50 protein-coding genes and 1 pseudogene (2 of these 51 cut by a window edge) are annotated in these 56742 nt (G+C 72.2%); 32 read left to right on the top strand and 19 right to left on the bottom strand.

The genetic code is table 11. From position 1 onward, the window contains the following. A protein-coding gene (locus ACGFH8_RS23550) for an isocitrate lyase/phosphoenolpyruvate mutase family protein (RefSeq protein WP_393370600.1) crosses the window boundary here: on the top strand, nucleotides 1-11 show its 3' portion. Its footprint begins 868 nt before the window's first position; 11 of the gene's 879 nt are visible here — the last part of the coding sequence; its start codon lies beyond the left edge, outside the window; the stop codon is at nucleotides 9-11. Here the strand turns inward: ACGFH8_RS23550 and ACGFH8_RS23545 are convergent. Beyond that, nucleotides 1-597: the 5' portion of a PIG-L deacetylase family protein gene (locus ACGFH8_RS23545; RefSeq protein WP_393370598.1), read on the bottom strand. It extends 81 nt beyond the left edge of the window; only the first 597 of its 678 coding nucleotides appear in the window; its start codon is at nucleotides 595-597; the stop codon falls past the left edge of the window. The two genes, ACGFH8_RS23550 and ACGFH8_RS23545, sit on opposite strands and share 92 nt — an antisense overlap. A gap of 199 nt (nucleotides 598-796) precedes the next feature. On the opposite strand from ACGFH8_RS23545, the gene ACGFH8_RS23540 reads away from it, so the two are divergent. From ACGFH8_RS23540 to ACGFH8_RS23515, 6 genes are all read left to right on the top strand, one after another. Then, nucleotides 797-1765: a DUF5715 family protein gene (locus ACGFH8_RS23540; protein ID WP_393370596.1), complete on the top strand. Its 969-nt coding sequence runs from the start codon at nucleotides 797-799 to the stop codon at nucleotides 1763-1765. Nucleotides 1766-1769: 4 nt separating this feature from the next. Next, nucleotides 1770-3371 (top strand): asparagine synthetase B family protein, encoded by a 1602-nt coding sequence (locus tag ACGFH8_RS23535; protein ID WP_393370593.1) that lies wholly within the window; start codon nucleotides 1770-1772, stop codon nucleotides 3369-3371. 47 nt (nucleotides 3372-3418) lie between these two features. Then, nucleotides 3419-4249 (top strand): MerR family transcriptional regulator, encoded by an 831-nt coding sequence (locus ACGFH8_RS23530; protein ID WP_393370590.1) that lies wholly within the window; start codon nucleotides 3419-3421, stop codon nucleotides 4247-4249. Nucleotides 4250-4552: 303 nt separating this feature from the next. After that, complete coding sequence (locus ACGFH8_RS23525; RefSeq protein ID WP_393370588.1) at nucleotides 4553-7246, top strand: fibronectin type III domain-containing protein; 2694 nt, start codon at nucleotides 4553-4555, stop codon at nucleotides 7244-7246. 65 nt (nucleotides 7247-7311) lie between these two features. After that, a complete protein-coding gene (locus ACGFH8_RS23520; RefSeq protein ID WP_393370585.1) occupies nucleotides 7312-8190 on the top strand; it encodes a hypothetical protein in 879 nt (292 codons plus the stop codon). Continuing rightward, nucleotides 8187-9113, top strand: a complete 927-nt coding sequence (locus ACGFH8_RS23515) for a nucleotidyltransferase family protein (protein ID WP_393370583.1) — start codon at nucleotides 8187-8189, stop codon at nucleotides 9111-9113. Before ACGFH8_RS23520 ends, ACGFH8_RS23515 begins: the two co-directional genes overlap by 4 nt. 130 nt (nucleotides 9114-9243) lie before the next feature. Here ACGFH8_RS23515 and ACGFH8_RS23510 read toward each other — a convergent pair whose 3' ends face one another. From ACGFH8_RS23510 to ACGFH8_RS23480, 7 genes are all read right to left on the bottom strand, one after another. Beyond that, nucleotides 9244-9525 (bottom strand): PqqD family protein, encoded by a 282-nt coding sequence (locus ACGFH8_RS23510; RefSeq protein WP_393370581.1) that lies wholly within the window; start codon nucleotides 9523-9525, stop codon nucleotides 9244-9246. Beyond that, nucleotides 9522-10667 carry an asparagine synthase-related protein gene (locus ACGFH8_RS23505; protein ID WP_393370578.1) on the bottom strand — a complete coding sequence of 382 codons (1146 nt, stop codon included), beginning with the start codon at nucleotides 10665-10667 and terminating at the stop codon, nucleotides 9522-9524. The genes ACGFH8_RS23510 and ACGFH8_RS23505 overlap by 4 nt, the downstream gene beginning before the upstream one ends. Before the next feature lie 8 nt (nucleotides 10668-10675). After that, nucleotides 10676-11536 (bottom strand): ABC transporter permease, encoded by an 861-nt coding sequence (locus ACGFH8_RS23500; protein WP_393370576.1) that lies wholly within the window; start codon nucleotides 11534-11536, stop codon nucleotides 10676-10678. After that, nucleotides 11533-12147 carry an ATP-binding cassette domain-containing protein gene (locus ACGFH8_RS23495; protein WP_393370573.1) on the bottom strand — a complete coding sequence of 205 codons (615 nt, stop codon included), beginning with the start codon at nucleotides 12145-12147 and terminating at the stop codon, nucleotides 11533-11535. Before ACGFH8_RS23495 ends, ACGFH8_RS23500 begins: the two co-directional genes overlap by 4 nt. A 34-nt stretch (nucleotides 12148-12181) precedes the next feature. Beyond that, nucleotides 12182-12337: a lasso RiPP family leader peptide-containing protein gene (locus ACGFH8_RS23490; protein WP_393370570.1), complete on the bottom strand. Its 156-nt coding sequence runs from the start codon at nucleotides 12335-12337 to the stop codon at nucleotides 12182-12184. Nucleotides 12338-12455: 118 nt separating this feature from the next. Then, a complete protein-coding gene (locus ACGFH8_RS23485; protein ID WP_393370567.1) occupies nucleotides 12456-13667 on the bottom strand; it encodes an SLC13 family permease in 1212 nt (403 codons plus the stop codon). Nucleotides 13668-13789: 122 nt separating this feature from the next. Beyond that, nucleotides 13790-15226 carry an LVIVD repeat-containing protein gene (locus ACGFH8_RS23480; RefSeq protein WP_393370564.1) on the bottom strand — a complete coding sequence of 479 codons (1437 nt, stop codon included), beginning with the start codon at nucleotides 15224-15226 and terminating at the stop codon, nucleotides 13790-13792. A gap of 138 nt (nucleotides 15227-15364) precedes the next feature. Here ACGFH8_RS23480 and ACGFH8_RS23475 point away from each other — a divergent pair, with 138 nt between their 5' ends. The 4 genes from ACGFH8_RS23475 (at nucleotide 15365) to ACGFH8_RS23460 (ending at nucleotide 20599) form a co-directional block, all read left to right on the top strand. Continuing rightward, entirely contained in the window at nucleotides 15365-16069 is a 705-nt protein-coding gene (locus ACGFH8_RS23475; protein ID WP_393370562.1) for a DUF305 domain-containing protein, read from the top strand. Nucleotides 16070-16103: 34 nt separating this feature from the next. Then, nucleotides 16104-17315 carry a sensor histidine kinase gene (locus tag ACGFH8_RS23470; protein WP_393370559.1) on the top strand — a complete coding sequence of 404 codons (1212 nt, stop codon included), beginning with the start codon at nucleotides 16104-16106 and terminating at the stop codon, nucleotides 17313-17315. Continuing rightward, nucleotides 17312-17977, top strand: a complete 666-nt coding sequence (locus tag ACGFH8_RS23465; protein WP_393370557.1) for a response regulator — start codon at nucleotides 17312-17314, stop codon at nucleotides 17975-17977. The genes ACGFH8_RS23470 and ACGFH8_RS23465 overlap by 4 nt, the downstream gene beginning before the upstream one ends. A gap of 147 nt (nucleotides 17978-18124) precedes the next feature. After that, entirely contained in the window at nucleotides 18125-20599 is a 2475-nt protein-coding gene (locus ACGFH8_RS23460) for an ABC transporter permease (protein ID WP_393370555.1), read from the top strand. Between the two features lie 104 nt (nucleotides 20600-20703). Here the strand turns inward: ACGFH8_RS23460 and ACGFH8_RS23455 are convergent, their stop codons facing one another. Further along, complete coding sequence (locus ACGFH8_RS23455) at nucleotides 20704-21966, bottom strand: nucleotide sugar dehydrogenase (RefSeq protein WP_393370552.1); 1263 nt, start codon at nucleotides 21964-21966, stop codon at nucleotides 20704-20706. A gap of 126 nt (nucleotides 21967-22092) precedes the next feature. Beyond that, nucleotides 22093-23466 (bottom strand): serine/threonine-protein kinase, encoded by a 1374-nt coding sequence (locus tag ACGFH8_RS23450; protein ID WP_393370551.1) that lies wholly within the window; start codon nucleotides 23464-23466, stop codon nucleotides 22093-22095. A 539-nt stretch (nucleotides 23467-24005) separates the two neighbouring features. On the opposite strand from ACGFH8_RS23450, the gene ACGFH8_RS23445 reads away from it, so the two are divergent. From ACGFH8_RS23445 to ACGFH8_RS23400, 10 genes are all read left to right on the top strand, one after another. Beyond that, nucleotides 24006-24638, top strand: a complete 633-nt coding sequence (locus tag ACGFH8_RS23445; RefSeq protein WP_393370549.1) for an RNA polymerase sigma factor — start codon at nucleotides 24006-24008, stop codon at nucleotides 24636-24638. Nucleotides 24639-24654: 16 nt separating this feature from the next. Next, entirely contained in the window at nucleotides 24655-25485 is an 831-nt protein-coding gene (locus tag ACGFH8_RS23440) for a hypothetical protein (RefSeq protein ID WP_393370546.1), read from the top strand. A 181-nt stretch (nucleotides 25486-25666) separates the two neighbouring features. Next, nucleotides 25667-26905: an ergothioneine biosynthesis glutamate--cysteine ligase EgtA gene (gene egtA, locus ACGFH8_RS23435; RefSeq protein WP_393370543.1), complete on the top strand. Its 1239-nt coding sequence runs from the start codon at nucleotides 25667-25669 to the stop codon at nucleotides 26903-26905. Then, a complete protein-coding gene (egtB, locus tag ACGFH8_RS23430) occupies nucleotides 26902-28236 on the top strand; it encodes an ergothioneine biosynthesis protein EgtB (protein WP_393370540.1) in 1335 nt (444 codons plus the stop codon). Before egtA ends, egtB begins: the two co-directional genes overlap by 4 nt. 40 nt (nucleotides 28237-28276) lie before the next feature. Then, entirely contained in the window at nucleotides 28277-29023 is a 747-nt protein-coding gene (egtC, locus tag ACGFH8_RS23425) for an ergothioneine biosynthesis protein EgtC (protein ID WP_393370537.1), read from the top strand. A gap of 49 nt (nucleotides 29024-29072) precedes the next feature. Next, nucleotides 29073-30038: an L-histidine N(alpha)-methyltransferase gene (gene egtD / locus ACGFH8_RS23420; protein WP_393370534.1), complete on the top strand. Its 966-nt coding sequence runs from the start codon at nucleotides 29073-29075 to the stop codon at nucleotides 30036-30038. A 218-nt stretch (nucleotides 30039-30256) separates the two neighbouring features. Beyond that, nucleotides 30257-30844: a TMEM165/GDT1 family protein gene (locus tag ACGFH8_RS23415; RefSeq protein WP_272611408.1), complete on the top strand. Its 588-nt coding sequence runs from the start codon at nucleotides 30257-30259 to the stop codon at nucleotides 30842-30844. Nucleotides 30845-30883: 39 nt separating this feature from the next. Then, entirely contained in the window at nucleotides 30884-31246 is a 363-nt protein-coding gene (locus ACGFH8_RS23410; RefSeq protein WP_393370531.1) for a DUF1622 domain-containing protein, read from the top strand. Then, the gene (locus ACGFH8_RS23405; protein ID WP_393370528.1) at nucleotides 31243-31575 is read left to right on the top strand and encodes a hypothetical protein; all 333 of its coding nucleotides are present in this window, start codon (nucleotides 31243-31245) and stop codon (nucleotides 31573-31575) included. Before ACGFH8_RS23410 ends, ACGFH8_RS23405 begins: the two co-directional genes overlap by 4 nt. After that, complete coding sequence (locus ACGFH8_RS23400) at nucleotides 31572-31769, top strand: hypothetical protein (protein ID WP_393370526.1); 198 nt, start codon at nucleotides 31572-31574, stop codon at nucleotides 31767-31769. The genes ACGFH8_RS23405 and ACGFH8_RS23400 overlap by 4 nt, the downstream gene beginning before the upstream one ends. 28 nt (nucleotides 31770-31797) lie before the next feature. On the opposite strand, the pseudogene ACGFH8_RS23395 reads toward ACGFH8_RS23400, so the two are convergent. Then, nucleotides 31798-32554 (bottom strand): annotated as a pseudogene (locus ACGFH8_RS23395) (Na+/H+ antiporter NhaA). Nucleotides 32555-32891: 337 nt separating this feature from the next. On the opposite strand from ACGFH8_RS23395, the gene ACGFH8_RS23390 reads away from it, so the two are divergent. Further along, on the top strand, nucleotides 32892-34355 hold the full coding sequence (locus ACGFH8_RS23390) for a polysaccharide biosynthesis tyrosine autokinase (RefSeq protein WP_393370523.1): 1464 nt from the start codon (nucleotides 32892-32894) through the stop codon (nucleotides 34353-34355). Here ACGFH8_RS23390 and ACGFH8_RS23385 read toward each other — a convergent pair. Further along, nucleotides 34336-34890 carry a low molecular weight phosphatase family protein gene (locus ACGFH8_RS23385; protein WP_393370521.1) on the bottom strand — a complete coding sequence of 185 codons (555 nt, stop codon included), beginning with the start codon at nucleotides 34888-34890 and terminating at the stop codon, nucleotides 34336-34338. The genes ACGFH8_RS23390 and ACGFH8_RS23385 overlap by 20 nt on opposite strands. A 168-nt stretch (nucleotides 34891-35058) precedes the next feature. Here ACGFH8_RS23385 and ACGFH8_RS23380 point away from each other — a divergent pair, with 168 nt between their 5' ends. The 4 genes from ACGFH8_RS23380 to ACGFH8_RS23365 all read left to right on the top strand — a co-directional run bounded on the left by ACGFH8_RS23380 (nucleotide 35059) and on the right by ACGFH8_RS23365 (nucleotide 40363). After that, entirely contained in the window at nucleotides 35059-36306 is a 1248-nt protein-coding gene (locus ACGFH8_RS23380) for a glycosyltransferase family 4 protein (protein ID WP_393370519.1), read from the top strand. 97 nt (nucleotides 36307-36403) lie between these two features. Beyond that, nucleotides 36404-38188 carry a DUF4012 domain-containing protein gene (locus ACGFH8_RS23375; RefSeq protein ID WP_393370516.1) on the top strand — a complete coding sequence of 595 codons (1785 nt, stop codon included), beginning with the start codon at nucleotides 36404-36406 and terminating at the stop codon, nucleotides 38186-38188. 13 nt (nucleotides 38189-38201) lie between these two features. After that, on the top strand, nucleotides 38202-38831 hold the full coding sequence (locus ACGFH8_RS23370; protein ID WP_393370513.1) for a hypothetical protein: 630 nt from the start codon (nucleotides 38202-38204) through the stop codon (nucleotides 38829-38831). 968 nt (nucleotides 38832-39799) lie between these two features. Next, on the top strand, nucleotides 39800-40363 hold the full coding sequence (locus tag ACGFH8_RS23365) for a hypothetical protein (RefSeq protein WP_393370511.1): 564 nt from the start codon (nucleotides 39800-39802) through the stop codon (nucleotides 40361-40363). Nucleotides 40364-40857: 494 nt separating this feature from the next. Here ACGFH8_RS23365 and ACGFH8_RS23360 read toward each other — a convergent pair whose 3' ends face one another. From ACGFH8_RS23360 to ACGFH8_RS23345, 4 genes are all read right to left on the bottom strand, one after another. After that, nucleotides 40858-42297, bottom strand: coding sequence for an MFS transporter (locus ACGFH8_RS23360; RefSeq protein ID WP_393370508.1), 1440 nt, complete (start codon nucleotides 42295-42297; stop codon nucleotides 40858-40860). An 85-nt stretch (nucleotides 42298-42382) separates the two neighbouring features. Next, on the bottom strand, nucleotides 42383-42619 hold the full coding sequence (locus ACGFH8_RS23355; RefSeq protein ID WP_393370505.1) for a hypothetical protein: 237 nt from the start codon (nucleotides 42617-42619) through the stop codon (nucleotides 42383-42385). Nucleotides 42620-42828: 209 nt separating this feature from the next. Continuing rightward, nucleotides 42829-44334: a DUF6297 family protein gene (locus ACGFH8_RS23350; protein ID WP_393370502.1), complete on the bottom strand. Its 1506-nt coding sequence runs from the start codon at nucleotides 44332-44334 to the stop codon at nucleotides 42829-42831. After that, nucleotides 44331-44972, bottom strand: a complete 642-nt coding sequence (locus ACGFH8_RS23345; RefSeq protein WP_393370499.1) for an ATP-binding cassette domain-containing protein — start codon at nucleotides 44970-44972, stop codon at nucleotides 44331-44333. The genes ACGFH8_RS23350 and ACGFH8_RS23345 overlap by 4 nt, the downstream gene beginning before the upstream one ends. Nucleotides 44973-45101: 129 nt before the next feature. Between ACGFH8_RS23345 and ACGFH8_RS23340 the strand changes: the two genes are divergently transcribed. After that, nucleotides 45102-46262, top strand: coding sequence for a geranylgeranyl reductase family protein (locus ACGFH8_RS23340; protein ID WP_393370496.1), 1161 nt, complete (start codon nucleotides 45102-45104; stop codon nucleotides 46260-46262). Nucleotides 46263-46343: 81 nt separating this feature from the next. After that, on the top strand, nucleotides 46344-46514 hold the full coding sequence (locus ACGFH8_RS23335) for a hypothetical protein (RefSeq protein ID WP_357249107.1): 171 nt from the start codon (nucleotides 46344-46346) through the stop codon (nucleotides 46512-46514). Nucleotides 46515-46569: 55 nt separating this feature from the next. Here the strand turns inward: ACGFH8_RS23335 and ACGFH8_RS23330 are convergent, their stop codons facing one another. After that, nucleotides 46570-48360 carry a bifunctional metallophosphatase/5'-nucleotidase gene (locus tag ACGFH8_RS23330; protein WP_393370493.1) on the bottom strand — a complete coding sequence of 597 codons (1791 nt, stop codon included), beginning with the start codon at nucleotides 48358-48360 and terminating at the stop codon, nucleotides 46570-46572. Between the two features lie 186 nt (nucleotides 48361-48546). Here ACGFH8_RS23330 and ACGFH8_RS23325 point away from each other — a divergent pair, with 186 nt between their 5' ends. After that, complete coding sequence (locus ACGFH8_RS23325) at nucleotides 48547-49449, top strand: SDR family oxidoreductase (protein ID WP_393370490.1); 903 nt, start codon at nucleotides 48547-48549, stop codon at nucleotides 49447-49449. Between the two features lie 177 nt (nucleotides 49450-49626). On the opposite strand, the gene ACGFH8_RS23320 is transcribed toward ACGFH8_RS23325, so the two are convergent. Both ACGFH8_RS23320 and ACGFH8_RS23315 read right to left on the bottom strand, forming a co-directional pair. After that, on the bottom strand, nucleotides 49627-50286 hold the full coding sequence (locus ACGFH8_RS23320; RefSeq protein WP_393370489.1) for a nucleotidyl transferase AbiEii/AbiGii toxin family protein: 660 nt from the start codon (nucleotides 50284-50286) through the stop codon (nucleotides 49627-49629). Next, the gene (locus ACGFH8_RS23315; protein ID WP_393370487.1) at nucleotides 50283-50624 is read right to left on the bottom strand and encodes a hypothetical protein; all 342 of its coding nucleotides are present in this window, start codon (nucleotides 50622-50624) and stop codon (nucleotides 50283-50285) included. The genes ACGFH8_RS23320 and ACGFH8_RS23315 overlap by 4 nt, the downstream gene beginning before the upstream one ends. 684 nt (nucleotides 50625-51308) lie before the next feature. On the opposite strand from ACGFH8_RS23315, the gene ACGFH8_RS23310 reads away from it, so the two are divergent. From ACGFH8_RS23310 to ACGFH8_RS23300, 3 genes are all read left to right on the top strand, one after another. Continuing rightward, on the top strand, nucleotides 51309-51872 hold the full coding sequence (locus tag ACGFH8_RS23310) for a hypothetical protein (protein ID WP_393370485.1): 564 nt from the start codon (nucleotides 51309-51311) through the stop codon (nucleotides 51870-51872). Between the two features lie 835 nt (nucleotides 51873-52707). Then, nucleotides 52708-55980: a formate dehydrogenase gene (fdh, locus tag ACGFH8_RS23305; protein ID WP_393370483.1), complete on the top strand. Its 3273-nt coding sequence runs from the start codon at nucleotides 52708-52710 to the stop codon at nucleotides 55978-55980. Next, a partial coding sequence (locus ACGFH8_RS23300) for a 4Fe-4S dicluster domain-containing protein (RefSeq protein ID WP_393370480.1) occupies nucleotides 55973-56742 on the top strand: 770 nt, incomplete at its 3' end. The genes fdh and ACGFH8_RS23300, both read left to right, overlap by 8 nt.

The following is a 56742-nucleotide window of genomic DNA, read 5'->3' as shown; positions in this document are numbered from 1 at the left end:
CCGACTCTTGACCCGTAGGTACTCCTCTGCCATGTAGTCCCGGTCGAGGATCTGTCGGTACGCGGCGAGCGCCTCGATCTTGGCGCACCAGACGTTCGTGACGTCCACGAAGAACGTCGGGCGGAAGTCGGTGGTGGCGAAGGTCGGGTGGCCGAGCAGGAGCATCGTCGGATGACGGCTGCGGCTGACGGAGATCCGCACGGCGTGGCAGATCGCGTTGTGGTCCTGGTTCTGCCCGGCGCCGGGGCCGTGGGTGATCACGACATCCGGGCGGCGAGCGTCGATCAACGCGTCCGTGATGGTGACCAGGTCCCCGTCGGTACGCAGGTCGTTGGAGGCCAGGTCGCCCACCTCACCGGATGCCCCGAGGATCTCGCAGCAGGCGTCGAAGGCCTTGTCGCGACCCTGCCCTCCGCGCGACAGGGAGGCGACGTGGACGTCCATCCCGGCCTGGGTCATGCGCGCGATGGTGCCGCCGCAGAGCAGCGCCTCGTCGTCCGGGTGCGCGACGATCACCAGGGCGGTCCGCAGTGTGGTCGTCGCGAAGGGATTCACCGCGCCAACCGTTTCGTTCGCCGTCATCGAGGTGGAAGCCATTGACGAAGTATGGCGGCAATCCGTCAGCGTCTGATCACGCGCTGGTACGCCAGGTGCCGCCGTTCGGCGTAGTCGTGAGCGCGACGTCCGGCTCTCTTAGGGGTGAATCGGAGGATTGTTCGGTCCATCCCGGTCCGGCTGATTACGGTGTGTTCAGGGCGATCCACCCAGTGCCGTGAGCGGAGAAGGGACCCCCGTCATGCGAGTGCCCAGCCGTAGTCCGGGACAGCAGCCTGGTTCGCCCGTCTCGCCCACCGCGCCGCCCCGCCGCCGACCCTCCGGCCTCACCCCGCGCCACCGGGTCCCCGCCGAGCCCGACCTGGCCGCCTACCGGGTCGCCGTCGCCGAACTGCTGGTCGAGGTGGGCGCCCTGGCCGACGCGGCGAGCACCCGGGCCCGCCAGGTGCTCATCGACGAGCGGTTGCGGGAGCCGGCGCTCGCCGCCGTCCTCGACGCCACCCCGCAGGGCCTGCTCGGGGCGCGCGAGACGCTGCTGCTGGAGATGGCCCGCTACCAGCCCAACGAGCGCACCTCGGCGCGTGACCTCGGCGCGCTGGTGCGGATCTACCTGCTCTCCCGCATCGACGTGCTGTGGTGGCAGGACACCCCGACGTTCGTCACCGACGACCAGGTCAACGGCAGCGCCGAGTTGGTCGACCTGGAGTGGCTGCGCCGCCGCGACCTGCTGCGCTTCCGCTACCAGGAGCAACCCGCGACCCTGCTGGGCCGCGCCGCCCGGGGGCTGCGACGTCGACTGCACCCGGACGCCACCCCGCAGACCGCCGGGCTGCTGTTCCGGCGCGCCCGCCGGGAGGTGGTGGCGCTGCTCAACGACCTCGCACGGGAGTTCGCCGCCGCCGCCCCGCCGCACACCCCGCCGCTGTGGGTGACAAGCCTGGTGCGCAGTGCCGAACACCAGTACCGGCTGCGCCGGTTGGGCTACGCCGCGATGCTGCCCAGCGGGCACTGCCTCGGCTACTCCGTCGACGTCGAGCTGAACTGGTTCGAACGGTTCGGCGCGCGCCAGGCGCTCGCGGGCGTGCTGCTGGCCCGGCAGGACGCCGGCGAGATCAACGTGATCGACGAGGGGCAGGCGTGGCACCTGTGCCTGGCGCCCGCCGCCCGGCGGCGCCTCCGCCGCGCGTACGAGGCCGAGATGGGGGTCTGAGCCGGTGTGCGGCATCGCCCTGAGCATCGGCCCCGAGGCCGACCCGGCGACCTTCCGGCGGATGCTCGCCGTCCTCGCCCCGCGCGGCGAGGTCACCGAGACCCGGTCCGAGCGCGGGCTGCTCGCCGGCACCCGCCGCCTACGCGTCGTCGACCGGGACCGGGCGGTGCAACCGTGGACCTCGACCGACGAGCGCTGGCTGCTCTGCTTCAACGGCGAGATCTTCAACTACCGGGAGCTGCGCACGCAGTTGACCCGTCTGGGGCAGGCGTTTCGCACCGAGGGCGACACCGAGGTGCTGCTCGCCGCGTTCCAGCAGTGGGGCGAGGCGGCGGTGACCCGACTGCGCGGCGAGTACGCGTTCGCGGCCGTCGAGCGGAGCACCGGCCGGGCCTACCTGGCCCGCGACCCGCTCGGGGTCAAACCGCTGTACTGGTCCCGCCGACCCGGCTGCCTGCACCTCGCCTCCGAGGTCAAGGCGCTCGTCGGGCACGGCGCTCCGATCGTCGAGGTGCCACCCGGGCACCACGGGTGGGCCGAGGCGGACGGGCACGTCCGCCTCCACCCGTACGTCGACCTGCTCACCATCGGCGCGGGCCTGCCGGTCATCGACGACCCGGACGAGGCCGCCCTGCTCGTCCGTGCCGCGCTGAGCGACGCCATCCGGATGCGGGTGGAGACCGACCTGACCGTCGGAGTGGTGCTCTCCGGTGGGCTGGACAGCTCACTGATGCTGCGCCAGGTGCGCGACATCCACCCGGACTGCGTCGCGGTGACGGTCGGCGTCGCGGACAGCCCCGACGTCGCGTACGCCCGGCGGCTCGCCGCCGACCTGGACGTGCCGCACGTCGTGGTCGAGCTGCGTCCGCGCGACATCCGGCTCGCCGACGTGCGTGAGGCGATCCGGATCTCCGAGTTGACCGAGTACGGCGACATCATCAACGCCGTCGTCTCGGTGCCGATCTTCCGCCGCCTGCGCGACCTGGGCGTCAAGGTGGTGCTGACCGGCGACGGCTCCGACGAGCTGTTCGGTGGGTACCCGATGTACCACCAGGTCGGCCCGGCCGCGGCGCGTCGGTTGTTCCTGCACCGGATCCGCAACCTGTGTCGCACCGAGTTGCAGCGGGTCGACCGGGCCGCCATGGCCCACGGGGTGGAGGCGCGGGTGCCGTTTCTCGACCTCAGCGTGGTGGAGTTGGCGATGCGACTGCCGTTGAGCCTGAAGCTGCGCGACGGGCAGGAGAAGTGGATCGTCCGGCGGGCGTTCGCCGACGTGCTGCCCGACTACGTCCTGCGGCGGCCGAAGAACCCGATGTCGTACTCGTCGGGGCTGCACGAGCGGGTCCGGCTGTACAAGCCGCTCTTCGCCCGGCTGCACCGCTCCTTCGGCTACGACCTGCAGGAACCGGTGCGCCGCGACTTCGACACCGTGCTGAGCCGGTGTGGCAACGACCTCGACCGGGCCATCGCCGACGGGCTCGACCGTCCCGACTACACGGTCCTGGAGCACGCCCGCGACCTGGTCGGCGCCGCCAGGTGGAACGCCGCGCCGATGGTCCGCCGGTTGGTCGGGCCGCGCCCGGCCCGCCGCTCGTCGGTCGGTTGACCCACGCTTGACCCTGACACCGTGTCAGGGACGAGCGTGAGGGGACCATGTTCACCATCGGAGACTTCGCCCGACTGGGCCGGGTGTCGGTGCGGATGCTGCGTCACTACGACAGCATCGGGCTGCTGCGTCCGGCCGCTGTCGACAGGCACACCGGATACCGGTTCTACCGCGCGGACCAGCTGCGCCGGCTCAACCGGGTGATCGCCCTGAAGGAGTTGGGCCTCACCCTCGAGCAGGTGCGGGTCATCGTCGACGACGCCGTCGACGTGGTCGAGCTGCGCGGGATGCTGCGGCTGCGGCGTACCCAGTTGGAAGAGCAACTGGCCGCGGACGCCGCCCGGCTGGCCGCGGTCGAGGCGAGGCTCCGGATGATCGAATCGGAGGGCACCATGAGTACGCAGGACGTCGTTCTGAAGGAGATCGCGCCGGTGCGCGTCGCGGAGCTGACCGCGGTCGCGGCGAGTTACCAGAGCCAGGACATCACGCCGGTGATCGGACCGCTCTACCCGGAGTTGTTCCGCCGGCTGGCCGACGCCGGGATCACCCCGACGGGGCCGAGCATCGCCTGGTACGAGCCGGCCGCCGACGGCGACGGCGACGCGGTGGTGGTGCACGCCGGGGTGACCGTCGCGGTCGGGCCGTCGAGCGTCGCCGACCTCACGGTACGCGACCTGCCCGCGCTGGGCGCCGCCGCGACGATCCTCCATCATGGCGCGATGGACGACGTCGACCAGAGCATGCAGGTGCTCGCCCGCTGGATCGACGACAACGGCTACCGCGCCGACGGCTTCGCCCGCGAGCTGTACCTGGACTACTGCCCGGACCAGCCGGAGCAGGGCGTCACCGAGCTTCAGCTCGCGGTGCGCCGGGACTGACGCGACCCTGCCGTCGCGTCCGCCGCAAAAGGACGCGACGGCAGTCGCAATTCGGACAGCCTCCGCCTACGGCTGGACACTTTCCCCGCCCGAATGTGGCCTGACCTGGGAAAACTGGTAGGAGTTGATAGAGATCCGTCACTCAATACGCGAAAGCCATTCCGTGAGTGACGGTCGGATTTCCGCCAGTCGCCCTGCGGCCGGGGGCAGCAGGCGCGTGGCCGCCGAGGACCATCAGTCGGTCGCCTGCCTCCTTCCCCCGTTCGCGGTGGCCCTCATCCCCGGGAGAGGGAGAAAACATCAATGTCCCCAGTGCTCCGTGCCCGTCCACGGGCCGTCACGGCATGCGCCGCAATCCTGGCGCTGTTCGTCAGTCTGCTCGTCGCCCCCACCGCGGCGTCGGCCCGCGCCCCGAGCCGCACCCCCACACCCGCGTCCGCGCCGGTGGCGGCGCCGGCCGTCACCACGCAGCGAATCGCCGAGCTTGCCGCCCCGGCGCAGCCACCGGCCGCCCCGGCCAAGCCGACCGCCTCCTGGCGTGCCGGCACGGCAACGGTGAACTGGAAGGCGCCGGCTGACGGCGGCTCGGCCCTCAGCGGGTACGTGGTCACCGCGTACCGCAACGGCAAGAGGGCGAAGACCGTCACCTTCGACGAGTCGAAGACCACCCAGAAGATCGGGGGCCTGACCGCCAAGGCCACCTACACCTTCACGGTTGCCGCGAAGAACGCGGAGGGCGTCGGCCCGGCCAGTAAGCGTTCCGCGGGCGCGAAGATCATGGCGCTGCCGGGTGCGCCGACCGTCATCGCGGTCACCGCCGACACCGCCACGGCCCTGGTGAGCTGGACCCCCGGTTCCACCGGCGGCTCACCGATCACCAACTACATCGTCACCCCCTGGGTGAACGGCGTACGCCAGGCCGCTCAGACCTTCGGACCGTCCACCACCAACACCGTCACCGGTCTGATCCCCACCACCCCCTACCGGTTCACGGTGGCCGCCCGCACCGCCGAGGGCACCGGCCCCGACTCGCCGCTGTCCGACCAGGTGATCGCGAACGTGTCACCGACACTGCTGTTCGACCACCCGACCGAGGCGACCGTCGGCATCGCCTACACGGCCACCCTGAACATCACGCACGGCGTACCGCCCTTCACCTGGTCGGTCGCCTCGGGCACGCTGCCACCGGGGATGCTGCTCAACCCGCAGACCAACGGCATCTCGGGCGTACCGACCACCCCCGGGGAATATCCGGTGGTGATCCGCGTCAACGACTCAGCCGCCCAGACCGGCACCCGACTGATCGTGCTCGTCGTCAACCAGGCGCCGACACTGACCTTCCCACCGCCGCCGCTGGGCGAGGTGGACGCGCCCTACGCCGACCAGCTCAACGTCATCGGCGGCAGCGCGCCGTTCGTCTGGAGCCTGGCCTCCGGCGCACTGCCGCCCGGGCTCACCCTCGACGCGGCGACCGGCCTGCTGTCCGGCCGGCCGACCCAGGTCGGCGCGTTCCCGTCGACGGTCCGGGTGACCGACGCCAACGGCCAGAGCGCCACCCGGGCCATCCGAATCCTCGTGCAGGCCAAGAGCGTGGCCACGCTCACCGCGTCCACGAACGCCACCACCTTCGGCACGGCGGTGCACTTCGAGGTCATCGTCGGCCCCGGCGTCGCCGAGGGCAGCGTCACGCTCATCGACGAGTTGCCCAACGGGGTGGAGACCCCGCTGGGAACCTTCCCGCTGGCCCTCAACGTGGCCAGCTTCGACGTCCAGGTGCCGGCGTTCGGGCACAACCAGTTCCGGGCCCAGTACGACGGCACCGGACCGTTGGGCGAGGCGGTGTCCAACGAGGTGGCGATCGAGGTGTCGGCGCTGCCCCGCCAGGTGGTCATCGACCAGTTCGCGCAGTCCGGCATCAGCGGGCTCGCCGACCAGTTCGTCTCGGTCGTCAACTCCACAGCGATCAACCTGCCGATCGCCGGCTTCAAGGTCGAGGCACCCGGCGGGCTGACCGTCACCATCCCGGGCAGCGCCCGGCCGTTGGCGCCCCGACGCGGCTTCCTGATCGCGGCAGCCGACTATTCCCTGTTCAACATCCAGCCCGACCTCATCGTCCCCAGCCTCGGCCAGGGCGGGCTGCGGCTGGTCGCCCCGGACGCGGCAAACACGGTCACCGACCGGGCGGGCTCGACACCTGGCTTCTCCGAGGGTGCGCCACTGCCCGCCTTCAACGCGCCACCGTTCGTCCCGCACGCCTGGAACCGGCTCCGGGTCGCCGGCAACCTCCAGGACACCGCCAACAACCAGGCCGACTTCCGGCTGGTCGCCACGGTGCTCGGCCCGATCAACGGGGTTCCGTCCACGCTGGGCAGCCCGTCGCCACAGAACACCCTGGGCACCTACCAGCAGAACGCCTCCATCCAGTCCACGTTGTTCGACCCCAACGTGGCCGTGTCGGTTGCCCCCAACCGGATTCGCACCGGAAACAGCCTGGTGATCCGGCGGACGCTGACCAACCGGTCCAGCGCCGCGATCACCCAGGCCCGGGTCCGGATCACGTCACTGAGCGCGGCGAACGGGGCGCCGTACCCCGGCGGACCGTCACCCGCGGTGCACTCCAACCTCCGGCTGGTCAACCCAGCCAATCCGACGACGTCCGTCACCATCAGCGACGGCCGGACGCTGCTGGTCCGGAACCTGCACATGGACTCGCCGGCGACCAACCCACCGGGTGGTGGGTTGGGCACCACCCTGACGATCCCGTTCGACCTGGGTGGTCTGGCACCGGGCGCCTCGGTGCACATCGCGTTGAGCTTCACGGTGGACACACCCGGGTCGTGGTGGGTGGCGTACGACGTGGACGCCATCGGCGGGGGCGTGGTCCCGACGGTGGCGCCATCGGCGAAGGGCGCCAAGGCGACCAAGCAGCGCGCGGCCGACGCCAAGCGGCTGAGGGAGTCGCAGAAGTTGACGGTCGACAGCGGCACCATCCGCTGACGCTCGTCTCCTGAGGGTGCGGGTGGCGCGTCTCCACGAGCGCCACCCGCATCGCGTCGCCATCCATGATCGTTGAGCAGACGATGAGCGGGGAGATCATGCCGACCTCCGGACGAGGCGTGTACGGGTTGCGGGTGCACGGACTGGACGGGGTGACCGAGCTGCCCCCGGCCGACGGTGCGGCCCTCGGGTGGCCCGCCGTCCGGGTCGGCCAACTGCACGTACCGCCACCAGCACCCTCGCCCCTGAACGACGCGCGGGGGACGAGGATCCTCGCCGACGGCCGAACCCTCGCCGTGGACCGACTGTGGGGCACCGCCACCTTCTACGGGCCGCCGCTCGCCCCGGACGTGCTGGCCCACCCGTACCTCGCCCCGGTGGCGACGACGGTCAACAGATGGGCCGGTCGGGAGACGTTCCACAGTGGCGCGTTCGTGCTCGCCGGCCGGGCCTGGGCGGTGCTCGGCCCGCGTACCGCGGGCAAGAGCAGCCTGCTCACCGCCCTGGCCGCCCGGGATGTGCCGATCCTGACCGACGACATCCTTGTCGTCGACGGCGCCGACGCCTTCGCCGGCCCGCGCTGTGTCGACCTGCGGCAGCCGGTGCCCGGGGTGGGCCTGCCCACCCGGCCGGTCCGGGCCGGCGACCTGCTGCGGGTGGGGCTGCCGCCGATCGCCTCCCGCGTCCCGCTGGGCGGTTGGTTGTTCCTGCGCTGGGGCGCCGCGGTCACCCTGACCCGGCTGCCCGGCGGCGCCCTGCTGGCCCGGCTCGCCCGCCAGCGGTCGTTCGGGCAGTTGCGCTCCGACCCGGCCGCGCTGCTGGCGCTCGCCGCCCTGCCGGCGTGGGAGCTGATCCGGCCGCGCGACTGGGCCGCCCTCGCCGACACCCACCGGCTGGTCGCCGACGCCGTCGTCGCCACCTCCGCCGTGGCAGCGATCCGGTGAGCACTCTCCCGGAGGCGGTCCGCTGCCTGAGCCTCGACACGGCCGCGGTCGGCGTCACCGCCGCACTGGCCGACCGGGGGGTGGACGCCGTCCTGCTCAAGGGGGCCGGGCTGGCCCGCCGGCTGGGCCAGGAGGGGCACCGGCTCTACGTCGACATCGACCTGCTCGTCGCCCCCGCCTCCTTCGACCTCGCGCAGCGGGCGCTCGCCGACCTCGGCTGTGTCAGCGCCCTGCCGGAGGGTCGCCCCGACCACAGGTCGCACTGGTACGAGCGTCCCTGGCGGCTGCCCGGCCCGCTGTCGCTCACCGTCGACCTGCATCGGGGCTTCCACGGGGTGGCCGATCCGGAGGCGCTGTGGACCGGACTGTGGTCCTCGGCGCAGCGGATCAGGCTGGCCGGCGGCCTGGTCACGGTGCCGGACGAGGCGGGCGCCGCCCTGCTGGTGGCCCTGCACGCCGCCGCACCGGGTCGCTCCGACCGGCCGCGTGCCGACCTGCTGCGGGCGGTCGAGGTCTTTCCCGTCGACACCTGGCGAGCGGCGGCCGCCCTCGCCGCGCGGACCGGCGCGCTCGCGTCGTTCGCGCTCGGCCTGCGCCTGACGCCGTCCGGCGCGGCCCTGGCCGCCACGCTGGCACTGCCCCAGCAGGGCACGCCAGCACTGTGGCTGCGGGCCCACCGTGCCTCGCCCGCCGCCCTGACCATCGCGCAGCTCGCTGAGCTGTCCGGTGTGGTCGACCGGCTGCGGCACCTCGGCCCGCGGCTGTTCCCGACACCGGCGTCGATGCGCCACGCCAGCCCACTGGCCCGACGCGGCCCGGTCGGTCTGCTGCTGGCGCACCTGGGTCGGCTGGCCCGCAACGCCGGGCAACTCCCGGCCGCGCTGAGCGAGGTACGCGCGGCCCGGCGCGACGATCGCGGCTGACCGCTGGCGGGTGCGCCGCCCGTGGTGCGGTGGGGTGCACCGGCGGCGCCTGTCGGTCCGGCCGCCCGGCGGCACCCGGCTCCCCGACCAACCGGCGGTATTTGTCGGCCCGACCAATCGGCGGCGTCGGTCAGGGCCGCTGCACCAGCAGCCCGTGCCCGCGCAGGTCCGCCAGGAAAGCGGCCACGTCGGCGCGGGCCCGCTCCCGGTCCACCGGGGCGGTCTCCACAAGTGCCGTGACCAGCTCGGCGCTCGTGGCCCCGGTCGCCAGGCGTCGCCACAGCAGCGCGCCGGTGGCGTCCAATCCGAAGTAGACCGAGTTGCGGGTGTCCAGCACGACCACCTCGTCACCGGCGACCCGCCAGGCCACCCGGTCCGGGTCGACCCGGTGCACGATCTCCTGCTCTGTCACGATGTGACCTCCACGTCGATGTCGGAACGCTCCGGCCGGCGGGCGGAGTCGGGCGGGTTGGCGGCCAACCAGAGCTGTTGGACCAGGCTGGCGGTGCCACCGGGGATCGGCCAGCGTGACCAGAGCGCCCGCAGAGCCTCCGGATCCACCACCTCCTCGTCGGCGCCGGAGCCGTCCCAGGAGCTGACGAACTCCCGGGTCGGCGTCCGGAAGAACACCTCGAGGAAGCGGGCCTTGCGGCGGGGCGCGGTGACCTCCGCCGGCAGGGCTCCCTGGACGATCTCCGCGAGCAGCCGGTCCCGGCCGACGTTCCGGTGGCCGCCGTAGCGCAGCGCCAGCGCGGCCAGGAATCCCTCGTCGAGCAGCGGCTGGATCGCGGTCGCCTCGTGCTCGGCGGCCAGCGCGGCCAGGGCCGAGCAGGTCATCCGGAGGTCCCGCCGCCGGGTGTGCCAGGCGATCCGCTGCCGCAGGCGGCGCGGCTCGGCACGCTGCTCCGCGCGCTGCGCGCGGTACGCCTCCCGGGCGACTGTCGGCCGCAGCCACGCAAACATCTCCGCCGGCCCCTGCCGGGTACGCGCGGTGTGCCGCAGCCACCAGAGCCGGCCGCGCAGCGAGGACGCCTGTGGACGACGCCACCCCGCCAGGATCTGGTCGCCGCCGGCACCGGTGAGCAGCGAGCCGCCGGCCGCCAGCTCGGCGATGGGCAGGTGCAGGTGCAGGTTGACCGGGTGGACCACCCCGTGGCGGTGCAGCAACCGGCGAGCCACCGGACCGACCAGGTCCAGGTCGTCGTCGGCCCGCAGGATCTGCCACGACCCGCCGACCCCCAGCGCCCCGATCACCCGGTGCTGCCAGTCCGACTCGTCGGCCCGGGGTGCCCCGGTGAACCGCCAGGTGACCGGGACCGGGTCGGGCAACCCCTCCCGGCGGGCCGCCCGGACGGCCATCGCCAGGATCAGCGACGAGTCCAGCCCACCGGAGAAGCTCACCACACACGGTGGGCGGGTCAGGCCGGCCAGGACCGCGGCGTCGAGCGCGCCCAACGGATCCGGCACGCCGGCCGGCACCTGCCGACGCGGCGGTGGCGGGCCGACACCGAGCAGCGTTCCGGTGGCGAGGTCGAACGGTGTGGGACGGAGCATGTCGTACCTCAATCGCGTTTCAGGGCGCCGCGGCCGGCGGCGACCCGCAGCGCCCCCGCGAAGGCCCAGCTCGACAGCGGCACCAGGAGCGCGGTGACACCGAGCAGCGCCACGGCCGACCAGGCCCAGTCGCCGCCGGCCAGCGCGGCGCGCAGGCCGTCCAGGGCGATCCGGCTGGGCAGCACCGCGGTCAGCTCCGGCAGGGGACCGGGGAGTTCGGAGACCGGGAAGTACGTGCCGGACACGAAGGTGAGCCCGACGACGAACAGTCGGGCGGCGGCGTCGCCGTGCCCGACGGCGACGGTGAACGCCGCGAGGGCGATGCCGATGCCCAGCACCGACGCGGTGCCGGCGATCAGCAGCACCGCGACCCCCCACCAGTCGGCCCGGTCGGTGCGCAGACCGAGCACGGAGCCGAGGATGGCCAGGTAGACGCACGAGCGCAGCAGGGCGAACAGGAACGGGTAGCCGGCGGTCCCGATGGCCAGCGCGGTGACCGGCACGGGTTGGGCGGCGAGCACCTCCAGGGTCCCGCCGCGCTGTTCGCGGATCACCCGACCGGTCAGCTGCGTGGTGGCGGCCTGGAGGACGAGCAGGAAGGTGATGCCGACCGCCACGAAGTCGAAGTAGCTGGGCGAGTGGGCGAGGTCGGTGCCCGAGGAGGGGGTGAGCACCCGGGAGATGAACAGGAAGACGACAAGGTTCACCACCCCGAAGGCGAGGTCCAGCAGCAGCGGCAGCCGGAACTGCCGGGGGTCGCCGAGATCACGGCGGACCAGGGCGAGGACCATCGCGACAGCACTGGCGCCGGCGGCCCGGCGATCGACAGGGCGGCTGGTGGTCGCGGCGGGCGTTGTCGGCGTCGTCATCGGGTGGCCGTGAGGGTCAGGGCGGACTGGCACCGGTCACGGTCGTCGGCGAGGTGCGAGGCGATCACGCAGGCCAGCTCGGGACGCCGGTCGAGCGCCTGCCACAACAGCAGCCGCGACCGCTCGTCGAGGGAACGGCCCGGCTCGTCGAGCAGCAGCAGCGCGGGCTCGGCGACGAGAGCCCGCGCGATGCTGACCCGGGCTCGCATTCCGGCCGAGCACCGCTGCACGGGGACGGTGGCGTAGCCGGCCAGGTCCAGTTCGGCCTCGACGCGGGCGACGGCCGCGCGGACAGCTCGCCGGGGCAGCCGGAGCCGGGCGACGAGGGCCACGTTCTCCCGCGCCGACAGTTGCTCGTAGAGGCCCTGCTCCGGGGCGAGGCAAACAGCGGTCAGGCGTCGGGCGGGCAGTGAGCCGACCGGGTGGCCGCCGACGGTGGCCTGTCCGGCGCTGAGGGTCAGCGTGCCGGACAGGCACCGCAGCAGCGTGGTCTTGCCGGATCCGTTGTTGCCGCCCAGGAACACCCGGGCACCGACCGGGACGTCGAGGTCCAGGTCGGTGAAGATCACTCGACGACCGAACCGGCGCTGTGCCCGGCGGATCGTGAGCAACGGCGGTCCTCCCACGATGGCGGGCGGTGACGGGTCAGAGTGAACCGTCGCCGCCGCCACCCAGGCCGTCGTCCGGGCCGACGGTGCCGCCCTTGGTCAACTCGGCGAGCGTGCCCAGGCGCTGGATCGTCGGCGGGCGGTAGTCCGAAGGGGCTGTCTGGGCTGTGTCCAGCTCGTGGTGCGCTGTCATCGGTTCTCCTACTCGTATCGGTGTCGAACCAGCATAAACGGTCATCTCGCGCTTTAGGTCGATAACACGTCTTGGTGGTTCATCCATCGCAATAGAGTGAGAACCATTCAATAGTGGATCAGCTCACCAGGAGCAGCGCGCCCACCGCCGCGACCGTGGCGGTCACCGCGAGCAGCGTGCTGGTCAGCACGAACCGCCGCATCGGCACCGCCACCCCGGCCGCCCGGCACCGCTCGAACCACAGCAGCGTGGCCAGCGACGCCCAGGGGACGGCCAGCGGGCCGACGTTGGTGCCGATCAGCAGCGCCAGCAGGCGGGTGTGATCGCCCGGCGGCAACACCGACTCGCCGGCCAGGTAGGCGGGCAGGTTGTTGACCAGGTTGGCCAGCACCGCGCCCGTACCGCCCGCGCGCAGCTCGCCGAGCGTGCCGCCGTGGGTGCCGAGCAGGCCGCCGACCAGGTCGTCCAAGCCGTGCTGACCGATGGTCTGCACCACCAGGAACAGGCCGACGACGAAGAGCAGCAGCCGCACCGGCACCAGATTCAGGCGCAGCGTGGCGGGGGAGCGGACGACGAACCCGACGAGCACCAGCGCGAGCGCGACGGCGGAGGCGAGACCGATCTCCACCCCGGCGAGGATGCCGGCGACGAAGAGCAGACAGCCGGCGAGCGCGACGCGGTGCAGCACCGGATCCGGCGGCACGTGCCGGGCCGGCGGTACGAAACGCCCGCCGGCCGGCTGGTCCCGCCGCCACCACGCGTACCAGAGCAGCGCCATGGTGACCGCCACGGCGGCGAGTTGCGGCAGCGCCATCCGCTCGGCGTAGGCCAGCGGGGTCAACCCGACCCGGTCGGCGGCCAGCAGGTTCGTCAGGTTCGACACCGGCAGCAGCAGGCTCGCGGTGTTCGCCAGCCAGACCGTGGTGACCGCGAGCGGAGCGGCCGGGACGCGCAGGTTGCGGGCCAACGCGAGCAGCACGGGGGTGAGCAGCACGGCTGTGGTGTCGAGGTTGAGCACGAGGGTGGTCAGCGTGGCGAGGCCGCCGCAGAGCACGAACAGCGCCGCCCACCTGCCCCGGGAGGCGATGGCCAGGCGGCTGGCCAGCACGTCGAAGACGCCGGCCACGGCGGTCAGTTCGGCGAGCACGATCACCGTGCCGAGGAAGAGCAGCAGCGGCAGGATCCGGTGCAGGGTGGCGGTGGTCTCCGCCCGGGGCAGCAGCCCGCTCAGCGCGCAGCCCGCGCCTACCACCGCCAGGCCGACAGCCACGACGTCGAGCGGATGGGGGCGCCAGCGCACGGTGGGCTCGGGCGGGGCTGCGGGTTTCACGTCTGCCCACGTTGGCACAGCCGGCGGCCGACCGGCGGGCAACCCCCGCCCGGGTGACGGGTCACACCCGGCCGGGCCCGGCCCCCAGGGTCGGGGACCGGGCCCGGCTTCGTGCGGGGTGCCTACCAGCCCAGGTAGCTGGGCTGGGTCTGCACGTTGAGCTCGTTGTAGCGGGTCAGCTTGGCCGACCAGGTACGCCAGTCGTTCAGCTCCAGGACGTCCAGGCCCTTCACGATGTCGTTGGAGTAGATGTGGCCGTTGTAGTAGTACGCGGACCAGGTGCCACCGCCGACGAACGTGTCCGCCGAGAGCGGGCCGCGCTCCCAGAAGGCGATCTCCTTCGGGTGGGCCGAGTCGGTGAAGTCCCAGACCGAGACGCCGCCCTGATACCACGACTGGACCATGATGTCGCGACCGAGCACCGGCACCAGCGAGCCGTTGTGCGCCACGCAGTTCTCGGTGTCCGCGTTGACCCGGGGGATCTTGTAGTAGCTGCGGAACGTCATCGTCCGGGCGTCACCGCGGCCGGCGATGTCGTAGATGGCGTCCGCACCCCGGTTGGGGCCGATGGCCTCGTTGCAGGTCGCCGCCCCGCCACCACCCAGCTCGTCGGTGAAGACCACCTTGGTGCCGGAGTTGTTGAAGGTGGCGGAGTGCCAGAACGCGAAGTTGACGGTGTCCCGGATCCGGTTGATGACCCGGGGCGCCTCCCGGTTCTTGATGTCGAGCAGGATGCCGTCACCCATGCAGGCGCCGGCGGCCAGGTCCTTCGACGGGTAGGCGGTGATGTCGTGGCAACCGGTCGTCGCCGAGCCGGTCTCACTGCCGGGGAAGCCGCCGTCCGGGAAGAGGTTCGGCGTCGCGACCACCGCCGCGTCGGTCGGCTTCTTCAACGGAACCTTGACGATGGAGATCGAGTCGTGCGGCGGCTGGCAGTCCGGGAACTCGACTCGCGGGCTGTACGACGAGACGTACAGGTAGACGGCCTTGCGGTCCTTGCCCGGGACCAGGGTGTGGGTGTGCGAGCCGCAGGCCGTCTCGACGGACTTGATGTAGCGCGGGTTGGCCTTGTCCCTGATGTCGAAGACCTTGATGCCCTCCCACGAGCCCTTCTCGAGCGGCGCCCCCGGGGTGCTGGTGCAGGAGTCGTCGCTGCGGGGCGAGTCGGTGGAGAGGAAGAGCAGGTCGCCGTGGACGGAGATGTCGTTCTGCGACCCCGGGCAGAGCACCCGGGCCTTGACCGTCGGGGCGCTGGGCCGCGAGATGTCGTAGATGACGAAGCCGTTGTAGTTGCCGGCGAACGCGTACCTGCCCTGGAAGGCGAGGTCGCTGTTCGTCGCGTCCAGGGGGGCGACCTTCGGCAGGTTGGCGATCTGCCGCAGGTTGGGGCTGCTGACGATCTCGTCGACGCCGGGGATCGCGGTGGCGGTGGGCGTCGACGGCGGTGCCACCTGGGCGTTGCCGGCCGGGGCGACGAGCGCGCTGGCGACGAGGAGCCCGGTTGTGGCGAGCGCCACGATGCGTAGGTGTCGTGGCCGTGGCATGTGGAGTCTGATCATCGGCGAGGCCCTTCGCAAGGGGGAGATGATTGTCGACACCTTACCGTTCGACGATGAACGTCGATGTGATGCCGGTCACATCGAAGTGCCTCCGTCAATGGATAGCATCGCGATGACCTCGACTCCAGGGAGTGGCCCATGACTGATCGGCGCGCACGAACCCTGGCGATCGTCACACTGGCGCTCCTGCTCGCGCTCGTGACAGTCGTCGTGAGCCGCGCCGGGGACGACGCCGCGACAGGCACCGCCCAGTCGGCCTCCGCACCCGTCACCCCCGCCTCGCCGACGGCCGCCCCGGTCCCCACCGATCTGACCGTCATCGCCCCCGGCCGCCCGGGAGAGGCCGCCGCCACCCGCCCGGCCCACGAGGTCCGCGACGCGGGCCCCGCGCCGCACAACTCGCTGGACGTCGTGTTCGTCCGGATGATGATTCCGCACCACGCGCAGGCCCTCGCGATGGCGGAACTCGCCACCGACCGCGCCGCCGACCCCGACATCCGCGCCCTCGCCGAGCGCATCCGGGCCAGCCAGGGACCGGAGATGGGCATGATGCGGGGCTGGCTGCAGACCCGCGGCCTACCGGCGGAGGTCGAGGGCCACGACCACGGCGCCATGCGCGGCATGCAGTCACCCGAGGCGATGCGGCAGCTCGCCGCCAGCCGTGGCCCCGACTTCGACAGGCTCTTCGTGCGGATGATGACCGCGCACCACCAGGGCGCCATCGAGATGGCCACCAACCTGCTAACGGTCGGTTCCGACCTCACGCTCAACGAGTTCGCCACCTCGGTCGCCACCGAACAGACCGTCGAGATCGACCGGATGCGCGAGGTCCTCGGCCGCTGACGCGCGAGGGCCCGTCGACCGGCACGTACGCTGGGTGACCGTGGAACGCAGGATGTTCGGCCGCCCGCTGCGCGGCGTCGCCTTCGACGTGGCCGTGTCCGTCGTGGTGGCCCTCATCGGCGTGGCCGGCGCGGCGAACCTGGCGGGCGGGTGGGCGGCCGCGCTCGTCTGTCTGGGGATGGCCGCGGCGCTGCTGTTCCGCCGCGCGCACCCGGGCGCGGTGACCGTGGTGATCACCGCGCTCGGCCTGGTGCAGGTGATCGCCAGGTGGGGGCCGCTGCCGTTCGACGTCGCCGTCCTGATCGCGCTCTACAGCGTGGTGAAGTACGGCGAGCGGCTGCGCGCCGCGGTGCTCGCCGGCGCGGCCGCCGCGGTGGGGGTGGTGCTCGCCGCCGTGCAGACCCCGGGCGTCATCACCTGGTGGGTGACCGCGCTGTGGTACGCGCTTGTCACCGGCGCGGTGTGGCTTGTCGCGCTGAACGTGCGGACCCGCCGGCTCTACGTGCTCAGCCTGGAGGAACGGGCCACCACCCTGGAACGTGAACGGGAGGCCGAGTCCCGGGCGGCGGTCGCCGAGGAGCGCACCCGGATCGCCCGTGAGCTGCACGACGTCGTCGCCCACAGCCTGGCGGTGATGATCGTCCAGGCCGACGGCGCCCGGTTCATGCTCGACCGGGACCCCGCGCAGGCCCGCACCGCCGTGAAGGTGGTCGCCGACACCGGCCGGTCGGCGCTGGAGGAGATGCGCCGGTTGGTGGGCGTCCTGCGCGACGCCGGCCCGTCCGGCGGCGACGGGCTCGTGGCGGCCGCCGACCCGGAGCACCGGCGTCTGGCGCTGGCCGAGCTGCCCGACCTGCTGGCCCGCTTCGGTGACGCCGGTCTGCGCATTCGCAGCACCGTCACCGGTGAGCAGCCGGCCTTGCCGCCGGGGTTGGAGCTGACCGTCTACCGGGTGGTGCAGGAGGCGCTGACGAACGCGCTCAAGCACGGCGGCGTCGGCGCCGGCGTCGAGGTCGACCTGACCCACACCGCCGAGGCCGTCGTGGTCCGGGTGCGCGACGACGGTCGGGGTCGCCCGCTGGTCAGCCCGGCGCCGTCCGGCGGTCACGGTCTGCTCGGCATGCGGGAGCGGGTGACGGTGTACGACGGCAGCCTCACCGCCGGCCCGCGGCCGGCCGGGGGCTGGCAGGTCGAGGTTCGGCTACCGCTAACGTCGGGGCCGGCAACGGAGGTGATCGCGGCATGACGGTCCGGGTGGTGATCGTGGACGACCAGGCGCTGGTCCGCGCCGGGTTCCGGATGGTGCTGGACTCCCAGCCCGATCTGGAGGTGGTCGGGGAGGCGATCGACGGCGCGGACGCCCTGCGGGTGCTGGCCCGTACCGAGGCCGACGTGGTGGTGATGGACATCCGGATGCCGACCATGGACGGGGTGGAGGCGACCCGCCGGCTCTGTGCCGAACGGCCCGAGGGCCCGCCCCGGGTGCTGGTGCTGACCACCTTCGACACCGAGGCGGACGCGTTCGCGGCGCTCCAGGCCGGGGCGAGCGGGTTCCTGCTCAAGAACGTCCCGCCGGAGGAGTTGCTGGCCGCGATCCGGGTGGTGGCCCAGGGTGACTCGGTGGTGGCCCCGTCGATCACCCGGCGGCTGCTGGACCGGTTCGCCGGGCAGCTCGGCGCCGCCCCGAGCGCGGACCCGCGCCTCACGCAGCTCACCGACCGGGAACGGGAGGTGCTGCTGCTTGTCGCGCAGGGCCTGTCCAATGCGGAGATCGCCGCCCGGGTGCACGTGGCCGAGGCGACGGTGAAGACCCACGTCGGTCGGATCCTGGCGAAGCTCCAGTTGCGCGACCGGGTCCAGGCGGTGGTCCTGGCGTACGAGAGCGGGCTTGTGACACCCGGCGGATGACACCGCGTACGACCTGGGTCGTAGCCGGCGACGGGCGCACCACGACCCGGGGCGCACACCTGTCGAGCGCGCAGGTGGAGATCAAACGACCGGCTCCGGCCATAGCGTCGGAGGGGTCCGATCCGCCACCTGCACCGGGAGCCCCGCATGATCCGCCTGACCCTGCGCTCGTTGCGTGCCGAGGCGCTGCGCATGCTGCTCTCCGCGCTGGCCGTCGTGCTCGGTGTCGCGTTCGTCGCCGGCACGATGATCTTCGTCGACGGGATGCGCGCCGGCGCGTACGAGCGGGCCGGCACCTTCGACCGGCACACCGACCTGGGTGTCTACGCGACCGGCGCGCAGTTGCTGTCGCCGACCCTCGTCGATGAGGTGCGTGCGGTCGACGGGGTGGCCGCCGCGGCCGGTGAGCTGACGAACACCGCCGGGGTCCTCGGCTCCGACGGCCGTCCGGTGCTCGGCTTCACCATGCTGGTGGCCATCCCCACCGAACAGGCGCTGCGCTCGTACGACGTGGTCGCCGGCCGACTGCCCGACCGGCCCGGGGAGGTGGTGCTCGACGCGCCGACGGTGGCCGAGGAGGGCTTCGCCCTCGGCGCCGAGGTCCGGGTCGGTGGCCGTGGCGGCGCGGCCCGCCCGTACACCCTGGTGGGCACCGTCGACGTGGCCGGCACCGTCCGCGATGTGGGGGGCCCGTTCGTCGGCCTGGTCGGGCCGGACGCGTTGGCCCTCACCGGCGAGCGGGGCTACGGCCGCGTCATGGTGGCGGTCCAGCCGGGCGCCTCCGTCGCGGCGGTGACCGAGCGGGTCCGAGCCGTCGCCGGCGGAGAAGCCACCGTGAAGAGTCGTCAGCGGATCCTCGACGAGGCCGTCGAGGAGGCGGTCCGCAACGCGGACCAGTTCCGGATGCTGCTGTTGATCTTCGTGGGGGTCGCCGTGGTGGTGGCCGGCTTCGTGATCGCCAACACCTTCGCGATCGTGCTGGCACAGCGCACCCGGCGCACCGCGCTGCTGCGCCTGATCGGCGCCACCCGGGGGCAGGTCTTCCGGGCCGCGCTGCTGGAGTCGGCGGTGCTCGGGCTTGTCGCCTCCGCGCTGGGTGTGCTGCTCGGGGTGGCCCTCGCCGGCGGGATGAGGCTGCTGATGTCCCGACTGGACGTGCCGGTCACCGGTGGCCTGACCGTGACCGGTGCGACGGTGCTGACCGGCCTGCTGCTGGGTACCGCGCTCACCGTGTGCGCCGCCCTGCTCCCGGCCTGGCGGGGCACGCGGATCGCTCCGGTGGCCGCGCTCACCGACGCGGCGGTGCAGCCGAGCCGGGGGGCTGGTTGGGTTCGGTTGACCTTCGGCGCGGTGGTGCTGGCCGTCGGTGTGGCCGCCCTGGCCGGCGCCGCCAGCGCCGGTCAACTGCTGCTGGTGGCCGTCGGCGGGGTGCTGGCCTTCTTCGGGATCGTGCTGTTCGGGCCGGTGCTCGTCCCGGCGCTGGCCCGGGTGTTCGGCTGGCCGGCACGTCGTGTGCTCGGGGCGATTGGTGAGTTGGCGGTGGCCAACACGGTCCGCAATCCGCGGCGGGTGGCCGCGACCGCCACCGCCCTGGTGATCGGGATCGGACTGGTGTCGGCCTTCCTGGTCGGCGGACGCAGCACCAAGGACGGCATTGAACGCAGCGTGGATGCCCAGATCGGGACGGACTTCATTGTCGTTGGAATCGGTCAGGACCTGCCTGCCGCGCTCGCCGGTGAGCTTGCCGCCCGCCCCGAGTTGGGGGTGGTGCACGAGCAGCGCCACACGGTCGTCGCCGACGTCGAGATCCGGGCGGCCCACCCGGCGTTGGTCGGCCGCACGCTGAGCGGGGTGCTGACCGGTGACGCCGATCGGCTCGGGCCGGGGCAGGTGCTTGTGCACCGGGAGTTGGCGCAGGCACGAGGCTGGCAGGTCGGCTCCTCGGTGACAGTCGGGGGCCGGTCGTTCCGGGTGGCCGCCGTCGTCACCGACGACTCGGCCGGCAACGGTGCGCCGGCGGGCTACGTCATCGACATGGCCGACACGGACTTCACCGTACTCTTCCCTGGTCAGCGGGGCGTCCTGGCTGAGATCGACCCCGCCGCCGGGGTGAGCGCCGAGCGGGCCGGGGACGCGATCGAGGAGGTGCTGGACAGCTACCCGACGGTGAACCTGATGGACCAGGGCGCGTACAAGAAGATGCTCACCGGCACCGTGGACATGGTGCTCGCCCTCGTCACCGCGCTGCTCGGCCTGGCCGTGGTGATCGCCCTGGTCGGCGTGGCGAACACGCTGAGCCTGTCGGTGGTCGAGCGGACCAGGGAGAACGCCGTGCTGCGGGCGGTCGGGCTCACCCGAGGCCGGATGCGGGCGGTGCTCGCCGTCGAGGCGGTGCTGATGGCGCTTGTCGGTGCGGTGCTCGGGGTCGGGTTGGGCACCGGCGTCAGCGCCTCCGCGATGGCGCTGCTTGCCCGCCTCAATGAGAACTTCCACGTGGTGCTGCCGTTCGGCCAGCTCGGGCTGATCCTCGGCGTCGCGGTGCTGGCCGCCCTCCTGGCCTCGGTGCTGCCGGCCCGCCGGGCGCTGTCCCGGCCGGTCGTCGAGGCGCTCGCCGACCAGTGACCGGCCCTACCGCCGGCGGTGGGGACCGGCCGGTGCGGGAACGGACATCCGCCGGCCGGTCCCGCCGTCTTTCCCGGCGGCGGGACCGGCCAGCGGTGCCGGGTCTACAGGCGCTCCACCAGCGGGCCGACGCACCGGTTGCGGGTGTCGAAGACGTAGCGCGCGTGCTGGACCACCAGGTCGTAGTCGAAGCTGTCGTGGTCGGTGACCACCACCACCGCGTCGGCGGCGCGGACCTCCTGCTCGGTGAGATCGACCACGGTGACCCCGTCCGGGATGTGGTGCGCCTCGGCGTACGGCTCGACCGCGTGCACCTCGGCGCCCAGCCCGCGCAGCCGCAGGGCCACGTCGACCGCGGGGGAGTCGCGCATGTCGCCGGTGTTCTTCTTGTACGCCAGACCGAGCAGCAGCAGTCGGGCGCCGCTGACGGCCCGGCCGTCGCGGTTCAGTCCCGCCATGATCCGCTGCGTGACGTGCTCGGGCATCTCGTGGTTGATGTCGTTGGCCAGCTCGATGAACCGGAACTGCCGGCCGAGGCGGCGCTTGACCTGCCAGGACAGGTAACACGGGTCGATCGGCAGGCAGTGCCCGCCGACCCCGGGGCCGGGGCGGAAGGGCAGGAAGCCGAACGGTTTGGTCTCGGCGGCGTCGATCGCCTGCCAGACGTCGATGTCGAGGTGGTGCGAGAGCATGGTCAGCTCGTTGATCAGTGCGATGTTGACCTGGCGGAAGGTGTTCTCGATCAGCTTGGTCAGCTCGGCCACCTGGGTCGAGCCCACCGGCACGGTGCGTTCCACGAGCCGCTTGTAGAAATCGTCCACCCTGGCCAGCGACACCGCGTCCACGCCGGAGACCACCTTCGGCGTGTTCTCCAACCGCCACGTCGGGTTGCCCGGGTCGATCCGTTCCGGGCTGTAACCGAGATGGAAGTCACCGGGGCTGCGCAGCCCGCTGGCCGACTCCAACAGGGGGCGCAGCAACTCCTCGGTCGTGCCCGGGTACGTGGTCGACTCCAGGATCACCGTGCACCCCGGGCGGACGTACGGGCCGATGCCGACACCCGCCTGCTCGACGAAGCTCAGATCGGGGGTGCCGTCGCGCAGTGGGGTCGGCACGGTGATGACACAGATGTCGAAGCCCTCGGCATCGGTGTATTCCGTGCTGGGGTGGTACCGGCCGCTGCCCAGCGCGCGGCCCAGCCGGTCCGTCGGGATGTCCTCGACGAACGACTCGCCCGAGGCGAGACGCTTCACCCGGTCGGCGTCGACGTCGAGGCCGACGACGTCGAAGCCCGCCTCCACCGCGCGCATGGCCAGCGGCAGCCCGACGTACCCCTGACCGATCACGACCAGCTTTTCAGCGTTCACCCGGGCTCCCGCGGCAGATGGTGGATATGACCTGCTGAGGAGCCTAGAGGGGCGTTCGGCGACCCAAGTCCGTTTTGGGGATATCGGGGCTGGTGGGACTATCCGCGCTGGGCGAAACCGGCGCGCTCAGTTGCCCGCCGGAACCTCCGGATCGGTCGGCGAGCTCGCCGTCGCGGTCGACGTGGGCACCGACGACGGGGTCGCCGGGGTGCTGGGCGGGGTGCTGGCCGGCGCGGTCGTCGTCGGCGTGACCGATGGCGTCGGCGGCTTGATCGTCTGGCTGGGTCGCGTGCTCGGCGTGGCGGAGATCGACGCCGACGGGGAGTTGCCGGGGGCCACCGACCGGTCGGGACGCGTTGGGCCGCCGGTGGCGACCTGCTCGTTGCCCGCTGGCAGATCCAACGGGCCGCTCGGCTCCACCGCCGGCGGGGTGGTCGGCAACTTGACCGCCGGATCTTCGCCGGCACCGTGCATCGTGCCCAGTGCCGCGCCGAGCCCGACGAGAGCGACCAGGACGGCCACCGCCGCGCCGACCAGCGGACCCCGCCGTCGCGCACGCCCGGCCTGGGTCCCATCCGCCACCGCCGCGCCGACCGGACCGTCGCCGCGGGTGCCCGGCCCGGCGCCGCGCAGCGGAACGGCCGCCGCCATCGCGGTGGGCGGTTCGCCGCCCGTGACCGCGGTCCGGGCGGCCTCGGCCATCGCCGCGCCGCTGCTGAAGCGATCCTGCGGATCCTTGGCCAGGGCCCGGGACACCAGGGCGCGGACCGCCTCCGGGATCTCGTGCGGCAACTCCGGCGGCTCGTCGTCGAGGTGCCGGACGGCGACCTGCAGCGGGTTGTCGCCGGTGAACGGCGGATTGCCGGTGAGGCAGCAGTAGGTGACCGCGCCCAGCGCGTAGATGTCGGTCGCGCCGCTGACCGGTCGTCCCGCGGCCTGCTCGGGGGCCATGTAGAGGGCGGTGCCGGGCACCGCGTTGGTGCTGGTGATGCTGGTGATGTCGAGCGAACGCGCCACGCCGAAGTCCACCAGGACGACCGAGCCGTCCTCGAGCACGAGCAGATTGCTCGGCTTGACGTCGCGGTGCACGATGCCGCCCCGGTGCGCCGCGTTCAGCGCGGCGGCGGCCTGCGCCACGATCGACATCGTCTCGGCCACGTCGAGGCGCCCGGCCGTCTCGATCCGCTTGGACAACGGCTCGCCGGCGACGAACTCCATGACCAGGTAGTCCGCCCGACCCGCGCCGTCGGGCAGGTCGTCCGCGCCGCAGTCGAAGACCTGCACGATGCCGGGGTGCCGCAGCGCCGCCATGATCCGGGCCTCGGCCCGGAACCGGGCGATGAAGTCGGGGTCGGAGACCAGGGTCGGCAGCAGCACCTTGACCGCGACCTGCCGGCCGAGGATGAGGTCCGCGGCTAGCCAGACGTCGCCCATGCCGCCCGTGGCGACACGTTCGTCCAGGCGGTACCGACCGCTGAGCACGACCCCCGATGACAACACCGCAATACCGTACCCAGAGTGGCGCGCGGGAGCGCGACACGGGCTGTCCGCCGAACGAGTGACAACGGCGGCGTATTGGGCTGACCTGTGTGGACGCCGCGTCGTTGTGACGGTGCGACAACGTGCCGTGACGAAAAGTGACAGATTTCGGCACGGCGTGGTGCGACGGTGGCCGAAAGGCGTACCGCGGTCTGGTTTGGGCGCTCTGCTCACGGGCAGTGCAGACGACACGCCGGCTCGCAGAGTTGATAATTGTCACTCTTCCGTGACAACGTGCCGGCTTGTCGCGTCGGTGGCCCCGTCCTAGCGTTAGCCCGGCTCGGGCCGCCCCGGTCGTCTCGACCGTCTGGCGCGCCGAGCCGACGACCCTGGCGTCGGCCCACCAGACACCCCGGCCCGGCGACCCGGTCCGGGTGGGCTCAGATTGGCGGAGGGGCGGTGCGGGGGCGGGTGTTCAGCGGACGGGCGGTGCGTGCCGCGGGGTCTGCCGCACGGCCGCGGAGCAGGGCGGCGCGCGCCGGGCACGCCACGGGCCGCGGATGACCGGCGAGCTGTCCGACGCGGTCAGCGCGGCGCAGGCGGGAGACGAGGACGCGTTCCGCCTGCTCTACCGCAGCCTCCAGCCGGGCCTGCTGCGCTACCTGACCGCCCTGGTCGGCCCGGACGCGGAGGACGTCGCCTCCGAGACCTGGCTGCAGGTCTCCCGCGACCTGCCCACCTTCACCGGTGGCGAGTTCCGCGCCTGGACCGTCACCATCGCCCGCAACCGGGCGATGGACCACCTGCGCCGACTGCGCCGCCGGCCGTCCCTGCCGGTCCCGGTGCACGCGCTCGTCGACCTGGCCAGCGCGGCGGACACCGCCGAGGGCGCCAGCGAGACGATCGGCACCGAGACCGCCCTGGCCCTGATCGCCACCCTGCCTCCCCGCGAAGCCGAAGCAGTCCTGCTGAGGGCCGTGATCGGGCTGGACGCCGGATCCGCGGGCCGGGTGCTGGGCCGCCGGGCCGGTGCCGTCCGGACCGCCGCCCACCGCGGTCTGCGCCGGCTCGCGGCCCTGCTGGAAGGGCAGCGCGCGGCCGAGCCGTCCGCCGAGGTCGACGGGGTGCCGCCACCCCGCGCGGGCGGCAACCCATCCCTGCGGGCACCGCACGCCGAGCCGGCGGACGGCTGACGTGAGGGGATTCTGGATGAACCCGTTCCGGCGCGTCGACCACGCCGAGACCGAACGGCTGCTCGACGCGGCCCGCGTCGACGTGCGCGCCCCGTCGGACCAGGCCACCCGGGCCGCGTCGCCCGCAGGGGAGGCGGCGTCGTCGCAGGCCCGCGTACCCCCGGCGGACCCGGTGGCCGGTGTGCTCGCCGCGGCCGCCGGTCCGGCCCGGCCCGGCGAGTTGGCCGGTGAGGAGGCCGCGCTGGCCGCCTTCCGGGCCGCGCGGGCCACGCCGGCGCCGTCCGCGCCCCACCGACCCCACCGTCGTCGCCTGACCACCGGCGCGGTGGCCTGGATCGGCGCGGTGGCGGCCACTGCCACGGCCGGCGCCGCCTTCGCCGCGGTCACCCGGGACCGGACGCCGGAACCGGTCGCGCCGGTGCCGTCGCGGACGTCGTCGAGCCCCGAGACGAGCGCCTCCACGTCCGGCGAGCCCAGCCGATCGGCGCCGCCCGGCCCGTCGTCGCCGGGCCAACCGTCCCCCGGCGCGCCGTCACCGGGCCATCCGGCGCCCGGCCCGCCGTCCCCGGGCGCGCCGTCGACCCCCGGCGCGCCCGGCGGCCAGATGCACGGGCTGTGCCGTGCCTGGCAGGCCAAGAAGCCCGAACAGCGGGAGCAGGCGCTCCGGACGCCGGCCTTCGCGAGGTTGGTCGCCGAAGCCGGCGGTGTGGCCGAGGTCGAGGCGTACTGCCAGCGGCTGGCGCCCGAGCCCAAGCCGTCCGAGCCGGCGAAGCCCCAGGCCCCACCTCCCCCGACGGGCCGTCGCGCCTCCGGTGAGCAGCCGACGGGCCGCCGCGTCCTCCGGTGAGCAGCCGCCGGCAGCACCGTCCGGTCAACGGCCGGCGGCCGCCGCGTTTCCGTTGCGCCCTGCGCGGGAAATTCGTCTGTTAGACAGGGATGGGTGGCGCCGTGCGGCCCCGACGATGTCGGTGGGCGGGTTTACGGTGACACCGCGTCCGAAGTCGGCACACGGAGAGGGGTCACGACAGTTGGTGACGTCACCCGAGTTGGACCGCAGCGCCATCCTGCGTGAGTCCGGGGCCGCGGGCCGGCACCTGGCCCGCATCTGCTTCAAGACCGGCCCACCGACACTCACAGGCGTCGAACTGGAATGGACCGTGCACGACGCCGCCGATCCCGCCCGCCCCGTCGACCCGACGCGGCTACGGGCGGCGCTGGGGCGGCACACCCCCGCCACGTTGGATGTCACGAGCCCGGCCGAGCCGCTGCGACACGGCGGCCTGGTGACCCTCGAGCCGGGTGGCCAGTTGGAGATCTCCACCCCGCCCCGCCCCTCGGTCACCGCACTGATCCAGGCCACCGAGGCCGACATCGCCCAGGTCACCGACCTGCTGGCCACCGCCGGGCTGATCCTCGGCCGCAGCGGCATCGACCCCCACCGACGGCCCCGCCCGGTGGTGGAAACTCCCCGCTACCGCGCGATGCGCGGCGCCTTCGACAGGCACGGCACGGCCGGCCGCACCATGATGTACAGCACCGCCGGCCTGCAGGTCTGCCTCGACGCCGGTGAGCCGGACCAGGTCGCGGCACGCTGGGCGGCCGCCCACGCGGTCGGGCCGCCGCTGCTCGCGGTGTTCGCGTCGGCCAACCGGCACGCCGGGCGGCGCACCGGCTGGGCCTCCGCGCGGATGGCCGCCTGGCTGGCCATCGACCCGGCCCGCACCCGCCCGGTCTGGACGCCCGGCCGCGTCGACGAGGACCCGACCGCCGACTGGATCCGGTACGTGCTGGCCGCGCCCCTGCTGTGTCTGCGCCGGCACGGCACGGACTGGACCGCGCCGCCGGGCGTGACCTTCGCCGACTGGCTCGACGGCGCGTTGCCCCGACCGCCCACCACCGACGACCTCGACTACCACATCAGCACCCTGTTTCCGCCCGTCCGCCCGCGTGGCTACCTGGAGCTGCGCTACCTGGACGCCCAGCCCGACCGCGACTGGCGGCTCCCGCTGGCGGTGCTGGCCGCCCTGTTCAGCGATCCGGGCACGGTGCGCGCCGCGCACGCGGCCGCCGCGCCGGTGGCGCACCGCTGGTCGGCCGCCGCCCGGCACGGCCTGGCCGACGCCGCGCTGGCCGCCGCCGCGGCGACGCTGCTCGACCTGGCCCTGCGCACGCTGCCCCGGCTGGAGCTGCCGGCGGGCATCCACGACGAGATCCGGCACGGAGTACGACGGCGGTTGGCCGCCGCGACGAGAGGACGGGACAGGTGAGCACGAGCACGACGGGACACACCGACGGGGAGCGGCTACGCGACCGGATCGCGGGGGAGTTGGCGCGGGCCCGCGCCCGCACGACGCTGCTGACCGAGGTCGACGACGCGGACCTGCTGCACCAACACTCACCGCTGATGTCGCCGCTGGTCTGGGATCTCGCCCACGTGGGCAACCAGGAGGAGCTCTGGCTGGTCCGTGACGTCGGAGGCCGCGAGCCGGTCCGGTGCGACATCGACGAGCTGTACGACGCGTTCAAGCAGCCGCGACGGGACCGCCCCGCGCTGCCGCTGCTGCCGCCCGCCGAGGCGCGCGCCTACCTGGGCACCGTCCGGGACAAGGTGCACGACCTGCTCGACCGGGTGGCGTTCACCGAACGGCCGCTGGTCGCCGACGGGTTCGCCTTCGGGATGATCGTGCAGCACGAGCAGCAGCACGACGAGACCATGCTCGCCACCCACCAGCTCCGGTCGGGGCCGGCGGTGCTGCACGCCCCGCCGCCGCCCGAGCCCTCCGCCCGGGTCGGTCCGGAGGTGCTGGTGCCCGCCGGCGAGTTCACCATGGGCACCGACACCGACCCGTGGGCGTTGGACAACGAGCGCCCGGCGCACCGCGTCGACCTGCCCGCGTACGTCATCGACACCGCTCCGGTCACCAACGGGCAGTACGCGGCCTTCATCGCCGACGGTGGCTACACCGATCCGCGGTGGTGGAGCGCGGCGGGCTGGTCCCACCGGCTCCAGGAGCAGCTCAGCGCGCCGATGCACTGGCGCCGTGACGGCGCCGAGTGGTCCTACCGGCGCTTCGGCAGGTGGAGCCGGGTCCGCGCCGACGAGCCGGTGGTGCACGTGTGCTTCTACGAGGCGCAGGCGTACGCGGCGTGGGCCGGCAAGCGCCTGCCGACCGAGGCGGAGTGGGAGAAGGCGGCCCGCTGGGACCCGGCGACCGGGCGGTCCCGCCGTTATCCCTGGGGGGATGACGACCCGACCGAGGTCCACGCCAACCTCGACCAACGTCACCTGTGGCCGGCGCCGGTGGGCGCGTACCCGGGTGGCGCCTCGCCGTTGGGTGTGCACCAGCTCATCGGCGACGTCTGGGAGTGGACCTCGAGCACGTTCGACGGGCATCCCGGCTTCACCGCGTTCCCCTACCGCGAATACTCGGAGGTCTTCTTCGGCGGCGACTACCGGGTGCTGCGCGGCGGCTCGTTCGGCACCGACCGTTCGGCCTGCCGGGGCACCTTCCGCAACTGGGACTATCCGATCCGCCGGCAGATCTTCAGTGGGTTCCGCTGCGCCCGCGACGTCCGACCGGACGAGTCGTACCGGTGATCTGCCGCGCGACCGGCGGCCCGGCGGGGGCGGGGCGCTGATGTGTCGCCACCTGGCCTACCTGGGGCCGCCGGTCACCCTTGCCGAGGTGCTGTTCGATCCGCCGCACTCGCTGGCGCGGCAGTCCTGGGCACCGCGCGACATGCGGGGCGGCGGCACGATCAACGCCGACGGGTTCGGGGTCGGCTGGTATCCGGGCGACGGTGCGCCGGTGCGCTACCGACGGGCGCAGCCGATCTGGAGCGATCCGACGATCGCCCAGCTCGCCGCGGTGACCCGCACCGGCGCGTTGCTCGCGGCGGTGCGCTCGGCCACGGTCGGGATGGCGGTGCTCGACGGCGCCGCCGCGCCGTTCGCCGAGGGGCGGTGGCTGTTCAGTCACAACGGTGTGGTCCGCGGCTGGCCGGACGCGGTGGTGCCGCTCGCCGCCGGGCTGCCGGTGCGTGACCTGCTCACGCTGGACGCCGCCACCGACTCGGCGTTGCTCTGGGCGCTGGTGCGGCATCGGCTGCGTGCCGGCGAGGATCCGGCCGAGGCGGTCGGGCAGACGGTGGCGGACGTGGCCGCGGCGGCCCCCGGTTCGCGGCTCAACCTGCTGCTCACCGACGGCCGCCGGACGGTCGCCAGCGTGGCCGGGCACGCGTTGTCGGTCCGCGAGACGCCGGGTTCGGTGCTGCTCGCCTCCGAGCCGCACGACGACGACCCCGGGTGGTGGGCGGTGCCGGAGGGGCACCTGGTCCTGGCCACCGTGGGTGACGTGCGGGTACGTCAGTTGCCGATCCGGTGAGCCGCACCGGTCCCGGCGCCACCTGTTGTTCGAGCAGAAAGGCTTATCGATGACCGCGGATCCGCTGGAGATCTACCTCGAAGAGGGCGACCTGGAGCGCGGCCTGCGCGACGACGTCCGGGCCGGGCTGAGCGCCGGGCAGAAGTGGCTGCCCCCGAAGTGGTTCTACGACGCCCGGGGCAGTGAGTTGTTCGAGGAGATCACCCGGTTACCCGAGTACTACCCGACCCGGGCCGAGCGGGCGGTGCTGGCCGAGCGTGCTCCCGCCATCGCGGCGTTGACCGGGGCCAAGACCCTCATCGAGTTGGGTTCCGGCTCGTCGGAGAAGACCCGGCTGCTGTTGGACGCCTTCAGCCGGCGTGGCGGGTTGGGCACGTTCGTTCCGCTCGACGTGTCGGTGAGCGCGCTGTCGAGTTCCACGGCCCAGATCGCCGCCGACTATCCGCGCCTGCGGGTCCGGGGCATCGTGGGTGACTTCACCCGGCAACTGGACCGGCTGCCCACCGGCGGCCGTCGGTTGGTGGCGTTCCTGGGCGGCACCATCGGCAACCTGCTGCCCGTCGAGCGGGCCGAGTTCCTGACGGCGATGCGCGGCGCGCTGGAGGTCGGCGACTGGCTGCTGCTCGGCACCGACCTGGTGAAGGACCCGTCGGTGGTCGTGCCCGCGTACGACGACGCCGCCGGGGTCACCGCCGAGTTCAACCGCAACGTGTTGCGGGTGATCAATCGGGAGTTGGGCGCCGACTTCGACCCGGAGGCGTTCGCGCACGTGGCCCGCTGGGATCCGGCCCACGAGTGGATCGAGATGCGGTTGCGGGCGACCCGGCCGATGCGGGTACGGGTGCTGGACCTGACCGTGGACTTCGCCGTGGGGGAGGAGTTGCGCACCGAGGTCTCGGCGAAGTTCCGCCCGGAGGGGATCGCCGGGGAGTTGGCCACGGCGGGCTTCGCGACGACGGAGTTCTGGACCGACCCGGACGGGCTCTTCGGGGTCACGCTGGCGCGGGCGCGGTGAGCCGGTTCACCCACCACGGCCCGGCCCGGTGGTGATCCGCTAGGCTGGTCCCGCGAAGGGGAGTAGCCCCCAATGTCGTGGTCGACATACTGGTGCGTTCCGCATCCGGCCACGCGGCCCCGGTCTTCTCCGGGGCGGGCGAGACCTTCGACTCAGGCTGTTGCAGCCGGGTCGAGGGCACCCCTGTACCTCCTCCCGGCGTGAACGGGAAGGATGTCATGGAGGGATTTTTCGCCGCGCTGGTGATCAGCTTCGGCGTCATCTTCGTCGCCGAACTGGGGGACAAGTCCCAGTTGATGGCGCTGACCTTCGCCACGCGGTTCAAGCCGATTCCGGTGCTGATCGGCATCACTGTCGCCACGGCTGTGGTGCACCTGGCGTCGGTGGCCATCGGTGTGGGTCTCGGGGCGGTGCTGCCGACCGAGTGGATCTCCCTGGTGGCCGGCGTGGCGTTCCTCGGCTTCGGCGCGTGGACGCTGCGCGGTGACAAGCTCACCGAGGAGGAGAAGCGCAAGGCGGAGAAGACGAGCAAGACCGCGATCGTGGCGGTGTCGGTGGCGTTCTTCCTGGCCGAGTTGGGCGACAAGACGATGCTCGCCACGATCACGCTCGCCACCAAGTACGGCTGGTTCGGCACCTGGCTCGGCTCCACCATCGGCATGGTGGCCGCGGACGCGCTTGCCATCCTGGTGGGCCGGATGCTCGGTCGGCGGTTGCCGGAGAAGGCCATCAAGTACGGCGCCGCGATCCTGTTCGCCATCTCCGGTCTCTGGCTGATCCTGGAGGCGGTCAACGAGCTGACCTGAGTGCCGACTAGCTGGCCCGAGGGCGGGTAACGGCCTCCGGTGGAGCCGGCCGAGTTGTTGCGCCAGGGCGATCAGGTGCTGGTTGCCGTGGTGGAGGTGTGCGGCGCGCTCGTCATCTTCGTCGGGGCGGTCTGGGCGGCGGTGCGGTTCGTGGTCGAAGGGCTGCGACACCGTACCGCCGCCCGTTTCACGCCGATCCGGCTCTCGCTGGGTCGCTTCCTCACCCTCGGTCTCGAATTCCAGTTGGCGGCCGACGTCCTGCGGACGGCGGTGTCCCCGTCGTTCGACCAGATCGGCCAACTGGCCGCGATCGCGACGATCCGGACGGCGCTCAACTACTTCCTCGGCCGGGAGATCCGTCAGGAGCAGCGGCAGGTGACCGAGGGTGAGCGGCGCACATGATGGCCGTGCTGATCACGGCGGTCACCGCGTTGGCGCTTGTCGCCGGGGTGCTCACCACGCTCACCACCGGGGCGCTGCGCAGCGGTGTGCGGATCCTGCTGGACCTGCTGACCGCGGCCGGCCTGCTACGGCTCGTGGGCGAGCTGGGATGGAACGACCTGGCCGGCGCGGTGGCGATCATCGCCCTGCGTCAGCTGCTCGGGGCGGCGCTCAGCCGCCCACCCCCGCGGTCCGGCCGACAATCCCCGGCGCGCTGCGCCGATGACGATCGCCACCTACCGTTGGCGGTAAGAGGTGAAACCGGGGAAAGCGGGAGGATAACCACATGAGCCGGCACGACGAACCGAACGAATACGGCTTCGCCGGCGAAGGCACCGCTCCGGAGCCGCCGCCGTCGGGCAAGCCCGACGAGCAGGATCGCGCCGAGGAGATCGCGGTGCCGGGCGACGACCTCACCGCACCGACCGCGGAGGCGCTGGCCGAGGAGACCGAGGACCTGCCGCCCGCCGAGCGCCGCCGCTGACCGGGTAACCCGGGCGAGCGCCGCGCCGCTACCTGTCGGCGGGTCGCTGGTAGACGTCGGGCACGCCGTCGCCGTCGGCGTCGAGCCGCTCCCGCTCCGCCACCCGGCGGTACGCCGCGTTGCGGCGGCGCAGCACCGTGGTGGCCAGCCCGGCGGAGACCACCGATCCGAGCAGCACGGCCGCCTTGACTCGGTCGTCGGCGGTGCCGCCCGTGCCGAAGGCAAGGTCGCCGATGAGCAGCGACACGGTGAACCCGACGCCGGCCAGCAGGGCGATTCCGGCCAGGTCCGACCAGGTGATGTCCTCGTCCAGTTCGGCGCGGGTGAACCGGGCCAGCAGGTACGTCGAGCCGAAGATGCCGATGCTCTTGCCGAGCACCAGGCCGGCGACGATGGCGATCACCACCGCCGAGAGCGGCCACCACGGGCAGCGCGGCCCGGCGCCTGTCGCGTAGTTCACCGGCGACGAACTCCCGCTTGAGTTCCAGACCCACCACGAAGAAGAAGACGGCCAGCAGGCCGTCCGCCGCCCAGGTGGCCACGTCCAGGTCGAGGTGCCAGGGCGCGCCGCCGGGCCAGGGCACCCAACCACCGAGCCGGGTGTACGAGTCGGACCAGGGCGAGTTGGCCCAGAGCAGCGCTGTCACAGCGCCGAGCAGCAGCAACGCGCCACCGACCGTCTCGGTGCGCAGCACGTCGGACAGATGCCGGGCCTCGGGCCAGGACGATCGGGAGAACAGCCGAGCCTTCGGCCGCCGCTCGGGCGGTGGGGTGGGGGAGGTCATTCGCGGCGCTCACCTCGGGACATCGGGACGGCAGGAATCCACTCGCCGACCAGACTTCCCGGCACACCGCTGCCGACCCTATCCGGGCTCGGGCGCGGTGGCGACCGCGGGGGCCGTTCGGTCGGCATCCGATCGCGGCCGACTTTTCCCGGGTCTCGCCGCTGCCGAATGCGCCTCTGCCCGGTTGGTTATGCGGGCGCACGTGTCGAAGTCAGAACCACCTAACTCCGGACATAAGTCGTATTAGCCGCTTTAATGGTTTCACGAGTTGACAGACGACCTTGGGGGTTTTCGTGAAGTTTTTTGGCGTAACCGGACCGACGCGGAGGCGCTCCTGATGGACCTGCTCCGCCAATTGCGCCACGTGCGTCGGCACTGGTGGGTCGTGCTGGTCACGGTCATGGTGGCCCTGGGCGCCTCGGCGTTCCTGACCGTACGGGCCCAACCCCGGTACGTCGCCTCGGTGACCTTCTTCGTCACCACCCCCAACTCCGGCGTCAGCGATGCCTACCAGGGTGGGCTCTTCCTCCAACAGCGCGTGAAGTCGTACGCCGACCTGCTCACCAGCGACCGGCTGGCGCAGAGCGTGGTGGCCGACACCCCGGTGGGTCTCACCGCGGACGAGGTGCGTAGCCGGGTGAGCACCTCCACCGAGACCGGCACCGTCCTGCTGCGCGCCGCGGTCACCGACACCGACCAGACCCGGGCGTTGCGGGTGACGGAGTCGCTCGCCGCGAAGTTCGTCGACCTGGTGCAGAAGGTCGAGACGACCTCCGAGGGCAAGGCTCCCATCAAGATCGAGGTGGTGAGCGGCCCACGGGTCACCGCCAACCCGGTCTCACCACAGCCCACGCGCAATCTCACCCTCGGCGGGCTGATCGGCCTGGTGCTCGGCGTCGGCCTGGCGATCCTGCGCGGCGTCGCCGACGTCCGGCTGCGGGACTCCGCCGGCCTGCAACGCGCCACCGGCAGTCCGCTGCTCGGCGAGATCCCCTACGAGAGCAGCGCCCGCACCGAGCCACTGATCATCGGCGACGCTGCGACCTCGGCCCGCGCCGAGGCGGTGCGCAAACTGCGGACGAACCTGCGCTTCGTGGACGTCCACGAGCCCGCCCGGGTCATCGCCGTGACCAGCGCGCTGCAGGGCGAGGGCAAGACCACGCTCTCCTGCAACCTGGCCATCGCGCTCGCCGAGGCGGGGTGGCGGGTGTTGCTCGTCGACGCGGACCTGCGCCGGCCGAAGGTCGACGAGTACCTGGGCCTGGACGCCGGGGTCGGCCTCACCGACGTGCTCGTCGGCGACGTGAAGGTCGGCGACGTGGTGCAGCGCTGGGGCGACAAGTCGATGCTCGTGCTGCCCAGTGGCTCCGCCCCACCGAACCCGAGCGAGCTGCTCGGTTCCAAGGCGATGTCGGACCTGCTGCTGGCGCTGCGAGAGTCGGCGGACATCGTGATCATCGACACCGCCCCGCTGCTCGCGGTGACCGACGGCGTGGTCGTGGCCGTGCAGGCCGACGGGGCGCTGCTGGTGAGCCAGCAGGGCCGTACCTCCCGGACCCAGGTGGCCGCGGCGGCCCGCGCACTGCACTCGGTCTCGGTCCGCCTGCTCGGCTGCGTGCTGAACATGGCAAAGGTGGCCAAGGCCGAGGCCTACCAGTACGAGGCCTACCGGGTGGTCGCCTCGACGCCTCCGGCAACGGTGCCGGCGGACCGGGCGATGTCCGGCCGGCACAGCGACACCACCACCGGGGTCAACGGCGTCGCCGACCACACCCAGGAACTCACCCGGTTGCCCCGATGAGCGCGGCGAGGGGTCGCAGCGACCGTTCGATCTCCTCGGCGCAGCGTCGGAAGTCGGCGGACGTACCGCCGATCGGGTCCCGCAGGTCGTCCGCGTCCGGGGCGGCGGGTTGCAGCCGTCCCCGGGCCTGGGCGACCGCGGCGATCGCCGCCCGCAATGGGTCGTCCGTCGGCTCGGCGGGCGGCTCGGCCGCCGCGGCCAGCCGACCGAACTGGCGCAGGGTGAACGTCCGGTGCAGCGCGCTCGGCGCCAGCGCGGTGCAGATCGAGCGCTGGCGGCGGGTGGCGGTCAGCACCAACGTCGCGTCGACGAGGTATTCGGGCCGCAGAGCCCGGGTCCGGAACGCCGACACGTCCGCGCCGCCCTCGGCCGCGACCTCCAGGGCGTACGGGTGCATGGACAGCCCGTCGATCGCGTCGGTGCCGGCGCTGGCCACCGTGACGGACCTGTCGGCCAGCAGCCTGCGGGCCAGATGTTCGGCCATCGGTGACCGGCACAGGTTGGCGTGGCAGACGAACAACACGCGATCAGCCATCGGTGCCCCTCTCGTCGGTGCGGGCGCGGGCGGGCACACCGTGCGAACGGTGCGTCGGTGCCGGCGGCCGCGTGGAGAGGGGTTGTCGGCATCGTACGCGCGCCGTCCACCCGTCGGTCGGGGTGCCGCGCCGATCGCCGCCGATTCGCGGCGGACGGGGGCGCGGCCATGAAGATCGGCATCCTGTCCTACCACTTCCCGCCCGAGCCCGCGTTCATCCCCGGCAGCCTCGCCGAGGAGTTGGCCGCGCGGGGGCACGAGGTCCGGGTGCTCACCGGGTTTCCGGACTACCCCGGCGGGCACGTCTATCCCGGCTGGCGGCAGCGGTGGCACCACGAGACGCACAGTGAACGGCTGACCGTGCGCAGGGTGCCCCGTTACCCGGGAGGCGCCACGTCCACCGGCGCGCGGATGGCCAGCTACCTCTCCTTCGCCGGCAGCGCGACGCTCACCGCCCGCCGATACTTCAGCGGCCTCGACGCGCTGTACGTCTTCCAACTCCCGGCCACGACGTTCGCCGCCGCCGGGGTGCTCCGGCTGCTCGGACAGGTGCCGACGGTGCTGCACGTCCAGGACGTCTGGACCCGCGACGGCACCGACGAGGCGGGCGAGGGGGGTTGGGTGTCGCGGCTGGGCAGCGCGATGACCCGGATCTACCGGTCGGCCGCGCGGATCGCGGTCGCCGCGCCGTCGATGCGGGACCTGGTCATCGCCGCCGGCGCCGAACCGGACCGCGTCCGGCTGGTGCTCAACTGGACCGACGAGCGGATCTTCTATCCGGCGACACCGGGCGCAGCGGCCCGTCAGCTGGTCCGTCGGGACGGTCGGTGCGTGGTCATGCACGCCGGCACGATCGGCCCACGGCAGGGGCTGGAGACCGCGGTCCGGGCGGCCGCGGCGCTGGACCGGACGATGGACCTGGTCCTGGTCGGTTCGGGCTCGGCCGAGCGGCGGGTCCGGGGGCTCGCCGCCGAGTTGGGCGCGGACAACGTCCGCTTCGTGGCGCGCCGGTCGCCTGTCGACATGCCCGAGCTGTACGCGGCCGCCGACTATCAGCTGGTCATGCTGCGCGACCTTCCGGAACTGCGCGGCACGGTGCCCGGCAAGTTGCAGGCGGCGCTCTCCTGTGCCGCACCGGTGATCGCGTCGGCCGGCGGCGACACCACCGAGCTGGTCGAACGCGTCCGGGCGGGGCTGTCCTGCCCGCCGGAGGACTGGGCGGCGCTGGCCGACCGGTTCTGGTTGGCCGCCACCATCCCGCCGCCGTCGCGTACCGAGATGGGTCGCCGGGGGCGGGCCGCGTACCTGCGGGAGATGTCGCTGCCCGCCGGGGTGGACCGGATCGAGCGGTTGCTGCACGAGGCGGCGGGACGTGTCACCGAGCCCGTCGGCGAACTGCGAAGGAAACTCGCTTAAAGGGCGAAGAAGCCAATAAGAGTACGAAGTTCCCCGACACGTGCTAAGAACGTCAGGGAACCGACCTTCTGTCCGGTTCCGCGAACGGGAGTGTGGTGTGACGGAAAGCGAACGGCCGACCCGGCGGCGGAGCCGGTCCCGGCGCCGTCGGCGGGCCCGACTGCGACGTGCCCTCCTCGGCGCCCTGGTCGTCGGCTCGCTGCTGCTGGCGACCGGCGGCTGGATCGGCTTCCGTGGCTGGCAGGCGCGTACCCACCTGCTCAACGCCGCCGGCCTGGCCCGGGAGTTGAGCGCGCAGGTGGTGGGTGGGGACACCGAACGCGCCCTGCGGACGCTCGACGCCCTGCAGGAGCAGTCCGGCGCCGCTCGGGCGGCGACGGCCGATCCGAGTTGGCGACTCGGCCGGCGGACGCCGATCGCGGGTGACGATCTCGACGCCGTCCGCCGGATCGCCGTCGCCATCGACCAACTGGCCCGGGAGGCGTTTCCGAGTCTGCTGCGGACGGATCTGACCCGGCTGGTGCCGAGCGGCGGCCGGCTGGATCTCGCTCAGCTCACCGCGGTGTCCACCGAGCTGACCGGGGTCAACGAGTCGGTGCAGCGGACCCGCCGAGACCTGGGCGCGGTCCCGGCCGACCGCCTGGTCAGCCAGGTCCGGCAGGCACTGACGGACCTGCGCGACGAGATCGACCGACTGGCCGGCCTCACCACGGCCGCCGATCAGGGAGCCCGCCTGCTGCCGCCGCTGCTCGGCGCGAACGGACCGCGACGGTACCTGCTGGTCTCGCAGAACCTCGCCGAGTTGCGCGCCACCGGAGGCATGTTCGGCGCGTACGCGATGATCGAGGCGGAGAACGGCGCGGTGAAGATGGGCAAGCAGGGCAGCAGTGCCTCGCTCGGCCGGTTCACCCCGGCGCTGAAGGTGCCCGCCGAGATCCGGGCGCTCTGGACCGACCTGCCCGGCATCTATCCCGCCGACGTCAATCTGTCTCCGCACTTCCCGAGCGCCGCCGCGCTGTACCGCGAGATGTTCCGGCGCTCGACGAACATCACCGTCGACGGTGTGCTCGCCGTCGACCCGGTGGTGCTGTCGTACCTGCTCAAGGCGACGGGTCCGGTGTTGGTGCCCGGTGGTGTCCCGCTGGCCAGCGAGAAGGTCGTGCAGACCCTGCTCAACGACAGCTACCAGAGGCTGAACGTACGGCAGCAGGACGACTTCTTCGCGGCGTCGGCCGCGTCGGTGTTCGACGCCTTCTTCAAGAAGAATGTCAACCCGCGTGTGTTGTTGTCCGCATTTGACCGTGCTATCACCGAACGACGGATATTGTTCTGGAGTGCCCGACCTGAGGAACAACGGACATTCGGTGCGAGCCGGATGGCCGGGACGCTTCCGGAACAGGACACCGTGCCGACCGTCGGCGTGTTCCTCAACGACGGCAGCGGCGCGAAGCTCGGCTACTACCTGCGGCCGACGGCGAACCTGACGGTGGGCGAATGCCGGCCCGACGGTCGCCGCGAGCTCCGGCTGCGGGTGACCCTGCGCTCGACCGCTCCGAAGTCCGGACTTAGCGAATCCGTCCTCGGGCTAGGTCTGGCGGGCGACCCCTACACCGCCCGCACGTTGGTGTCGATTTTCAGCCCGGCTGGCGGGGCAGTGCTCGAGGCCCGGCTCGACGGGGCCGAGACGGCGCTTGGCAGCGGCACGGAACGCCGCCGCCAGGTGGCGACCGCAAGTGTCGACGTCGGCCCCGGCGTCGAGAAGGTGCTGGAGGTCACCGTGCTGACGGCCAAGACCGGCGTCGGGCAGGCCGAGCTGTGGCTGACCCCCACCGCCAGCCCCTGGACCACCCAAGTTCATTCCGCACCAAGCTGTGACCAGTAGGAGGGAACCAATCATGCGGCTATCCCGCATCATCATGGCGCTCACGGTCGGCCTGGCCGTGGTGGCCGTGCCGACGGCAGCGGGGGCGGCACAGCCGCAGCCGACGCCAAGCGCGACCACCGACCCGCCGCAACCGCCGCCGTACCCGCCAGCCGCAGCCTCGCTGACCGTCAACCGGCCGACGATCTTCCTCGGTGAGACGGTCGTGTTGACGGGCACCGGCTTCGGTCCGAACGAGACGGTCGACATCGTGGTGACGGTAGCTCCGCTTGCTGCCCCGGCCGGCGGTCAGGCTCCGGCTCGCCGCAGCGACGGCAGCACCGTGGCCATGGTCCCGGTGGCCTACCAGGCGAGCGCGCCGCTGACCTTCACGGCGTACACCGACGCCCAGGGACGATTCACCAAGAGCTACAAGCCGTCGGTGACGGGTCACCTGACCTTCACCGCCACGGGTCGGGAGTCCGGCCGTTCCGCCAGCACCGAGCTGCGGGTGCTGCACAAGAAGCAGCCGCTGCCGGTCACCGGTGACAGCATCGGCACGCCCATGAAGCTCGGCGGTGGCCTGGTGGGCGCCGGAGCGGTCATGCTGCTGCTGACCCTGGCCTGGCGTCGCCGCCAGCGCCTCGGTGGGACCGCGCACTAATCCGCACACCACCGGGCCCTGCCCGGATCGCACCTGAAGCTGGCGCCCGTCGGATCACTCCGACGGGCGCCAGCGCCCGTCGCCCCGAGCGCGTCCGACTCTCGGGGCGTCGGTACGGATAGGTCCGGTCCGGGTGGGTCCGGTAGCCGCCGGGTACCTCCTCGCCGGCACCCGGGCGCTCCGAGGCGTCGAGATCAGGAACGTCAGGGCCTTCGACCGATCCAGGTCGGAGACGACCACGTCCCGGACCAGGTGGGCAGACTCAGCGAAGGCGCGGCGAACCCGAACTGAACAATGATGCCCCCTGCCGCATTTGTCGCTTTCGGGAGCGCTGGCCGTGGCCGACAGGCCTCGATCGACTCGCGTTTCATGATGTCGGGCTGTCGGAGCGTCCCGGATGCCGCGTTATCAAAGACTCCGAGTGGATCATGCCCGGTTCGGGCGCGGTCTGGCGCGGTGTCGGCTCGCCTGGTGCCGCAGGCGGGAAGCCGCTGGGCTTTCCCACCAATCTGGGCGGTTTGGCCGACGTGACGGGTCGCACCCGGGGGCCGGAATGCTGGCCGGGGCGGAGTCGTTACATACCCTGACGATCGCAGTACCGCCGGCTCGCCGCCCCTAGCGGGGTCGGAATGCGGGCCGCGGCCCGGTCGTTACAGTCCCCACGAACGACCACCCGGTGACCGCCTCCACGTGGTGCCGATGGACGGGCCGCCCCCGGAATGACCCCGGCCCGCCGGTCGTTACAGATGGACCCGGCGCCACGAGCCCCGCTTGTAGGTCGCCGCCCCGGGCGCCGCAAGCCCTCGCTTGTAGGTAGCCCCGCCGGGCGCCGTGAGTCTCCGGGCTTGCTGGTCGCCCACCTCCAAGACTTTTCGCCGTTGTGAACGTGCAGCGCCGGACGAGGTGCTCACACCCTGCCGCTTTCCCCCTGGCGCTGGGTGTTTCCTACCCCCGAAGGAGCTACCCCCATGAACACGATCATGCGTAAGAGCGTGCTGTCCGTTGCTGGTCTCGCGTTCGCCGGTGGTGTGTTCGCCGGTCCGATCGCCGCCCACGCCGCCGCCCCGGTGGATGCCAAGCCCGTCGCGGTGGCCGTGCAGACCGCTGCGCCGAAGCCGCAGGGCGACCAGTCGCACATCTCCCTGAACGATAAGCAGACCGCCAACGTCAAGGCGATCATCGCCGCCACGAAGAAGGCCGGCCTGCCCGAGCGCGCCGCGGTCATCTCGATCGCGACGAGCCTGCAGGAGTCGAAGCTGGAGAACCTGGGCCACCTCGGCGACGCCAACGACCACGATTCGCTGGGCCTGTTCCAGCAGCGCCCCAGCTCGGGTTGGGGTACGCCGGAGCAGATCACCAACCCGGAGTACTCCACCACCGCGTTCCTCAAGGGCCTGCGTCAGGTCGACGGCTGGCAGGACATGGCGCTGACCGACGCCGCGCAGACCGTCCAGGTCTCCGCCTACCCCGACGCCTACGCCCAGTGGGAGCAGCAGGCCACCGACCTGGTCGGCCAGCACTGGAACAGCTGACAACGGCACCACCGCACCACCGCACCACCGCACGGCACCACCGCACCACCGCACCCGAACACCTGTCGCTGACCGGCATCCGCACCACGGGGTGCCGGTCAGCGCTGTTTCCACTTCCGTGCCGCGCGTACGGCCTGCTCGCCAACTCGCTGAGCGCCCACGTGTCATCTCGCTACACCTGGACAACCACGCCGACCCCGCTGGCCGCTGGCCACGGACGCGGCGACGGCGACCGCCACCGGATTACGCCACCGATCGCTGGCCGGGCATCCCGCAACCTGGGGCGCCCGCTGGCGGCGTTATCGGACGGGCTGGCCCGGCACCCGGGGGTGCCCGCCAGCGGCGTTGCCGGGCGGGCTGGCCCGGCACCCGGGGCGCCGGCCAGCGGCGTTACCGGACGGGCCGCCCCCGCACCCGGGGCGCCGGCCAGCGGCGTTACCGGAGTGGCCGGCCCGGCGCCGGGGGTGCCGGCCAGCGGCGTACCCCTGGTGTTGTCAGGTTTTCTGGTGGCGTGTGCGCAGGATGTCGATCAGCGCGCAGATCAGCGCGAGCGCGATGATGCCGGTGGCCAGCATGAGCGACCGTTCGAAGGACGTGGTCCAGTTGCCGCGGCTGTCGGCGAGCGATGAGAAGAACACCGAGCCGACGGCGGCGATGCCGGCGGCGGCGCCGATCCGCTGCCCGGTCTGGAGCATGCCCGCGCCACTACCGGCCTGCGCTACCGGGACGTCGGCGAGGGTGATCGTCTGGTTGGGTGCGATCACCAGCCCGCTGCCGATGCCGGCGACGAGCAGCGGTCCGGCGGTGACCCACGGGGCCGGGGCGTCCGGGGCGAGGTGCAACGCGACAACCGTCGCGACCAGCCCGATCACGATGGTGAGTAGACCGATGGCGACAAGTGGTCGGCCGAGGCGGTTGACGATGCGGCCACCGAGCACGGCTGCGGCGGCCGAACCCAGGGCGAACGGGGTGATCGCCAGGCCCGCGACGAGCGCGCTGTAGCCGAGACCCATCTGCAGGAACAGCGTGAAGATGAAGAAGATCGCGGTGAAGCCGCCGAAGTAGACGAGCGCGATGAGCGACCCCAGGGTGTACGACCGGACGCTGAACAGTCGAAGGTCGAACAGTGGTTGGTGGTGGCGTGCGTACCGCCGTTCCCAGAGCCCGAAGACGGCGAGCACCGCGAGACCGACCGGGATGAGCGCCCACTTCCAGGGGGTCCGCCACTGCTGTTCCTGCACGAGCGGGAGCAGGACGAGGACCACGCCGATGCCGAGCAGCAGGACACCGACGGGGTCGAGTTGACGCCAGCCGGGTTGACCGGCGGGGCGGCCGGGCAGCAGACGCCAGCCGAGGATCACCGCGAGGATGCCGACCGGCACGTTGACGAAGAAGACCCACCGCCAGCCGTGTTCCTCGCCGCCGACGGCGATGAGCAGGCCGCCGAGCAGCGGCCCGACCGCGGTGGAGATACCGATGGTGGCGCCGAGCAGCCCGAACGGGCGGGCGCGTTCCGGGCCTCGGAAGAGCTGCTGGATCAGCCCGATGACCTGCGGGTTGACGATGCCGGCTGCGGCACCCTGGAGCAGGCGGGCGAGGACCAGCCAGGTCGGTGAGGTGGCGAGGCCGGCAAGCGCACTGGTCAGGGTGAACAGTGCGATGCCGAAGACGAACGCGTTGCGCCGGCCGCGGGCGTCGCCGAAGCGACCGGCGGGCACCAGCGCCAGGCCGAAGGTGAGCGCGTACCCGGAGAGGATCCACTGGAGGTCGCTCGACGAGGCGTGCAGCGCCCGGTCGATGGACGGCACCGCGACGTTGACGATGCTGACGTCGAGCAACGTCATGAACGCGGCGACCAGTCCGACGCCGACGGCCTGCCAGCGTCGTCGGTTCGCTGCCGCGTCCACCGGTTGCGGCGGTTGCGCCGCGTTCATCGTGCCCCCCGTTGACCGTCGATCGCGCATCGTTGACCCCTACCCGGGTCAGCGGGGGGCGAATCGTCCCGGCTTGTTCCGCGGGTCACGCCATCTGGCGGGCGCAGAACCGGGGACCGAAGTCGAGGCCCGCCATCGGCGAGTCCTCGCGGTGCAGCAGGCCCTTCTCGGTGAGCAGGTGCAGGGGGGTGCCCACCTGTTCTCCGGTCAGTCCGGACTCCTCGGCGATCAGGTCCGGGTAGGGCACCTGTCCGCGTGCCTCAAGAGTGGTGACCGCCTGGTACACCCGTTGCTCGGCCTCCGACAGTTGCACCTGCTGCATGGTTCCTCCTTCGTCTGTCCGCCGTCGTGCGGCGGTTGCCGTGCGCCGGTTACCCCCTGTCCGACCGAAGATGCACACCCGATCGGGCGGTGCTGATCAGGCGCGGCAGCGGCGTGGCCGCTACAGGTCGTGCGGCCCGGCGGCCGCGCTGGCCCCCCGACCAGCGCGGCGTACCGGCTGCCGGGCCAGCCGGCGGGGCGTGGGGCGCCTCAGAGCCGCCACACCACCGTCACCGCTCTGGTCACGGCCGCCCGGGCGGAGCGACGGAGACGTCCACGGGCCCGGCGCGTCCCGGACGCGGTGAGGAACGCGGTCAGCACGACGACGGACAGGACCGCCTGGATGGCCACGGCGATACCCCCGACGCTGTCGGCGGTGATCGCGGCCAGGGCCGGCAGGGTGCCGATCAGCGCCACGTCGAACGTCTGGGTGACCCAGAGCAGCGGTCCGCTGGGCACCACTCCCTGGGGCGTGACGATCAGCGGGTAGTCGTGGCGGACGAACGACCGACGGCAGGAGCGCAGCGCACCCGCGGCGAGCGCGGGGCCCGCCGCCGCGCCGAGAGCGGCGCTCCACGCAGGGTCGGCACCCGTCTGCCCGGCCAGCGTCGCCGCGGAGCCGGCGCTCCAGAGCACCGCGACGCCCACCGGTACGACGGCGCGCAGCCGCAGCAGCGCACCGTCGGTGCGGCCGAGCAGCCGGCCCAGTCCGGGGCGGTCGGCGTCGTAGCGGACATTGCCGGTGAGCTGGGCCGTGGCGTACAGGCCGCAGGCGAGCCAGAGCGCGGCCCGGCTCGCGGGGGCGACGGTGATCAGGGCGGGGATGGCGGCGAAGGCCGCGATCAGGAGGATCCGCGACGGCATGCGGAGGAGGGTGATCACGTCGTGGGCCGGGATCGCCGAGGAGCCGGCGGGCAGCCGGAACCGTCCGCGCGGCGGGTGCCGTTTCCAGCGGCGGTCCTCGGCGACCCGGGACAGCAGGCCGGGATCTCCCGCCGTGACGCCGCCGGTCGCCGCGAGCACGGACGCCCCGGAGGCGTGCAGGGTGGTCAGCCGTACCGCGTCGAGCCGCCGCGCGGCCAGGAACGTCGCCACTGCGGCGGTCAGCACGGCGATCACCGTGACCGGAACGGCAGGGGGACGCACGGCCGGGGCGATGCCGAGCAGGCCCACCGTGAGCGCGGCGACGCCGCAGACCGTCGCCGAGATCCGCAGCACCCGGGCCGGATCACGGGCCGAGGTCTGCACCAGCACCGCCGTGGCGGCCGTCGCCACGCCGAGGGCGAACGCCGGGACGACGACCGCCGGCCGGGCCGCGGCGACGGTCAGCGGCACCCCGCCGACGAGGCCGGCACCGAGCACGGCGACGAGGCGGGGACGCAGCATCTCGGCGCGCCGCAGCGGGCTGGTGGCGAGCCAGCTCAGCGCCGCGGCGGAGGTTGCGAGGGGCCCCGCCAGCGCCGCGCACGCGAGGAGCGCCACGACGCTGCCCAGCGCCACGGCCAGGACGGTGGCCGTGCTCGCCGGCCCGTTCCCGTCGGTGTCCCGCAGATGGCCGTGTACCGCCGTACCGATCATGAGGAGCAGGAAGATCAGCGCCAGCGCGACCGTGTAGAGCCCGTCGGCGCTCCACTGCTCCCGGGCCTGGCGTACCTGTCGGGCCCGCAGCCACCGCCGGACCGTACGCGCGGAGACCGGGGCCGGTCCGACACTCATCGCGGGTGTCGAGGGTGTTCGGGCCCGGTGACCTCGACGACACGGCAGGTCTCGGCGAGGTCGGGGTCGTGGGTGGCGATCAGCGCGGCGCCGTCCCGGTCGAGATACGCGCGCACAAGGTCGATCACGGTCTGCCGGCCCGCCGCGTCCAGGTGTCGTTCCGGCTCGTCGAGCAGGAGCACCCGGCTGGGCCGCGCGAAGGCCATGGCCAGCGTCAGGCGCTGCCGTTGACCCGAGGAGAGCCGCACCGGGGAGTCGTCGGCGACGGTGGTCAGGGCGAGCAGATCCAGCAGCTCGACCGGATCCCACCAGGCGCCGGTATCCGCAGGGTTGAGCAGCCGTACCAGATCAACGTGCTCGCGAACCGTGAGCGACGGATACCAGGCGACGTCGTCGAGCATCGCCACCACCGCGCGGCGGAACCCCGCGTCCCGCTCGTCCACCGGGAGACCGGCCACCGTCACGGTGCCCGCGCGCGGCGCGTGCAGACCTGCCACGCACCGCAGCAGGGTGGACTTTCCCGCGCCGTTGGGCCCGCGCAGGGCCACCGCCTCCCGGGGCCGGACGTCGAGGCCGAAGTCGGCCACCACGAGGTGGTCGCCGTAGCCCAGGGTGAGCCTGTCGATGCTGATGGCCACGTACGGCTCCCCGTCCGGTGGGCTGTCGGTCAGGCGTCGGGACGCACGTGCGGACCGACCGAGGATAGCCGTGCGGGATCACCCCCTCGGTGAACGAATGCGCGGTTCGCCATCCCCTAGGCTGCTTTCGTGATCGTTTGGGACCTCGTTGTCGTCGGCGCCGGCCCCGCCGGCCTGTCCGCGGCCTACGCCGCTGCCCGCGCGGGCGTGTCCACACTTGTTGTCGAGCGGGCCGCGCACCCGCGGTACAAGACCTGCGGCGGTGGCCTGATTGGCACCTCCCTGGCGGCGGTCCACGGTCGGATCGAGGTGCCCGCGCACGATCGGGTGGACCGGGTGACGTTCACCCGCGACGGCCGCCGGGAGTTCACCCGCCGTCACGGCAGTCCGGTGGTGACGATGGTGCGCCGCGAGGAGTTCGACGACCGGCTGCGCGCGGCGGCGGTCGCCGCCGGCGCGCAGGTGCGGGAGCGGGTCGCCGTCCGCGCGATCGAGCAGGACCCCGAGGGGGTACGCCTGCGGCTGGCCGACGGTACGACGATCGCGGCCCGTGCGGTGATCGGGGCGGATGGTTCCTCGGGGGTGAGCGCCCGGCACGTCGGGGTGCGGTACCGGCAGGTGGACCTGGGTCTGGAGCTGGAGATTCCGGTGCCCCCGGCGGAGCAGGAGCGGTGGCGGGGGCGGCTGCTGCTGGACTGGGGCGCGATGCCGGGCTCGTACGCCTGGGTCTTTCCCAAGAACGACACACTGACCGTCGGTGTGATCGCCGGTCGGGGCGCGGGGGAGGGGACCCGGGACTACCTGCGGCGGTTCGTCGACCGGTTGGGGCTGACCGGGTTGCCGGCGGAGCACGACTCCGGTCACCTGACCCGGTGCCGCGAGGAGGATTCGCCGTTGCGTAACGGTCGGGTGCTTGTCGTGGGCGATGCGGCGGGGCTGTTGGAGCCGTGGAGCCGGGAGGGCATCAGCTTCGCGTTGCGCTCGGGTGAGTTGGCCGGCGCGGCGGTCGCCGGCGGAGATCTGGCCGGGTACGAGCGGGCGGTCGCCGAGCGTCTGGTGCCGGAGATGCGGGCCGGGTTCCGGCTGCTTGACGTGTTCACCAGGCGTCCGGGGGTGTTCCACGCCCTGTTGGCGACCCCGCCGGGGTGGCGGATGTTCGTCCAGTTCTGCCAGGGTCGGGCGAGCTTCGCCGAGATGCTGCGGCGGCGGCCGATCCGGGCGGCGCTCGCGGTGCTCGACCGGCTGCCCGACCGGCGTCGACGGTCCTCCACTGCTCACCCAGGATCCTAGGATGCTCTACGCGGTGTGACGGTGACCTGGTGTCGAGCACCCCGTACACCGGACAATGACGGGGAGCAACAGGAGGTGTCGATGGCCGAACAGCCGTTCACCGATGACGAGTACGCGTTCCTGCGGCACGCGCGCTTCGGGGAGTTGCCGCCCGCGGTCCGCCCCGACGAGCGGGTAGCGCTGACCGAGACCGACCCCGGGCGAGATCAGCCGGAGCCCGAGGACCCGGTCCGCTGGAACGTGCAGGGCTGACACACGCGCGGCGGGCCGCGGGTGTCGCCACCCACGGCCCGCCGACGATCGGAGATCAGAAGAGCGGCACGCCCTCGCGTACGAGCCGCCAGTTGGGCTGGAAGAAGTCGGCCGGGTCGATCGTCCCCTTGGCCTGCGCCCAGTCGATGAGCAGCTGACGGATCTCCTGCTGCGCGTTGTAGACCTGGGTCTTCACGATGCCGGGGAAGTTGCCGCCGCCGCTGCGCCGATAGTTGTTCACCGCCACCACGAACTGCGCGTTGTCGGCCACCGGAGTGTCGGTGCCGGTCAGCACCAGTCGGGTGATCCGCTGCCCGACCGGCTTGGCGATGTCGATGTCGTAGTCGAGGCCGGAGAAGACGTCGTAGTTGTAGTCCGGCACCGCCGGGTCGCTGATCTGCTCCGGGTCGACAGGCGCGCCCGGCGCGAGGGTCCGGAAGTACTTCGCCGAGTACTCCAGGTACGCGCGCACCTCGGCGCCGCTGAGCACGACCGCTTCGAGGGTGTTGTCGTAGACGTACAGGCCGGCCACGTCGCGGATCTTGACGTCACCGGCGGGGAAGACCGCGGTACGACTGAACGGCGCCGCGATCGACAGCACCGGCAGGTCCGCGTACGTGGTGCCGGCCAGGGCCGCGCCGACCACCTCGGTCTGCACGTGGTTGATGAAGTCCAGGATCGGCGTGTCCTTGTACCGCGACTCCGCCGCCGACAACTCCACTGTCGACTGGGCGACCACCTGGTTGACGTACGCGATGGTCTTCTGGTGTTGGGCCCGCACCGCCGCGAGCACCTTCGGGTCCTCGACCACCGTGTTGGTGTTCAGCATGGTGGCGGCCTTCGTGGTGATCGTCCAACGGCCACGCTCCCGGGCGAGGGTGAAGTCCATCCGGGTGAGCCGCTGGCCCCACTTCGACGGCTCGGAGAGCAGCACCTGCGCGCCGGTCCGCTCGTTGGTGACGAACCGCTCGACCACCTCGTTGTGCGCGTGACCGAAGAGGATCGCGTCGATCCCGGGCACCTGCTGGGCGATCAGCGCCACCGGGTTCTCGTTGGGCAGCTCCGGGCCGTAGCTGGAGGTGCCGCTGTCACCGCCGTGCGCGGAGATCAGCACGAGGTCCGCGCCGCGCGCCCGCATGATCGGCACCCACTTCGCGGCGGTCGCGACCATGTCGTCGAAGCGCAGCCTGCCCTCGACGTTGCCCTTGTCCCAGATGGCCACGCCAGGGTTGGTCAGCCCGAGGATGCCGACCCGCAGGGTCGGCGCGGCGAAACCGAGGGAGACCTTCTTGATGACGTACGGCTGGAAGGCCGGCTTGCCGGTCTTCGCATTCACCGCGTTGGCGGCGAGCGCCGGGAAGCCGAGCTGACGGATCCACAGGTCCAGCAACGGCAGACCGTAGTTGAACTCGTGGTTGCCGAGGGTCACCGCGTCGTAGTCGATGACGTTCATGGCCCGGGCCATCGGGTGCTTCTCCCCGGTGGCGGTGATCGGCTCCTGCTTGGCGTAGTACGTGGCCAGCGGCGTGCCCTGGATCGTGTCACCGGCGTCCAGCACCAGGGTCGCCTTGCCGCGCCGCTCCCGGCGGATCTGGTTGATCAGGGTCGCCAGTTTCGCGACGCCGATGTCGTTGTGCTTGCTGTCGTCGTACTCGGCGTCGCGGTAGTAGTCCCAGTTGTAGACGTTGCCGTGGGTGTCCGACGTGCCGAGGAGGGTGAGGTCCCAGGTGCGCGGCCGGGGCCTGCCGGCCGCCTGCGCGGGCGCGGCGGCGATCAGCGGGGCGGCCGTCGCCGCCGCGGCGGCGACGAGCACCTGGCGGCGCGACGGGCCGGAGGAGAAGGTCATGACGTGCCTTTCCATGGGGGTGGACGCGCCTCGTGAGCGCCTTGCGCACCATAACCAGCGGCCGTCACCCCCGCCACGCCAGCCCCGCGCGTTACTGCGGTTTCCGCAGGCAGGTGCGGGGTAGGGCGATCCGGGACGACATTCGCGGGAAAGCCCCGCTTCCCGCGCGCAGTGAGGAGTTATCACGTGAGCGAGGACCAGCACACCCAGCAGGACCCGACCAGCCAGTACGGCCAGCAGTCCGGTCAGCCCGCACAGCAGCAGTCACCGCCCGGCTCGACCGCTGGCATGTTCCCGAAGCCCGACCACGGGGAGGAGTCGTACCGGGGCAGCGGCAAGCTCGACGGCAAGCGGGCGCTGATCACCGGCGGTGACTCGGGGATCGGCCGGGCCATCGCGATCGCGTACGCGCGGGAGGGCGCCGACGTGCTCATCTCGTACCTGAGCGAGGAGGAGGACGCGGACGCCCGGGAGACCATCCGGCTGGTCGAGGAGGCCGGCCGGCGAGGCATCGCGGTACGCGGCGACATCACCGACGAGGCGCACTGCCAGGAGTTGGTCGACCGGGCGATCCGCGACCTGGGCGGCATCGACATCCTGGTCAACAACGCGGCCTACCAGATGTCGCAGGACAAGGGGATCCTCGGCATCAGCACCGAGCAGTTCGACCGGGTGCTCAAGACCAACCTGTACGCGATGTTCTGGCTCTGCAAGGCGGCCATCCCGCACCTGGCCGAGGGGTCGGCGATCATCAACACGGCGTCGATCCAGGCGTTCGACCCGTCGCCGCAGCTGCTCGACTACGCCACCACGAAGGCGGGGATCGCCAACTTCACCAAGGCCCTCGCCGCCGACCTGGCCGAGCAGGGCATCCGGGTCAACGCGGTCGCACCCGGCCCGGTCTGGACTCCACTGATCCCAGCCACGATGCCGGAGGAGAAGGTGAAGCAGTTCGGCACCGACACCCCGGAGGGGCGTCCCGGCCAGCCGGCCGAGCTGGCCCCCGCGTACGTCTTCTTCGCCTCGCAGGAGTCCAGCTACGTCACCGGCGAGATCCTGGGGGTCACGGGCGGTCGACCGACCAAGTGATCCGCCACCGGGGTGGGCGCCGCTCGGCTGCCCGCCCCGACGAGGTCCGGTCCGGCGAGTCGTGATCCGGGCGCTGCGCCGGGCCGCGGTCGTTGCGCTGGTTCCTCGCGCCGTCGTTGCCCGGTTCGTCGCGGGGCGTTGCCCGTCTCGTCGATCGGTTCGCCGGCGGCGGCCGGGTCAGCGCGGCCAGGCGGCGAAGCGCTGCCGGACCTGGGCGATGTCGGCCGCGTTGAGGCCGTACCGGCCGAAGCGCTGCTCGGCCAACCGGTCCAGGTAGCGGCCGGCGGCCCGCACGTCCGCCGGATCCAGCGCGGGGTCGACCTGCCGTGCCAGCACCAACAGCTCGGTCACGTCGTAGTGCTCCAGCGCCGCCGCCACGTCGATGAAGTCCCGGACCTCCCGCCTGTTGACAAGTGCCGCGATCTTGTTGGCCACCAGGTCACGGACGTCCATGACCGGGCCGAGGTCCATCACCACCGGGCTCTGCTGACGGTCCAACCGGGCGAGGCTGAGCCGGATCTGCCGGCCGTCCCGGCTCACCACGAAGTCCTTCATGTCCTGGCCGTACCCGTCGAACAGCTCGGCCAGCTCACTGTCCGGGTCCGCGTCGGTGACGGTGAAGCCGGCACGTTCCAACGCCACCCGCACCCCGGCGGACGCCGCCGCCGCCGCGCCCTCCACGTCCGCGAAGAGATCGACGTCCTCCGTCGGGCGGGCGACCAACCCGTGCGCCGCCCAGGCCACCCCACCCCCCAACACGAACCGGTACGGCCCGGCGGCGGTCAGCGCCACCCGGGCCACCTCCCGGTAGAACTCGTGCAGGTGCGGCGCGATCACGCCGCGCGCAGGCCGCGGTGCCGGCTCTCCCACGCCTGCCGTACGCCCCGCGGCAGGTTGAGCAGTCGCCACACCCGGCGCAGGGTCCGCCCGTTGATCAGCGCCCGCAGGTCGTCGGCACGGGTGGTCTCGCGGAGCACGTTCTCGTACATCCAGAGCAGTTGGTCGGGGTCGCCGAGGTCGAAAGTGCGCTCGGAGTTCCACATGAGCCGTACGGGCAGTTCGACGACACCCCGGGTCGGGCCGCCCAGCTCGGCGAGTGTTCTCGCCACCACGGCGGGGCGACCGGGACGCGCCAGGAAGGCCACGCCGGTCGGGGTGGGGGAGACGGCCTGCATGGTGTCAGGGTAACGCCCGGCAGACCCGGTGTCGCTCAGGTCGATCCCCGCGCCCTGCTCCAGGCGCGCCGGCCTGGCCGCCATCACTCCGAAATGTGTCCGTTTTGCGCCGAGCTGGCGCGCGTAGTCCGTCGTGATCGACTCGGGTTTGGTGAAGTCGGGGTGTCCGGGAGTCCGGGATGCCCCGACTTCCGTGAACCCGAGTGGATCACGCGGGTGACGGCGGGTTGGGGGCGCCCAAGCCGCGCCGTGGGTGGTTTGTCCGGTGCTGGGGTGTGGCCGGGCGCACTCGTGGGCCGGAATCATGGCGGGGCCGGGGTCGTTACATACCCTGACGATCGCAGGACCACCGACCCGCCGCCCGACCGCTGAGGGCTGGTCGCGCAGGTTGGAATGCCAGCCTCCACCCGGTCGTTACAGTCCCCACGAACGACCGCGGGCACCGCCATGACGAGGGTGCCGATGGATGGGCCGCCCCGGAATGACCCTGGCCCCCCGGGTCGTTACACATGGACCCGGCGCCACGAGCCCCCGCTCGGCAGGTCGCCGACCCCGACGCCCGACAGGGTGTCACCCCCCAGACTTCCCCCCTTGTTTTGTGCAGCGCCGGACGAGGTGCTCACACCCGTGCCGCCGACCCCCGTTTGGTGGCTGGGTGTTCCTACCCCCGAAGGAGCTACCCCCATGAACACGATCATGCGTAAGAGCGTGCTGTCTGTTGCTGGTCTCGCGTTCGCCGGTGGTGTCTTCGCCGGTCCGATCGCCGCCCACGCCGCCGCCCCGGTGGATGCCAAGCCGGTCGCGGTGGCCGTGCAGACCACTGCGCCGAAGCCGCAGGGCGACCAGTCGCACATCTCCCTGAACGATGAGCAGACCGCCAACGTCAAGGCGATCATCGCCGCGACGAAGAAGGCCGGCCTGCCCGAGCGCGCCGCGGTCATCTCGATCGCGACGAGCCTGCAGGAGTCGAAGCTGGAGAACCTGGGCCACCTCGGCGACGCCAACGACCACGACTCGCTGGGCCTGTTCCAGCAACGCCCCAGCTCGGGTTGGGGTACGCCGGAGCAGATCACCAACCCGGAGTACTCCACCACCGCGTTCCTCAAGGGCCTGCGTCAGGTCGACGGCTGGCAGGACATGGCGCTGACCGACGCCGCGCAGACCGTCCAGGTCTCCGCCTACCCCGACGCCTACGCCCAGTGGGAGCAGCAGGCCACCGACCTGGTCGGCCAGCACTGGAACAGCTGACAACGGCACCACCGCACCACCGCATGACCGCATGACCGCATGACCGCATGACCGCATGACCGCATGACCGCACCGACCGCACCACCGCATGACCGCATGACCGCACCACCGCGCCCGAACGCTGACCGGCACCCGCGCCCCGGGGTGCCGGTCGGCGGTGTTTCCATTTCCGTGCGGGGCGTATGGACTGCTCGCCAACTCGCTGAGCGCCGGCGTTTCATCTCGCTGCACCTGGAAACCACGCCGACCCGCTGGCCGCTGCCGCTGGCCGCGGACGCCGCGCCGTCCGGTGTCTGGCCGAGCACGGTTCGGTGGTGGCTGCCCGCGAGATCTTGGACAGTTTCCGTTACGCGGGCCCGCCGCGCTAACGGAAACTGTCCAAGATCTCGCGGGACATGGCCGAAGCGCGGCGCTTGGGGGCGTGCGTGCCGTGGCCGGGAGGCGACCGGCCTTACCGCGATGGGACCCGGCGCGCGGGGCGGGCGGCGGGGCGGGCGCGCGGGACGGGCGGCGGGACGGGCGGGCGCTGCGACCGGATGGGCTCGCGCGGCGGAGCGCGGGAACGCGGAGTGCGGGAACAACGTGGGGGACCGGCTGGTTGTGGAGGGTGTCGGTGTGACTCAGTGTCCCCGGGCCTCACCTAATATCGCCGTCGCGGAATACCGTTTGGCTGGAGCCGCGTCGCGCCACTCGCCGAGAGGCGACCTGCACACCGACACCAGCGCCGCCCCCGGTCCACAAGGCCGGGGGCGGCGCTGTCTGTCTGCCCACTCGCGAACATGTCTCGGTTGACCTATGTTCATGGGGTCGCTCGCGTGGGAGGGGGTGTCGGGGCATGGGTTTGCGTACCTTCATCGAGGGTTGGCCGGTTTACCGGCAGCTCACCGGCACCGATCCGCTCGGTCGGGGTGCCGCGGCCAAGTCCACCCGGTCGGCAGAACTCACCGCGCGCACCGATGACGCGGATTCGATGGCCCGGTCGGTCTGCCCGTACTGCGCCGTCGGTTGTGGTCAGCGGGTGTACGTCAGGGACGGCCAGGTCAGTCAGATCGAGGGCGATCCGGACAGCCCGATCTCGCGGGGTCGGCTGTGTCCGAAGGGTTCGGCCAGTAAGAGTCTGGTGACCAGCCCGCTGCGGCAGACGACTGTGCGTTACCGCCGTCCGTACTCGACGCAGTGGGAGGATCTGGACCTCGACACCGCGCTGGACATGATCGCCGACCGGATGCTCGCGGCCCGTGCGCAGACCTGGGAGGATGTCGACACGCAGGGCCGGCCGCTCAACCGGACGCTGGGTTTCTCCAGTCTGGGTGGGGCGACGCTGGACAACGAGGAGAACTACCTCATCAAGAAGTTGTTCACCGCGATGGGGGCGCTCCAGATCGAGAACCAGGCCCGTATTTGACACTCCGCCACCGTCCCCGGTCTGGGGGCCAGCTTCGGTCGTGGCGGTGCGACGGATTTCCAGCAGGACATCGCCAACGCTGACGTGATCGTCATCCAGGGTTCGAACATGGCTGAGGCGCACCCGGTGGGTTTCCAGTGGGTGATGGAGGCCAAGCGCAAGGGTGCGAAGGTCTTCCACGTCGACCCGCGGTTCACCCGGACCAGTGCGGTGGCTGACGCGTACCTGCCGATCCGGGCGGGCACGGACATCGCGTTGCTCGGTGGGGTGGTGCGCTACATCCTGGACAACGAGTTGGACTTCCGGGAGTACGTGCTGTCGTACACCAACGCGGCGACGATCGTCAGCGAGGAGTTCGTCGACACCGAGGACGGCGACGGGTTCTTCTCCGGGTTCGATCCGGAGACCGGCGCGTACGTGCAGGACAGCTGGCAGTACGCGGGGCACGAGGGTTCGTCCGGCAGTGGGCACACCGAGCAGGAGCGGGACAGCGCCGCGGGTCTGACGCACGAGTCGCACGGCGCGCCTGTCGGCGGGCAGACCGAACGCGACGAGACGTTGCGGCACCCGCGCTGCGTCTACCAGATCCTCAAACGCCACTTCGCCCGCTACACCCCGGAGATGGTGGAACGGGTCTGCGGCATCCCGCGGGAGCAGTTCCTGGAGTTGGCCGAGGCGTGGACGCGGAACTCCGGTCGGGAGCGCACCGGCATGCTGATCTACTCGGTGGGGTGGACGCAGCACAGCGTCGGTGTGCAGTACATCCGTACCGGCGCGATCATCCAACTGCTGCTCGGCAACATGGGTCGCCCGGGCGGGGGCGTGATGGCCCTGCGCGGGCATGCCAGCATCCAGGGCTCCACCGACATCCCGACGTTGTTCAACCTGCTGCCCGGCTACCTGCCGATGCCGCACCACGCCGACCACCCGAGCTTCGACGAGTGGGTGGACAGCATCCGGCACCCGGGTCAGAAGGGCTTCTGGGGCAACGCGCGGTCGTTCGCCGCCAGCCTGCTCAAGGCGTACTGGGGTGACGCGGCGACGCCGGAGAACGACTTCTGTTACGGCTACCTGCCCCGGTTGACCGGTGACCACGGCACCTACCAGCAGGTGCTCAACATGATCGACGGGAAGATCAAGGGCTACTTCCTGCTCGGTCAGAACCCGGCGGTCGGCTCCGCGCACGGCCGGGCGCAGCGCCTGGGCATGGCCAACCTGGACTGGCTTGTGGTCCGGGACCTGTTCATGATCGAGAGCGCCACGTTCTGGCAGAACGGCCCCGAGGTCGCCACCGGGGAGATCGTGCCGGAGGAGTGCCGCACCGAGGTGTTCTTCCTGCCCGCCGCCTCGCACGTGGAGAAGGAGGGCACGTTCACCCAGACGCAGCGGCTGTTGCAGTGGCGGGAGAAGGCCGTCGAGCCGCCGGGCGACGCCCGCTCCGAGCTGTGGTTCTTCTACCACCTGGGGCGCAGGCTGCGGGAGAAGCTGGCCGGCTCGCCGTTGCCGCGTGACCGGGCGCTGCTCGACCTCACCTGGGACTACCCCACGCACGGTCCGCACGCGGAGCCGAGCGCCGAGTCGGTGCTGCGCGAGATCAACGGGTACGACGTGACGACCGGCCGCCCGCTGTCCAGTTTCGCCGAGGCCCGCGCGGACGGCTCCACCGCGATCGGCTGCTGGATCTACACCGGCGTGTACGCCGACGGTGTCAACCAGGCGGCGCGGCGCAAGTCCCGACACGAGCAGGACTGGGTGGCCGCCGAGTGGGGGTGGGCGTGGCCGGCGAACCGGCGCATCCTCTACAACCGTGCCTCCGCCGACCCGGACGGCAACCCGTGGAGTGAGCGCAAACGCTACGTCTGGTGGGACGCGGAGAAGTCCGAGTGGACCGGCTACGACGTGCCGGACTTCGAGAAGACCAAACCGCCGTCGTACCGGCCGCCACCCGGCGCGTCCGGGACGGAGGGCATCGCCGGTGACGACCCGTTCGTCATGCAGGGTGACGGCAAGGGCTGGCTGTACGCGCCCAGCGGCGTGCTGGACGGACCGATGCCGACGCACTACGAGCCGGTGGAGTCGCCGGTGCGTAACCCGCTCTATCGGCAGCAGGCCAACCCGACCCGCAAGATGTACGCGCACCCGGTCAACTCGGTGAACCCGAGCCCACCGCAGGAGCACAGTCAGGTGTTCCCGTACGTGTTCACGGTCAGCCGGCTCACCGAGCACCACACCGCCGGTGGGATGAGCCGGACCGTCCGGACGCTTGCCGAGCTGCAACCGGAGATGTTCGTCGAGGTGTCACCGGAAATGGCAGGCGAGGCGGGGCTTACCCATCTGGGGTGGGCGCACCTGGTCAGCGGTCGTGCGGTGATCGAGGCGAAGGTGTTGGTGACCGACCGGCTCACGCCGTTGCGGGTGGACGGTCGGATCATCCACCAGGTGTGGTTGCCGTACCACTTCGGTTTCGAGGGTCTGGTGACCGGCGACTCGGCAAACGACCTGTTCGGCATCAGCCTGGACCCGAACGTCCTGATCCAGGAGAGCAAGGTCGGCACCTGCGATGTCCGGCCGGGCCGGCGGCCCACCGGGCCGACGCTGCTCGACCTGGTGGCCGACTACCAGCGGCGCGCCGGGATCACGCCCGGCCAGCAGGCCCCGGCGGTCACCACCGACAGCGCGGGGGAGCAGCCCGGTGATTCCTGACCCGAACAGCCTCTACGGCCCGTTGGATCCGGCACCCGAGGCCGGTTACGAGGACGCGCCGCCGCGGATGGGGTTCTTCACCGACACCAGCGTCTGCATCGGTTGTAAGGCCTGCGAGGTGGCCTGCAAGGAGTGGAACGGTGTGCCGGAGAGCGGCCTGGACCTGCTCGGCATGTCGTACGACAACACCGGCGCGCTGACCGCGAACTCGTGGCGACACGTCGCGTTCATCGAGCAACCCCGACCGGCCGGACACCGCGCCCCGCCGTTCGCGGGTACGCCGACCCACGGTTCGGCAAGCGCGGCGTCGGCGGCCGTGGCGGCCGGCACCGGTCAGCGCACGGGCACGGACCCGGGTGTGCCGACCGGAGCGCCGCCCGCCGCCGCCCGGATGGCCGCGGGTGGAGCGGCGGACGTGCTCGGCGCCCCCCTCGCCGCCGATCCGGTCGTCGTGGGTGGCGCGGGTCCGGAGTTCCTGGGGATGCCGGGGGCGCAGCCGCCGGGGCGGGGCACGGGTGTGGAGGAGCGCACCGATTTCCGGTGGTTGATGATGTCGGACGTCTGTAAGCACTGCACCCATGCGGCGTGTCTGGATGTGTGTCCGACGGGTTCGTTGTTCCGGACGGAGTTCGGGACGGTGGTGGTGCAGGAGGACATCTGCAACGGCTGCGGTTACTGCATCTCGGCGTGTCCGTACGGGGTGATCGACCAGCGTAAGGACGACGGTCGGGCGTGGAAGTGCACGTTGTGTTACGACCGGTT

The organism is Micromonospora sp. NPDC049175 (genome assembly GCF_043197345.1).
Taxonomy (GTDB): domain Bacteria; phylum Actinomycetota; class Actinomycetes; order Mycobacteriales; family Micromonosporaceae; genus Micromonospora.
The sequence above is the reverse complement of the archived record's forward strand: the minus strand, read 5'-3'. Positions and strand labels throughout refer to the sequence as shown.

What these genes read in the sequence shown, in the direction of transcription:
- ACGFH8_RS23540 (WP_393370596.1), top strand. Translation starts at nt 797, where the DNA reads ATGCGAGTGCCCAGCCGTAGTCCGGGACAGCAGCCTGGTTCGCCCGTC.
- ACGFH8_RS23530 (WP_393370590.1), top strand. Translation starts at nt 3,419, where the DNA reads ATGTTCACCATCGGAGACTTCGCCCGACTGGGCCGGGTGTCGGTGCGG.
- ACGFH8_RS23525 (WP_393370588.1), top strand. Translation starts at nt 4,553, where the DNA reads ATGTCCCCAGTGCTCCGTGCCCGTCCACGGGCCGTCACGGCATGCGCC.
- ACGFH8_RS23520 (WP_393370585.1), top strand. Translation starts at nt 7,312, where the DNA reads ATGATCGTTGAGCAGACGATGAGCGGGGAGATCATGCCGACCTCCGGA.
- ACGFH8_RS23505 (WP_393370578.1), bottom strand. Translation starts at nt 10,667, where the DNA reads ATGCTCCGTCCCACACCGTTCGACCTCGCCACCGGAACGCTGCTCGGT.
- ACGFH8_RS23500 (WP_393370576.1), bottom strand. Translation starts at nt 11,536, where the DNA reads ATGACGACGCCGACAACGCCCGCCGCGACCACCAGCCGCCCTGTCGAT.
- ACGFH8_RS23490 (WP_393370570.1), bottom strand. Translation starts at nt 12,337, where the DNA reads ATGACAGCGCACCACGAGCTGGACACAGCCCAGACAGCCCCTTCGGAC.
- ACGFH8_RS23480 (WP_393370564.1), bottom strand. Translation starts at nt 15,226, where the DNA reads ATGATCAGACTCCACATGCCACGGCCACGACACCTACGCATCGTGGCG.
- ACGFH8_RS23475 (WP_393370562.1), top strand. Translation starts at nt 15,365, where the DNA reads ATGACTGATCGGCGCGCACGAACCCTGGCGATCGTCACACTGGCGCTC.
- ACGFH8_RS23465 (WP_393370557.1), top strand. Translation starts at nt 17,312, where the DNA reads ATGACGGTCCGGGTGGTGATCGTGGACGACCAGGCGCTGGTCCGCGCC.
- ACGFH8_RS23460 (WP_393370555.1), top strand. Translation starts at nt 18,125, where the DNA reads ATGATCCGCCTGACCCTGCGCTCGTTGCGTGCCGAGGCGCTGCGCATG.
- ACGFH8_RS23445 (WP_393370549.1), top strand. Translation starts at nt 24,006, where the DNA reads ATGACCGGCGAGCTGTCCGACGCGGTCAGCGCGGCGCAGGCGGGAGAC.
- ACGFH8_RS23440 (WP_393370546.1), top strand. Translation starts at nt 24,655, where the DNA reads ATGAACCCGTTCCGGCGCGTCGACCACGCCGAGACCGAACGGCTGCTC.
- egtC (WP_393370537.1), top strand. Translation starts at nt 28,277, where the DNA reads ATGTGTCGCCACCTGGCCTACCTGGGGCCGCCGGTCACCCTTGCCGAG.
- egtD (WP_393370534.1), top strand. Translation starts at nt 29,073, where the DNA reads ATGACCGCGGATCCGCTGGAGATCTACCTCGAAGAGGGCGACCTGGAG.
- ACGFH8_RS23415 (WP_272611408.1), top strand. Translation starts at nt 30,257, where the DNA reads ATGGAGGGATTTTTCGCCGCGCTGGTGATCAGCTTCGGCGTCATCTTC.
- ACGFH8_RS23405 (WP_393370528.1), top strand. Translation starts at nt 31,243, where the DNA reads ATGATGGCCGTGCTGATCACGGCGGTCACCGCGTTGGCGCTTGTCGCC.
- ACGFH8_RS23400 (WP_393370526.1), top strand. Translation starts at nt 31,572, where the DNA reads ATGAGCCGGCACGACGAACCGAACGAATACGGCTTCGCCGGCGAAGGC.
- ACGFH8_RS23390 (WP_393370523.1), top strand. Translation starts at nt 32,892, where the DNA reads ATGGACCTGCTCCGCCAATTGCGCCACGTGCGTCGGCACTGGTGGGTC.
- ACGFH8_RS23385 (WP_393370521.1), bottom strand. Translation starts at nt 34,890, where the DNA reads ATGGCTGATCGCGTGTTGTTCGTCTGCCACGCCAACCTGTGCCGGTCA.
- ACGFH8_RS23380 (WP_393370519.1), top strand. Translation starts at nt 35,059, where the DNA reads ATGAAGATCGGCATCCTGTCCTACCACTTCCCGCCCGAGCCCGCGTTC.
- ACGFH8_RS23370 (WP_393370513.1), top strand. Translation starts at nt 38,202, where the DNA reads ATGCGGCTATCCCGCATCATCATGGCGCTCACGGTCGGCCTGGCCGTG.
- ACGFH8_RS23365 (WP_393370511.1), top strand. Translation starts at nt 39,800, where the DNA reads ATGAACACGATCATGCGTAAGAGCGTGCTGTCCGTTGCTGGTCTCGCG.
- ACGFH8_RS23360 (WP_393370508.1), bottom strand. Translation starts at nt 42,297, where the DNA reads ATGAACGCGGCGCAACCGCCGCAACCGGTGGACGCGGCAGCGAACCGA.
- ACGFH8_RS23355 (WP_393370505.1), bottom strand. Translation starts at nt 42,619, where the DNA reads ATGCAGCAGGTGCAACTGTCGGAGGCCGAGCAACGGGTGTACCAGGCG.
- ACGFH8_RS23350 (WP_393370502.1), bottom strand. Translation starts at nt 44,334, where the DNA reads ATGAGTGTCGGACCGGCCCCGGTCTCCGCGCGTACGGTCCGGCGGTGG.
- ACGFH8_RS23335 (WP_357249107.1), top strand. Translation starts at nt 46,344, where the DNA reads ATGGCCGAACAGCCGTTCACCGATGACGAGTACGCGTTCCTGCGGCAC.
- ACGFH8_RS23330 (WP_393370493.1), bottom strand. Translation starts at nt 48,360, where the DNA reads ATGACCTTCTCCTCCGGCCCGTCGCGCCGCCAGGTGCTCGTCGCCGCC.
- ACGFH8_RS23315 (WP_393370487.1), bottom strand. Translation starts at nt 50,624, where the DNA reads ATGCAGGCCGTCTCCCCCACCCCGACCGGCGTGGCCTTCCTGGCGCGT.
- ACGFH8_RS23310 (WP_393370485.1), top strand. Translation starts at nt 51,309, where the DNA reads ATGAACACGATCATGCGTAAGAGCGTGCTGTCTGTTGCTGGTCTCGCG.